This is a genomic window from Caproiciproducens galactitolivorans (assembly GCF_026672255.1).
Lineage (GTDB): Bacteria > Bacillota > Clostridia > Oscillospirales > Acutalibacteraceae > Caproiciproducens > Caproiciproducens galactitolivorans_A.
Map to the genome: position 1 here is coordinate 115,343 of NZ_JAPOHA010000006.1, position 57,671 is coordinate 173,013.

Sequence of the window (57,671 nt, forward strand, 5' to 3'; positions counted from 1 at the left end):
GGGTCATACGGTTGCCATGACGGGCGACGGCGTAAACGACGTACTTGCCCTGAAAGAAAGCGATTGCAGCATCGCGATGGCTTCCGGGAGCGACGCCTCGAAAACCGTATCGCAGGTCGTACTGCTGGATTCGGATTTTGCAAGTATGCCCCGGATTGTAAATGAAGGAAGGCGTTCCATCAATAATTTGCAGCGTTCCGCCTCCCTGTTCATGGTGAAAGCAATCTTTTCGGCAATTATCGCGGTCCTTTTCATTTTTGTCAGCTGCGGATATCCGTTCCAGCCGATTCAGTTCACGCTGATTAACGCGGTAAGCATCGGTATTCCGTCCTTCATTCTCGCACTGGAACAAAACCGGGAACGCATTCAGGGAAGGTTTATGGTCAACGTTATGAAAAAATCCCTGCCCGGCGCGCTGACAATGTCGACAAACATTCTCTTTCTTGTATTGATCGCCTGCAGCCTGCAGTTTTCTCCCGAGCAGATTTCCACACTGGCGGTGATTCTTACCGGCTATACCGGGCTGCACACTCTTTTTAAAGTGTGTATTCCTTTCAACGTAAAGCATGCCGTCCTGTTTTGGCTGATGGCGGGCATCTTTATTGTTGCCATCCTTTTTTTCAAGCCGTTCTTCGGTTTAGTCAATTTAACCCTGCCCATGGTGCTGATTCTTGTTCCATTGCTGCTGGCGGCAACCAGCTTAATGTCTTTATATTATCACATGATTGAAAAAGTCATTATGAAAAAGGCAAAATAGGCCTAATCAATCCCGATTGTTCGAAAACATTCTTCCGTGGGAACTTTTCCCGGGCGTAAGTACCGGCCCAGATTATAAAGGCATTCCGGATCTTCCGTTATGTAGTTCATTTTATACTGGCAGTTCATGCTGCCCTGAAAGCCCAACTTTTTAACCACCGGAATCGACGCGCTGCTGACTTCTCCGAAAGGATAGACAAAAGTCGTCGGCAGCCAGCCTGTGTGATCTTTTATCTCATTCTGCACCTTCATTAAATCCGTGGTCAGAACCGTTTCATACTGGCCGACGCTTTCTCCCCATTTTTTCGCGGCGCCGCGGCGCCCTTTTCCCGAATGAAGATTATAAGTATGGTTCTGGACTTCTACACAGCCCGAATCCATCATTTCCTTGAGTTCATTCCATGTGCAGTGGGAATAATTCGGATGGTCCGCTTCCCCGCTGTCTGAAAAAATGTCGGTGCAGGCGCCGATCGGGGAGAGAACCATTTTCATATGGTATTCCTTCAACAGCGGATAGGCGTAAAGGTAATTGTTGTAATATCCGTCATCGAACGTTATCATAATCGGCTTTGCCGGCAGCGAAGCCTTTTTATTTACATAATTAATTAAATCCTGCATGACAACCGTGGTATACCCGTTCTTTTTAAGGTATTCCAGATCCGATTGAAACATGTCGGGAGATACCACATAAGCACCCTGATACTTTTCTTCTTTCAGCATGCTGTGATACATCAGAATCGGCAGCTTAACACCCCGGCCGTTATCGTTCGCCTTGGCGGTATTTCCCGCGCCGCAGAATAAAAGAAACGAAACCGCTATGATTGTAACAAAGAGCAGCGGCAGTTTTTTATGCATATGTAAAGTAAAAAACATATAACATACTCCTTTCGGTTCTAAATATATGGAGCCGAAAGGGAAGATATCACAAAAGGACAGCGCCGGGTCAAGCCCTGAACGCCGTCCTTTTTCTTTTAAGAAAGCACTTCAAGGATATCGTCCAAAAATTTTTCAATATCATTGAATACTTCAACCCGGTTGGTTTCACATAAGACCGAATGCTTTGCACCGGGATACAGAATCAGCCGCACATCGTGGCCGGTCTTTTTCAGCTTCCTTGCAGTCTGGCGCACGCCCTTTCCGAACCCGCCGACCGGGTCGCTGTCACCGGAAATCAGCATAATAGGGATATGGGGCATTTTTTTAAACCACCCGGGGGCAGTCACCTGCTCCTGGAGAAGAAGAATGTCCCGGTATCCGGACGCGGTCAGATCAAAACCGCAGAGCGGGTCCTGAATATATTTTTCCACTTCGTCCGTATCGCGCGAGATCCAGTCCGCCGGAATGAAAAAGGGAGCAAAATTTCCGCTGTTTTTTACCGACGCCATCTTCCGGAAAATCTCGTCATGGCCCTTTTCGCCCTTCTTTTTTATGACGGTACTGCAAATCAGCTTCTGGACTTTAAAAGCGGCTTCGCTCGTACTTCCGCACGTACCCATGAATACGGCGCCGGCCAGCTCGTCACCATGCTGTGTGCAATAGGACCGGACCAATAAGGAACCCATACTGTGTCCCATGAGAACATAAGGTACTTTTGGATAATCCCGGTGGATGAGCGTATAAAGCTTATGCATATCCTGTACCAGATTCTGACAGCCGCCTCTTCCGAAATACCCGTAAGAACCTCCGGCGGAAACCGATTTTCCATGCCCCAGATGGTCGTTCACCGCAACCACAAAGCCTTCGGCAGCCATATACTTTGCAAATTCAACGTAAAGCAGGCTGTGCTCCGACATACCGTGGGCAATCTGCAAAACGCCTCTCACGTTCGCTTTCTCCGCCGGCTCCAGAATTCTTACAAAAATTCTTTCATCTTCAACACAGGAATCGAAAGACAGTTCTCTTTGTTTAATATCCAATTTTCCCACCTCTTTACGCTGCTGTTTTTCATATATCCTATTATATCGCAAAGGGAAGGAAAAAGATCGTATGAATTGTAAACAAATTTAAACTGCAATATTATAAATAACAAAATAATGGAAAATCGTTCCTCCCAGCACAAAAAGGTGCCAGACGGTATGCATATATTTCATCTTTTTGCCTAAACCGTAGATCGCGGCGCCCACCGTATAAAGCACGCCGCCGAGAATTAAATACAGAATGGAACGGGGGTCAAGTTTTTCCATAAGCGGCTGAAAGAAAAAAACCACCAGCCAGCCGAGAGCAATATAACAGACCATTGAAAATTTCCTGAAACGATTTAAGTCCACGGCGTTCAGCACAATCCCCACAATGGCTACCGTCCATACAATCGTGAACATCAGCCATCCGGTCGAACCGCCGAAGCATAGCAGCGCAATCGGCGTATAGGTACCGGCGATCAGCAGGAAAATCGTACAATGGTCCAGAATCCGGAAGATTTTTTTGCCGTTGCAGACGTCAAGCGCATGATACAGGGTGGAAACCGAATACAGCATGATCATGGTCACGCCGAAAATCGACACGGCCGCCGTCGTCATCACGTCATGCCGCCCGTAAATCAAAAGCGCCACGAAACCGGCGACCGCAAGCCCCGCGCCGACGCCGTGCGTTGCCGCATTGAGGATTTCCTCCAAAACCGTGTAGTCCGGCAGCTCCAGTTCCTTCCGCCGGGCCGCCCTCCAGGCTGTTTTGTTGATACTGTTGTCTACCATGATATCACCATCTTTTCATTATTATATAACGTAATATTGAATACTAGATAACAGTGTACAACGGTATGAATGATTTGTCAAGAAGAATTAACGCGAAACGCCCTCTAAATTAAAGGGCGGAATAAAATCCCGGCTTGCCGATTTTCTTTCCTGAACGAAACCGTCCAGATTTAAGCGAAATAAATGCTCCTGCATTTTTTGGTATTCCCGCGCTGTAATCCGGCGGTTGATTTCCGGAAAATTCTCCGCTTTGCCGCAGGGAGTATACTGCGCCATCAGGCTGACCAGCACGCCGTCGGGCAAATTTTCCCCCAGCCAGTCGAGGACGGCGATGGAGTTTCGCGTGTTTCCCGGCAAAATAAGGTGGCGCACAATGGTGCCGCGCGTCATCATGCCTTCCCTGTCAAACACAGCCGGCCCGGTTTGCCGCGCCATTTCAAGCACGCAGGCTTTCGCGCTTTCCACGTAATTTGAAGCGCCGGAGTATTTTTGCGCAAGTGCATTATCCGCATATTTAAAATCGGGCAGGTAAATGTCGATCCATCCGTCGAGCACCTTCAGCGTTTCCAAGCTTTCGTAGCCGCCGGAATTATAGACAACCGGAAGCTTTGTTTTCCGAAGCGCAAGCGCCTGAAGAATCGCGGGTACGAAGTGCGTCGGATTCACCAGATTAATATTGTGCGCCCCCTGTTCCGCTAGACGGTCAAAAATATCCGCCAGTTCCTGAACGCTGATGATTTTTCCGACTTCTTTTTTCGTACTGATCTGATAATTCTGGCAAAAAACGCATTTCAGGCAGCAGCCGGTAAAAAAAACCGTTCCGGAACCCCGTTTTCCGCTGATACAGGGTTCCTCCCAGAAATGGAGCGCCGCGCGCGCGACAACGGGATTCGAGCCCATGCCGCAGAATCCGGCGCCTTCGTTTTCCGTTCGGAGCGCGCCGCAGTTGCGCGGGCAAAGAGTACAATGCTGAATGGTCATGCTTTCCCCTCCGTCAGGCACATCATCGCGGCAAGCCCGCCGCGTTTCCCGCCGCTCGCGCGGTGAGACCAGAGCCATTGTGCGTTACATTGCGTACACAGCCCCGCGATTGTGATCTGCTCCCTTTGAATACCGGCATGAATCAGGATGCACCGGTTAGCCTCCCATAAGTCGATATGGTATTTTCCCCCGCCGTTTTGTACGATAAATTTCCGCGGGTTCAACTGCGTCAGCTTGGAAAATTCCTCGTACACCGGCGCGTCTACTTCAAAGCAGCAGGGGCCGATGGAAGGGCCGACCGCGGCGACAAGGTCTTCGGGCCTGCTCCCAAATTCCCGCTCCATGGTTTTCACCATTTTTGCGCCAATCCCGGCGACGGTTCCGCGCCAGCCCGCGTGGGCCAGACCGATCGCACGCTTTACAGGGTCAAGGAAAAACAGCGGAACGCAATCCGCATAGTACGTAACCAGCGTGACATCCGGCTCATCGGTAACCAACCCATCCACGCTTTTGATATCCTTCGGCTTCCAGATTCCGGTTCCCCGGTTTTCGGCCCCTACCCTGCGGATAAAGGTTCCGTGATCCTGCGAGGAAGCCACCAGCGTGGAATAGTCAAAGCCTGCGGCGGAACAGAACCGGTGAAAATTCTCCGTAACATTCTCGTCCCGGTCGCCCCGGCCAAAATTCAAATTCATGGAAGCGAACGCATTTTCACTGACCCCGCCGATCCGTGTGGAAAAAGCGTGCCGTACAAACCCGTATTTTTCAAACGCCGGAAACGTAAGGTAGGCGACATCCCCGCGTTCATAGAATTTCATATTTTTACTGTCGTAATTCATAATGCCTCCAATAAACCTACGTAAAAAGCGCGCCCAGCTTTCTACACTGAACGCGTCTTGTTATTGGGCTTTCTTTAATTCATCAATTTCAACCCGCATGTCTGTCACAATTCGTTCCAAAACTTTTACGCGGCTTTTCAGCTGTTCCTGCTCGTCGGCATCCGGGAGCCGATCAAGAATGATTTTGTGGCCTTCTGCCAAAAGCTGAATTTTCTTTTCAACATTTGCTTCAAGATAAGCTTTCGTCCGATTTTCGGATTGACTAACCGTTGATTCCATATGAGCTTTCATGCGATTTTCGGAATTACTAACCGCTGATTCCATATAAGCTTTCATCCGGTTTTCGGATTCACTAACCGCTGATTCCGTATGAGCTTTCATTCGATTTTCGGAATTACTAACCGCTGATTCCATATAAGCTTTCATCCGGTTTTCGGATTCACTAACCGCTGATTCCGTATGAGCTTTCATTCGATTTTCGGAATTACTAACCGCTGATTCCATATAAGCTTTCATCCGATTTTCGGATTCACTAACCGCTGATTCCGTATGAGCTTTCATTCGATTTTCGGAATTACTAACCGCTGATTCCATATAAGCTTTCATCCGATTTTCGGATTCACTAACCGCTTGATTAAACAGTCCTGCTATGGCCTGCAGATCCTTTTCGTCCAACATTCCTATCACCGCCTTGCCCATAAGTATATCACCGAAAAGAATCGGTTGCAAGCCTGAAAAAACGGCGAAAAAAAGGAGAGCCTGTCAGCTCTCCTCTTGAGGATCTTCATCCTCTGCTTTATCCTTTTCGGAATTGACCGGAAGGATTCCTTTTTTTACAACCATACCCTCATATTTCAGTTTGAACTGAACCCGGCCGTAGAACCGGTGATGGCAGTGCCAGCAAACGAATTCCGCGCGGTAGCTCTTGTTTTTGAGCTGCCAGTCTCCCGTCCGGTGCGCGCGCCGTCCGCAGACATCACATTCGAAACGCAGGTCGCTCCGTTTGATCAGCGGATGATTCAAATCACAGACAATCACCGTTTTAAACAGGAGTTTGTCGTAAAACTCCTGCGCGGTCGCGTCCTGAATGGACGGTTTGAAGTTTTCCGGCGTATACAGCTTCCGAAAACATTGCAGGGACAGAAGACTGTCCCCGAGTGCCCGGTGGTGATCGAATCCCTCTTCGTCAATATGCAGAAGCTGCGCCGCGGTGCTCAGCCCCATCTGCTTGGTTGCGTCGTAATCCAGCATCTTTTCACAGTATTCCTGCAAATTGATATACCGTTTCAGGAAGGGAATGTGTTCATTTCCGCAAAAATAGCGGCAGTTCTCGATCAGGGCGAGAATGTCCGACGTTCCCCATGTCATGAAGACCGCGTCGCCCGCCCATTTTTTAAAACGGCTTGTGACCTGCATGAACTGAAGACCGTCCTTCAGTTCCTCATTGGTTATGCTGGTCAGCGTTTTAATTTTACCGCTCAGTTTCTTCCCGACCTGGGGGCGCACAAGGGATTCAAAGGTATCTACAACATTCAGATTCCCGTCGACTTTCACGGCGCCGAATTCGATGATTTCATTCATAAAGCCTTTCAGCTTCCTGCTGTAGGTACCGTTCCATTCCAAATCAAGAATTACAATATTCATATCATTTTTTCTTACTGGCCTGTTTCATGCGCAGTTCCTTACTCAGGATCATCTTGCGCATGCGGATGTTTTTCGGCGTCACTTCAACCAGTTCGTCATTCCGAATAAATTCCAGGCACTGCTCCAGACTTAAAACGGTATGCGGCGTCAGCTTCAGCGCTTCGTCGGAACCGGACGCGCGGGTATTGGTGACGTGCTTCTTCTTGCAGACATTCACGACGATATCGTCGGATTTCGGGCTTGCACCCACAATCATGCCTTCATACACTTCAACGCCGGGCCCGATAAACATGCGGCCGCGGTCCTGCGCGTAGAAAAGTCCGTATCCTGTGGATTCGCCGGTTTCATGTGCGATCAGGGAGCCCTGCGCGCGGGTCTGGATTTCGCCCTTATAAGGTTCATAACCGTCGAAAACGCTGTTCATGATTCCGTTGCCGTTGGTGTCGGTCAGGAATTCCTGCCGGTAGCCCATGAGGCCGCGCGCAGGAATCTTGAATTCCAGATGGCTCATACCGGTATCGCGGGTGCCCATATTCACAATCTCCGCCTTGCGCGTTCCGAGTTTCTCCATAACCGCGCCCACGTAGTTGTCCGGAACTTCAATCATGAGAAGTTCAATCGGTTCGCAATTTTTTCCGTTGATCGTTTTATAAATAACATGCGGCGCGGAAACCTGGAATTCATAGTTCTGGCGGCGCATCTGCTCAATCAAAATGGAAAGATGCAGTTCTCCGCGGCCGGAAACCTTAAAGGTATCGGCGGAATCGGTTTCTTCCACGCGCATGGCCACGTTGGTTTCCACCTCTTTAAACAGACGGTCGCGCAGATTCCGGGAGGTAACGTATTTCCCTTCCCGTCCCGCAAACGGGCTGTTGTTGACCATGAACATCATGGAAACGGTCGGCTCGTCAATCTTGACGAACGGAAGCGGATCGATACAATCCGGCGAACAGGCGGTTTCGCCGATATTCAGCCCCGGGATACCGGAAACGGCAACAAGGTCGCCTAATTTCGCTTCCTGCACTTCCACGCGTTTCAATCCTTCGAACTGATAAAGCTTTCCGATTTTCGCATTTTTCTGCTCGCCGTCACGGCAGCAGAGAACCACGTTTTCGCCGTCGTGAATTTCACCGCGCTCCACACGGCCGATCCCGATTCTTCCAACATAATCATCATAGTCAATGTTGGAGAACAGAACCTGTGTCGGGCCGTTCAGATCGCCCTTCGGCGCGGGGATATGCTCCAGGATCGCGTCCAAAAGCGGTTTCATATCGGTACCCGGAACTTCGGGGTCCGTTGTGGAGTAACCGTCGCGACCGGAAGCGTAAACGACCGGAAATTCAAGCTGGTCGTCATTCGCGCCAAGCTCAATAAACAGATCGAGGACTTCGTCAACGACTTCCGCCGGTCTTGCACCCGGGCGGTCGATTTTGTTGACGACGACCAGTGGGATTTTTCCAAGGCCGAGCGCCTTTTTCAAAACAAACCTTGTCTGCGGCATACAGCCTTCAAACGCGTCGACCAACAGCAAAACGCCGTCGACCATCATCAGAATACGTTCCACTTCGCCGCCGAAATCGGCATGGCCGGGAGTATCAACAATATTAATTTTAACACCGTTATACATAACGGCGGTATTCTTGGAGAGGATTGTGATGCCGCGCTCGCGTTCCAGATCATTCGAGTCCATTACACGTTCCGCAACATTCTCATTGGCTCGGAAAATGCCGCTTTGCCTTAACAGCTGGTCAACCAGAGTGGTTTTACCGTGGTCGACGTGCGCAATGATTGCAACATTCCGGATGTCATTTCTTGAGTCCATAATCGATAATACCTCTTTAAACATTAAATTCACAAATAATTTCACAAAACTTTTTTATTATACCACACATCACCCCGTTTGTGAATAAGTCAGGTTAAATAAAAGATGTTCTGTTCGACAAAAAAGCGCCGGTATTCTACCGGCGCTTTTCGGATTTGGAGCGAACGACGAGGCTCGAACTCGCTACCTCCACCTTGGCAAGGTGGCGCTCTACCAGATGAGCTACATTCGCACTGCATTGGTGCAAGTGATATTATACGACATAACCCGCTCTTTTGTCAAGCATGATTTTTTAAAGATTCCAATTCGTTTTGCAATTCCCTATTCGGCGCGCTTATGCTATAATAACAGAATGAATTTACTAGTTTTCTACTAGTTTTCGAAAGGTGACCTGTATGAGCTGTTCTATTAATCTGGGAGAGTGGAACTCCGTTTTTGCCGTTCCCTGCTCCGTTGTCGATAAACATATTAAATTGGCGGGTTCCGTCCAGCTGAAAGTGCTTTTGTGGGAACTGCGGCACGCGGGAGAAAGCTTTGAAGCCGCCGATATTGCAAAAGCGCTCAGCATTGACCGTGCCGACGTAAGCGACGCGATGCTTTACTGGCAGCAGACCGGGCTGTTTGCTGAAAAAGACGGCGAATTCGTCCCCGCCGGGGAAGCCGGTTTTAAGGACGAAACCGAAAAAACGGCGGAGGAGCCCTCGCCTGCGATTCCTGCGGAAATCCCGCCGGAAAAACCGAAAAAGATTCTTTCGCGTCCGCAGAAACCGGACAATGCGTTTGTGGCAAAACGAATCGGGGAATCGAACGAGATTGCCTGCCTGATGCAGGAAGCGGAGCAGATTCTCGGCCGGCTGATTTCCAACGGCGATTCCGCCATGCTGCTAATGCTGCACGACCATTACGGCCTGCCCTGCGACGTGATCATTATGCTGCTGCAATATGTTGTCAGCATCGGCAAGGCAAATTCCCGTTACATAGAAAAAGTGGCCATGAGCTGGGCCGATGAAGAAATCTTTACCCACGAAAAAGCGGAGGAAAAGCTGCGCCGTCTGGATGAAAACAAAAAGGCCTGGCATGCGGTGGAACAGGCGATCGGCATTATGCACCGCGCGCCTTCTTCGAAGGAGCAGTCTTTTGCCTCTGTCTGGATTAACGAATGGAATTTCAACACCGCACTGATTCACGAAGCGTATGAACGCAGTGTGGACAACACCGGCAAATTCAGCCCCAGCTATATGAATAAGATTCTGGAACGCTGGCACAAGGAAGGGATTTCTACCCTTGAACAGGCGCAGAAGGATAAAGAAGAGCGGGCGGCGGCCCGCAAAGGCGGCAGACAGCCGAAAACGACTTATGATATTGAGGAGTACGAGCGCTCCGGCGTTTTTGATAACTTTGACAGGAAGTGATTGCATTGGGTTACAGCAGGGAAATTTATGAAAGTGCGGAACGGATTCTGCTGGAACGCCGTAAATCTGCCGAAAACACGGCGGCCGAACGCAAGTCTGTATTTTACGGTTGTTACCCGGAAGCAAAAAGGATTGAATCCGCGCTGTCCAAAACCGCAATCGCCGCGGCTCGCGCGATTTTCGGCGGCAGCAGCGCAAAAGAGCAGCTTGTAAAGCTGAAAGAGGAAAATCAGTCGTTACAAAACCGGATGAATGAACTGCTCGCATCCGCAGGCCGCGGCGCAGATTATCTGGAACCGCCTTATTCCTGTAAGAAATGCGGCGACACCGGCTATATCGACGGCAGAATGTGTTCCTGTATGAAAAAGCTGCTGCAGGCGCAGGCCTACGAGAATTTAAATAAGCTGACGCCGCTTTCCCTTTCCACCTTCGAGAGCTTTTCGCTCGATTATTACGCGGACAGCGCCGAAAGCGGCCAAAAGTCCCCGCGAAGCATGATGGAGAAGGTATTCCGCAACTGCCAAAATTACGCGCGCGGCTTTTCGCTTTCCTCCCCCAGCCTGATAATGCAGGGCGGCACGGGGCTGGGCAAAACCCATATGTCGCTCGCAATCGCCAATACGGCGATTCAAAAAGGTTTCGGCGTTGTATACTGTTCCGTCAACAATATTATCACCAAACTGGAACACGAGCATTTCGGCCGCGATACACAGGGCGACACCGACCGGCTTCTTCTGGATTGCGACCTGCTGATTCTGGACGATCTGGGGACGGAATTCCGCAGTGCGTTTTCCTGCGCGGAGATTTATAATATTGTAAACACGAGACTGATGACGCAGAAGCCCACCATTATCAGCACCAATCTTTCCATTCAGGAGCTTCAGGAGCGTTACACCGAGCGTTTCGCTTCAAGAATTATGGGCGACTACGTCCGCGTGCTGTTCTGCGGCAGGGACAACCGGCTGCAAAAACGGCTGCGGAATCTTACATAAGTATGTATTTGGTGAAAGCCGCGTGAACACTGTGTTCATGCGGCTTCTTCTTTTATCGCGCACGGTTATTTTCCTTTGTAAAATATTTCCTGTTAGTATACGGAAAAGAATAATTGATAAAATAAATAGGATATGCTATACTGTGTAAAATTCCGTTTCAGCCGAACGGTTTTCCGCTGTTTTATACCGGGTGGAAGATCGTTTGGTTTTTACTGCGGAAGAATTTTAAAGCAGGAAAGGTTGTGGTGTTAGGGTTGGAAAAAAAGCTGACTTTATACGGCTTTAACAACCTCACAAAAACACTTAGCTTCAACATCTATGATGTGTGCTATGCAAAAAGTGAGAGAGAGCAAAAGGACTATATTGCTTATATCGATGAGCAGTACAATTCGGAAAGATTGACAAAAATCTTATGCGATGTAACCGAAATGATAGGCGCGCACGTCCTGAACATTTCCAAGCAGGATTACGACCCCCAGGGCGCTTCCGTTACGCTTCTGATCTCGGAAGAAGCCATCCCAAGGCATATGATTGACAAATCCTGCAACCATGGTATCGGTGATCTGCAGGACAGCCGCGAAACGGTGGTCGCTCATTTGGACAAGAGCCATGTTACCGTGCATACCTATCCGGAATATCATCCAGACAACTCGATTGCAACTTTTCGCGTGGATATCGACGTATCGACCTGTGGAAAAATATCGCCTTTGAACGCGCTCGATTATTTAATCGGCAGCTTCGATTCCGATATCATTACCATTGATTATCGTGTACGCGGTTTTACACGGGATGTGAACGGCAAAAAATTATTTATTGACCACGACATAACCTCGATTCAGGATTATATAGATAAAGAAACTTTAAAAAGATACGACGCGATCGACATTAACGTCTATCAGTCGAATATTTTCCATACAAAAATGCTGATTAAGGAAATCGTTTTGCAGAATTACTTATTCAATACGGATTCCTACGAATTGCCGCCCATGCAGCGGTTAACCATAACCGACAATCTGCGGCGCGAAATGATTGAAATTTTCAGCGGCGCAAATGTGTACTGAGAAGGTGAGGAAGCGATGAGCCATCTGTCTCAGGAAAAAACGCCGATTCTGACGGCGCTCAACAAATACCGTATGGACCGTATCGTCCCGTTCGACGTGCCGGGCCATAAGCAGGGGCGCGGCAATCCCCGGCTTACTGCGTTTTTGGGAAAGCAATGCCTTTCGGTGGACGTAAATTCCATGAAGCCGCTGGACAATCTCTGCCATCCGGTTTCCGTTATTAAGGAAGCGGAGGAACTGGCGGCGGACGCGTTCGGCGCCGCAAACGCATTTTTTATCGTAAACGGAACAACCGCGGCTGTGCAGTCCATGATTCTGGCGACCTGCAAACGGGGCGACAAGATTATCCTTCCCCGCAACGTGCATATCAGTGCGATCCACGCGCTGATTTTAAGCGGCGCACAGCCCGTCTATGTGAACCCGGGCGTAAATACCCGGCTCGGCATCCCGCTTGGGATGACCCCCGAGGATTTAAAAGCGGCAATCGCACAGAATCCCGACGCAAAGGCGGTTTTGGTAAACAATCCGACCTATTACGGAATCTGTTCGAATTTAAAAGAAATTACGGAGCTCGCGCATGCGCATAATATGCTCGTGCTTGTGGATGAAGCGCACGGCACCCATTTCTATTTCGGCGAAGGTCTTCCGGCTTCCGCCATGTCCTGCGGCGCGGACATGGCGGCCGTCAGCATGCACAAAACCGGCGGTTCCCTTACACAGAGCTCCCTTCTGTTAACCGGGAAAAGGCTGAACCCCGGCTGTGTCCGCCAGATCATCAACCTTACCCAGACAACGAGCGGCTCCTATCTTCTGCTGACCTCACTGGATATTTCACGGAGCAGTCTTGCTTTGGACGGAAAAGCCATGTTCCGCAAAGTTGTTTCTCTTGCGCAGTACGCGCGGGACGAAATCAACAAAATCGGGGGCTATTATGCTTTTTCCAAAGAACTGTGCGACGGCGGCGCGGTCTATGATTTCGATACCACGAAGCTTTCCGTTTTTACAAGGGATATCGGTCTTGCCGGCATCGAAGTCTACGATATTCTCCGCGACGAATACGGCATTCAGATTGAGTTCGGCGATATCGGCAATATCCTTGCGATTATTTCCGCCGGTGACAGCGAATTTACAATTGAACGGCTGGTCGCCGCGCTGTATGAAGTCAAGCGCCGGTATGCAAAGGACCCGACCGGGATGTTCGATCACGAGTATATTGCCCCGCAGGTGGAAATGACCCCGCAGAACGCGTTCTACGCAAACAAAAAAATGGTTCCCATCGGAGCGAGCGCCGGCTGTCTCTGCGGCGAATTCGTGATGTGTTATCCTCCGGGAATCCCGATTCTGGCGCCGGGCGAACGGATTACGGAAGAAATCATCGATTATATTCTCTATGCAAAAGCGAAAGGATGCTTCCTGTCCGGAACGGAAGACATCACGATTGAAAATTTAAAAGTAGTGGATGTGTAAAGAAATGGACTTATGGTTTACGGAACAGCATACAAAGGATGTCTGTTTTTCCATCCGGGTGGAAAAACAGATTCATTCGGAGCAAAGCAAATATCAGCGCATCGACGTATTTGAGTCGAAGGAATTCGGGCGTTTTCTTACGATTGACGGCAAAATGATGCTGACGGAAAAAGACGAATTTATTTATCATGAAATGATCGTCCATGTGCCGATGGCGGTAAATCCCGGCGTAAAAAACGTACTGGTGATCGGCGGCGGCGACGGCGGCACGATCAGGGAACTTACCCGGTACGGAACCATTGAAAAGATCGATTTGGTGGAAGTGGACAAACGCGTTCTGGAAGTGAGCCGCGCGTATTTTCCGGAGGTTTCCGAAAAACTTTCCGACAAACGGATTTCCTTTTATTTTGAAGATGGGCTAAGATTTATCCGTGAAAAGGAAAACGAATACGACTTGATTATTGTCGATTCCACCGACCCGTTCGGCCCGGGCGAGGGGCTGTTTACCAAGGAATTTTACGGAAGCTGCTGCAACGCGCTGAAAGAAAACGGCATTCTGGTAAACCAGCAGGAATGCCCGTATTACGCGGATTATTCAAAATTCATGAAGCGGGCACATCAGTGCATGCAGGAATTTTTTCCGGTCTGCCGGATTTATCAGGCGCAGATTCCGTCCTACCCTTCCGGGAACTGGGTATTCGGTTTTGCTTCAAAGGGACTGAACCCGGTTTCCGATTTGCGGGATTCAGAATGGAACAAACTGGGATTAAAGACCCGGTACTACAACACGGATGTGCATGTCGGCAGCTTCGCGATTCCGAATTATATCCGGGATATTTTAGCCGATACAACGGAACAGCAAGAATTTTAAAAAAGCAAAGGGGACTTAGGGCGCTGACCCCCCGCAAGCTTTTGAAAAGCTTAATCAAAACTTTCAATTTATGCAGTTTTTAAAATGATACTTTTGAGACAAAATGGGTGCCCCGCAACGCGGGACACCCGTTTTTCACATATCTATAATAATCTGCTCCGCGCATTTGATTCCGTCCACCGCCGCAGAAATAATGCCGCCCGCGTAGCCCGCGCCTTCGCCGCATGGGAAAAGGCCTTCCGCTAAGGGGGATTGAAAATTCTCTCCGCGCAGAACGCGCACCGGAGAAGAACTTCGGGTTTCCACTGCGGTTAAAAGCGCGTCCGGAAAGGAAAAGCCCCTCAGCTTTCGGTTCATAAGCTGGATTCCCTGCCGCATGGAATCGGTGATAAAATTGGGCAGGCAATCATCCAGACTGCAAGGAGTGATGCCGGGAAGATACGTCGGCTTCACATCCCCCAGGGATTTTGTAGGGACTCGCTTTAAAAAATCCTCCACGCGCTGAATGGGGGCATGACAATTTTCTCCGCCAAGACGAAAGGCTTCCGCTTCCAGCCTGCGCTGGAATTCCATACCGGCAAGCGGGTGCTCATCGCCGAAATCCTGCGGCCCAACGCCGACCAGCAGCGCCGCGTTCGCGTTTGCCCCGTCCCGGGCAAAATTGCTCATGCCGTTTGTGACAAGGCGTCCCGGCTCGCTTGCCGCGGCGACCACGCTGCCCCCCGGACACATGCAGAAGGTATACACGCCCCTGCCGTTTTCCAAGTGCACAGCCAGTTTGTAGTCGGCCGCCCCAAGATTCGGGTGACCGGCAAATTTGCCGTACTGCGCACGGTCAATCAAGCTCTGCGGGTGCTCGATTCGGGCGCCCACGGAAAACGGCTTCTGCTCCATCGGTATGCCGAGGGAATGGAGCATTTCAAAGGTATCCCGCGCGCTGTGCCCCACAGCAAGGATCAGCCGGTCGGTGTCCACGGTGTAAGTTGAACCGTCCTGCGGCTTTACTTCCGCTCCGGTCACCTTCCCGTCTTTTATAAGAATCTTTTTCAGAGCGGTTTCAAAATGCACTTCCCCGCCAAGGGAAAGAATCTGCTCGCGGATTGCCTTTACCGCACAAGGCAGACGGTCCGTTCCGATATGCGGCTTGGCCAGATACAGGATTTCCGGCGGCGCACCCGCGGCAACAAATTCCTCCAGCACTTTGCGCGAACGGGAATCCTTTGTGCCGGTGTTCAGTTTGCCGTCTGAAAAGGTACCCGCCCCGCCTTCGCCGAACTGGACGTTGCAGTCGGGGTTCAGTTCCCCCGTTTTCCAAAAATGCTCCACCTGTTCCTTCCGTTTTTCCACCGCGCTTCCGCGTTCAAAAACAATCGGGCGCTGCCCGGCCTGCGCTAAGATCAGCGCGGCAAAAAGTCCCGCCGGGCCAAAGCCGACGACCACGGGCCGCAGAGCGCGCGGCTTCCCCGCCGGAAGCGCATAGCGATACGGCTCAGCCTCCGTGATTTTCGAATCCTTCGGCGGGCGCTTCAGAATGCAGTCGACATCAACCGTACAGATAAAATGGACATCGTCTTTTTTACGTGCGTCGACCGATTTTTTATACAGTTTCAAAGAACGGATTTCAGCAGGGGCAACCTTTAAACGCGCCGCCGCCTGCTTGATTAAATCCTGTTCGGTGCCGTCTAGTTTCAAATGAATTTCCGATATACGAAACATATTTCACCCTTATTTTTTCAGTAATGCGGAAGCGCAGGCGGTTCCCGCCGCCATACCGGTACTCCAGGCCCAATGCAGGTTGAAGCCGCCGCAGTCGCCGTCGATATTCAAAACCTCGCCCGCAAGGTAAAGGCCGGGACAGACCTTTGACTGAAGGTTTTCGTCCACTTCCTTTAAAGGCACCCCGCCCGCGGTGATCTGGGCATCCTTCCAGGACAGCGTTCCGGTCACTTCAAACCGGAAATCTTTCACCGTTTTCGCAATAGCCTTTAAGTCCGCCGGCCGATATTCATTCGCCTGCCTTGGGATATGCCGCAAGGCCGCCCGAATCACCCCGCGGCCAACAAGCTTGTTCACACAGCCGTTCAAAAGTTCATCCGCCGGCATCAGACCGAGGCTTTTCCGGGTCTGTCCGAGCATCGCAAATACTTCTTCTTCGGTATAATCCGAGAGAAGGTCTAAAGCAATTTCAAGTTTCTTTGCCCCTCCCAGCTCTCCCGCCAAACGGGACAGTTCAAAAATGCAGATACCGGACAGTCCGTTTTCGGTAAACTGCACCTCGCCGCAGACGGTTTTAACAGGTTCTCCGTCGGCGAGGAGCGTAGCGCAGGCCGCACTTCTCGCGCCCTTTAGGGGCTTTGCGCGGGCCGGATCGGTTTTTACCTGTACCAGCGCGGGAAAAAGTCCGGTTACGCTATGGCCCAATGTTTTCAGAATCAGATACCCACTGCCGTTGGAGCCAAGCTGCGGATACGCCTTTCCCCCGCAGGCAAAAATCAGGCGTTTCGCAGAAACGGTGCCGGACTGCGAATGAATCGTAAAATCGGGTTCGGTTTTTTTAACGGCGGTTACGGCGAAATCCGTAAGAGTTTTCACGCCAAGGCTTTCAAGCTGGAAGCGCAGGATATCCAGTACGGCGGAAGCCTGTAAATTATTCGGATAAACGCGGCCTTCCTCCTGTTCCCTGCATAACAGCCCGAGGGACGAAAACCGATCCATAATCACCTGTGCCGTATATTGCTTTAGAATCGGCATAGCGAGGGCCGTATCCCCGTGGTAATGTTCGGCTGTAAGATTGCGGTTTGTAAGATTGCAGCGCCCGTTGCCGGTTGCAAGCAGCTTTTTCCCGACGCGCGGATTTGCTTCCAGTACGGCGATTTTCGCGGGTATCCGGTTTTTCCGGCATTCCTGAGCCGCACAGACCGCAGCCATCAGTCCGGCCGCGCCGCCGCCGATGATTCCAATATCATAATATTCCATAAATCCTCCAAAGCAATTACCAAAGCTGCCCAAGCAGGCCGTAGGAAACGATGCACATAATGATATCCGCCGTCAGGGTTCCCGCAAAGACGGAAAGGATGGCGTCCCGGAACCGCATCCCGAGCAGCGCGGCGATCAGCGAGCCGGTCCACGCGCCGGTGCCCGGCAGCGGAACCGCCACAAAAATATACAGTCCAAAGGTTTTATATTTCTCAACGGATTTGCTTTTTTCCTCCGCTTTCGCTTCTATCCTGCGCACAAGCTTGACAAAGCGGGTGTTTCGCATCCAATCCAGTATTTGACGTATAAAAAGCAGAATAAACGGTACGGGAAGAATCGTACCGAAAAAACAGATAAAAAATGCCCGCACCATGTCAACATTCAGCATACCCGCGGCTAAAATGCCGCCGCGCAGCTCCAGTATGGGGAGCATGGATACGATGAAAATGACCAGTTCCTTTGATGATGTGGTACCCAGCAAGCCTACTACGCTTTTTACGATTTGTTCCATCCCGCGCTCCTTTTCTTTTATCATTTTATAGTATAGCCTATTTTTATTGGGAATGGCAAGGTTTTCAGCCCATACTTTCCGCATTTTTCATGGCATTTTCCCATTTCCATTCTGACATTGATTGCGTCGTCCCTTTCAGCAGCAAAACAGGGAAGCTTTTTGAACGCTTTTTTTAATGGGCAAAAGGAAAACCGACACGGGATTCCCGTGCCGGTTTAGCCTGATGTATACTGTAAGGGGTAATCTTATAATCAGCCGAAATATCTTGCCAGAAGGCCTCTGAATCCGGCGCCGTGACGCGCTTCATCCTTCGCCATTTCATGTACGGTGTCGTGGATGGCATCGTAATTGAGTTCCTTAGCCTTCTTGGCAATGGCAAGTTTGCCTGCGCAGGCGCCCGCCTCAGCCTCTGCACGCATCTGAAGATTCTTCTTCGTGCTGTCGGTAAGGACTTCGCCGAGCATCTCCGCAAAACGGGAGGCATGGTCCGCTTCCTGATACGCGTACTCTTTGAACGCGGCGGCGATTTCCGGATAGCCTTCGCGGTCTGCCTGACGCGCCATGGCAATATACATACCGACTTCACAGCATTCGCCGTTGAAATTCGCTACCAAGCCGTCGTAAACTTCTTTATCGATTCCCTGTGCAATGCCGACCTGATGCTCGCAGGCAAACGGAGCGTTTTCGGTTTGCTCAACAAATTTCTCTTTCGGCGCCTTGCACTGCGGGCAAACCGCGGGAGCTTCTTCACCCTCATAAACATAACCACATACGGAACACACAAATTTTTTCATTTTTACTTACCTCCATATAAATTAAAATAAATATTTTATAAAGGCTTTTGCCTTTGTAAACAATTGGAACAGATACCGTGAAACAGAACCTCGCTGGAATCGATGCGAAGATGATACCTCTCGGCAATTTCGACATTTGCATCCAAAGAGATGAAATTACCGGGAATGTCGATCACCGCCCCGCAGCAGGAACAAACAAAATGCGTATGCGGCTGAATATTTCCGTCGTACCGCTCCTGCCCGTTTACCGTACCGACACTGATGATGGTACCGTCATTTTTAAACTGCGCGATATTGCGGTAAACGGTGCCCAGACTCAAATCCGGATATTCGGGCTTTAATTTCTGATAAACCCATTCCGCTGTCGGGTGGCAGGTTGTACCTTGTATCGCCTTTAAAATGGCCTCTCGTTTTCTGCTGTAGTTTTGTTTCTTCTCCATACGGTCCTTCCTAAATCAATAATAGTAATCATTCTTGTTTCTGTTTCCTATACTAGCACCTTTCCATTCATTTGTAAAGAGGTTTTTTAAATTTTTTTATGGATTGATTTATTAATTTTTTTTGTTACAATAAGTAATGGCCAAAAAAAACAGAAAAATAAGGGGCTTTTATGAAAATCAGAAAGCTAATCAAAGAATATGCGTTAATTACGGTCAGCACACTTTTTATTGTTGTAGGCGTTTACTTTTTCAAATTCCCCAATAATTTTACTTTCGGAGGAGTTACCGGTCTTTCCGTTGTAATTGGCAGGGTTACCCCGTTTACCCCCGGTACGGTAAATATGATTCTAAATGTTTTGCTGTTGATTCTCGGTTTCCTGTTTATCGGCAAGGACTTCGCGGTAAAAACCGTATATTCCAGTATGCTGCTCTCCGTATGCCTTTCCGCGCTGGAAAAGATTTATCCTCTGCACCATCCGCTAACCGATCAGCCGATGCTCGAGCTGGTATTCGCCGTAGCAATACCGGCATTCGGCTCCGCGCTTCTGTTTAATATCGATGCTTCCAGCGGCGGTACCGATATCGTCGCTTTGGTCCTTAAGAAATATACAACCTTCGATATCGGCAGGGCCTTGTTCTTCAGCGACATGCTGATTACCCTTTCCGCGTTTTTTGTATTCGATATTAAGACCGCGCTGTTTTCAACGCTCGGCCTTTTATCAAAATCGCTCGCAATCGACAACGTGATTGAAAGCATCAACCTTGCAAAGTATTTTAACGTGGTCTGCTCAAATCCGGATGTAATTTGCAATTATATTGTAAAAGAGCTCAATCGAAGCGCTACCGTTTTGGATGCAAAAGGCGCGTATTCGCACAAACATAATTATGTTGTCTTAACCGCGCTGCGCCGGCCGCAGGCGGTACAGCTCCGGCGTTACATTAAGCGGGTAGAGCCGGAGGCGTTCATTCTGATCTCCAATACAAGCGAGATTATCGGAAAAGGATTTCATGAGTAAAAATGGTTCCCCTTGCACATCTGAGGGATTTCAAATTGAACTACAAAAAGGGTGAAGCGGAAAATTCCGCTTCACCCTTTTTGCACGATTTAACAGGACTGCTTTACAGAAGATAAAAACCATAGGAACGGGTTCCGTTTTCCTCTATATAAAAACTTCTTGGAAATTGAGAGAGAATAGAATGGATTGTATCGTTATGAGACCATTCTTCAAAGGAATACCCGTAAAAAGGGATCGATGTAACATTATCGAAAATCTCACTGCGTTTTTTAAGAAGGGAAGCAAATTCAACCACATCGCTTGAAATTTTCGATCCTTTATATTCCGTTTCATGCACTTCAAATAAGGCCAGCGAAGAGTCCGGGTCGGTCAACCGGTCTGCACGGGAACCAAAATAAAGAATACAGGGATGGAGTTTTCCGGAAAGAAAGAGCTGCCGGTATACTTTTTTTGCATAGGGCAGAACGTTCCCTCCTCTGATTTTATACAGTTCCCCATCGCGGAGATAGAATGAAACAAACCGGTAGCACTTCACAAGAACCGAAGCCATATGTTTAAATTCTTCCGTGCCAATCCCGCCTGAAAAGGCGATTTCTGCCGATGAGTTTGTAAAAATGGTGGATTCCATTAACGCAAGCTGCAAAGGCAGGTTGCTCTGTATTTCCTGTGAAAGGGTTTTTGCGCTGGAAGGAAATTGAAGCTGCGTTCTATCCACAAACTGGCAGTCAATCTGATTCTCCTTTTTCATCAATATACAGGAACCAAACGGCCTCTCCGGCTCATGCCTGTACAACCCGGCAAAATCGTGCCAGTCAAAAGCAGTTACATGCATATGAAATCTCCCTTACATTATATATCAGCATTGTTGTAAAACTAGAAAATTAAATTACAATTTAGAACTATGCTAAATTTATTATACAGCTATTTATTTTGAAAGCAAATTGTTTTTCATTATCTGATTTTTAATTTTATCTATGTTATAAAAAACCTCCTTGACAATGGATTCTTTTGAGCATATTATTATCTAGTAATTTAGTAAATTACTAATTTAGTAATCGAGGTGCTTTTATGAAAATCCCAACAACTTTAAAACATAAACCGGTCATTGTTTCGGAAAACTATGAAAATATTGACGGCAGAGCGGCGTATCATTCCGACGCGAAAGGGCTTTCCCTTGGCCTCGCGCAGTGGAACGACCGCGGCAAAGTGGATATTTCCGCGAAAGTCTGGCGTTACACCGGCGAAAAATGGTCCCGTCAGTCCGAAGAGCTGCCGCTGCACCGCGTAATCGACCTTGCTATTCTCATTTGCAGGGCAAAACAATACTGCGCGGATTCCTACCGCTTTGAAAAACTGTACGATCCGGAGCATACCACAATCGACCGCATTGGCCTTCAAGGGGACGCAATGACGGTTTCGGTCTGCACGGATAACCCCATGATTGACGACGACATCAAGCTTTTTACACAGGTGCTCAGCGACAACGACGAACTAATCAGTGAACGGTTAAGGACACTCTCACGCATTCTGAAAGAAATGGGGTATTAAGGTGGATAAACAAAATAAGAAAGAGCTGGCGGCGGCCTACAAAGAACGAAAAGTTGTCGGCGGAATTTACGCGATTGTGAACAGCGGGAACGGGAAGATGCTTCTGCTTTCCACCTGCGATATGCAGGGCAGCCGAAACCGGTTTGAATTTTCGAAAAAAACCGGTTCCTGCATCAACCTGAAACTGCGGGAAGACTGGCAAAAATACGGAAACATGGCTTTTGATTTCACGGTACTGGCAGAGCTTATGAAAAAAGAGAGCCAGACCGATCAGGAATTTGCGGAAGACATCGCTACCCTTCAGGAATTATGGGCTGAAAAGCTTCTCGGGAAAAATTTGTATTAAATATACGAATTCTTACTCCATTCGCCTTGGAATCTTTGTATTTAAAATTATATAATTATATTGACAAGTTATATAACTTTGGTATAATTTTAATTGTAAAGCAAGAAATTTTAGATTGGAATGAGCAGGATGGACCGAAATGTATATAGTCTTGTGCTGATTGATGAGGTCGTAGATGCGGTTGACCGAATGGCCTATGAGAAAAATACCAGCCGCAGCAACCTGATTAACCAGATTCTTGCGGAATATCTTTCCTGTCCAACGCCGGAAATGCGGATGCGGGATATTTTTGAAAGCGTGGACCGGCTGATGACGGGACTGGGCAATTTTCAGATTCAGTTTCAGCCGAGCGACGCCATGATTTCGATCCGCAGCGCGCTCCGGTACCGGTACAAACCAACCATACGTTACACCTTGGAGCTTTACCGCATTTGCGGGCCGACCGTCGGCGAGCTGCGGGTTTCCACGCGCACGCAAAGCCAGTCTTTGATTACCATCCTGACGGATTTCTTTGCTTTTTGGTCGGCGCTGGAAAACAAGTATATCGCCTCGTATTTCCCAAACGGAAAGGTGCTGTGCGAGGTGGAGACAGGCCGTTACACAAGGCAGTTCCTTCTCCCCCGCGACGAATCCCAGCGAACCAATGAAAATCTTGCGGCCGCCATATCCGATTACATCCGCTCATTCGATAAGAATCTGAAACTTTATTTTTCCGGGCTGGAGGATTTGGAAGCGGCTGAGGAAGCAATCGAAAAAAGTTATTCCCGTTACGTAAAAATCAGTGAAGTAATTTGAACAACCGTGAGCGAGGAGGCAGGATTTTATGAACGCTCAAAAATTCACGCAGAAATCCCTTGAAGCCATTCAGGAAGCGCAGAATATCGCGATTCAGAACAATAACATGCAAATTGAAGAGGAGCATCTGTTTCAGGCGCTGCTGTCCCAGGAAAACGGGCTGATTCCCCAGCTTTTCAAGAAGATGGGCATCAGCACGGAAGCGGTTTTGGAAAATGTTAAGAAGCAGGTGGCAAAACTTCCGGGCGTTACCGGCCCGGGGCGCGAGTCGGGAAAAATCTATGTCTCCGCCGACGTGGACACGGTACTGGTCGACGCGGAAAAAGAAGCCGGGCGCATGAAAGACGAATACGTTTCGGTCGAACATATCATGCTTTCCATTTTGAATAGACCGAATCTTGCCGTGCGGGCGGTTCTCGACTCTTTCGGCATCAGCCGGAACCAATTTCTCTCCGCGCTTTCCACCGTTCGGGGAAATACCCGGGTTACAAGCGACACGCCGGAGGAAACCTACGACGCGCTTGCAAAATACGGGCAGGATTTGGTACTGCTTGCGAAAAACCATAAAATCGACCCTGTTATCGGAAGGGACTCGGAAATCCGCAACGTCATCCGCATCCTTTCCCGCAAGACGAAAAACAATCCGGTTCTGATCGGCGAACCGGGCGTTGGCAAAACCGCCATTGCCGAAGGGCTTGCCCTTCGAATTGTGCGGGGCGACGTTCCGGACAATTTAAAAGAGAGAAAGCTGTTTTCGCTCGATATGGGCGCGCTGATTGCGGGCGCGAAGTTTCGGGGCGAGTTCGAGGAAAGGCTGAAAGCCGTTCTGAATGAAGTAAAGAAGAGCGAAGGCCAAATCATCCTGTTTATCGATGAACTGCACACCATCGTCGGCGCGGGAAAGACCGAAGGCTCCATGGACGCGGGCAATCTTCTGAAACCAATGCTTGCGCGCGGCGAACTGCACTGCATCGGCGCCACAACTTTAAATGAATATCATCAGTATATTGAAAAAGACGCGGCGCTCGAACGGCGTTTCCAGCCGGTTATGGTTGAGGAACCGAGTGTGGAGGACACCATATCGATTTTAAGAGGCTTAAAGGAACGGTATGAGGTTTTCCACGGCGTAAAAATACAGGATCAGGCCCTGATCGCCGCGGCGGTACTGTCGAACCGGTATATTTCCGACCGTTTCCTGCCCGATAAAGCGATCGACCTTGTAGACGAAGCCTGCGCCATGGTTCGCACCGAAATTGATTCCATGCCGGCCGAACTCGATGAAATTTCGCGCAAAATCATGCAGCATGAAATTGAAGAAGCCGCTTTAAAGAAGGAAACCGATACCCTTTCGAAAGAACACTTAAAGGAAATCCAAAAGGAACTGGCCGATCAGCGTGAAAAGTTCAAGGAAATGAAAGCGAAATGGGAAAACGAAAAGCAGGCGATTTCCAAGGTGCAGAAGCTACGCGAGGAAATCGAGCAGGTCAACGCCGAAATTGAAAAGGCGGAACGCAATTATGATTTAAATAAAGCGGCGGAATATAAATACGGCAAGCTTCCCGAACTGACCAAGCAGTTGGAAGCGGAGGAACAGATTGCGGAAAAATCGCAGGCTACCGGTTCCCTGCTTCGCGACCGGGTAACCGATGAGGAAATCGCGAAAATTATCGCCCGCTGGACGGGCATTCCGGTTGCCAAGCTGATGGAAGGCGAACGCGAAAAGCTGTTAAAGCTGGACGATATCCTGCATCAGCGCGTCGTTGGGCAGGACGAAGCCGTGAAGAAAGTAACCGAAGCGATTCTTCGCTCCCGCGCGGGCATTCAGGACCCGAACCGCCCCATCGGCTCGTTCCTGTTCCTCGGCCCCACCGGCGTCGGCAAAACCGAGCTTGCCAAGGCATTGGCACAGACCCTGTTCGACGACGAGCACAACATGGTGCGCATCGATATGACGGAATACATGGAGAAGTACTCCGTGTCCCGTTTAATCGGAGCGCCTCCGGGCTATGTCGGCTACGAGGAAGGCGGCCAGCTGACCGAAGCGGTCCGCAGGCATCCGTATTCCGTCGTCCTTTTCGACGAGGTGGAAAAAGCGCATCCCGATGTATTCAATATCCTGCTTCAGGTTTTGGATGACGGGCGCATCACCGATTCACAGGGCCGCACGGTTGACTTTAAGAATACCATCATCATTCTGACTTCGAATTTGGGTTCAAGCTGCATTCTTGACGGAATTGAGCCGAACGGGCAGATCAGCGAAGAAGCAAAAGCACAGGTGAACGCCATGCTGAAACAGCAGTTCCGGCCCGAATTCCTGAACCGTCTGGACGAAATCGTCTTCTATAAACCGCTTACCCGTACCGAAATCGACAAGATTGTCGTCCTGCTGATTGAAGATTTACAGCGGCGGCTGGAAGAAAAGCAGTTAACGGTAACCCTGACGCAGGCAGCAAAAAATTATATCGTTGATCAGGGCTATGATCCCGTTTACGGCGCACGCCCTTTAAAGCGATTCATCCAGAGTAAAGTCGAAACGCTGATCGCAAAAGCGATTATCTCCAGAGATTTAAAACCGAGAACCGAGCTGACCGTCGACTACGCGGACGGCAAGCTGACGCTGCGGTAATAAAGAACAGAGGAGCAGATTATGGAATATAAAAGAATCGGAGACACCCTTATCGCCCGCATCGACCGCGGGGAAGAAATCCTGCAAAGCCTGAAAACCATTTGCGAGAAGGAAAATGTCCGGCTTGCCAGCGTTTCCGCCATCGGCGCGGTTGACCATGCGGTTGTCGGGCTATACCGGGTCGATGAGAAAAAATATTATAAAAACACGTTCGACGGTGAGATGGAAATGACCTCCCTTTCCGGAAATGTCACCGAAAAGGAAGGTCAGGTATATCTGCATCTTCACGCGAATTTTGCCGGCGCCGACGGAAAGGTTGTCGGCGGGCATTTAAATGAAGCGGTCATCAGCGGCACCTGCGAAATGTTTATCCATACCCTGCCAGGAAATGTCGGTCGCAAGCCGGACGAAGAAACCGGACTGAATGTGTTTGCTCTGTAATTGAATCTTAGAAACAAGCGGCTTCGGAGCGGTGTACATCACTCCGGGGCCGCTAATTTTAAAATACTTACCAGCGTTTATATTCTAAACTTTCTAAAGTAGATTTCAAATGCTTATAATCGTTCCCGGACACGACCGCATACTGCCCTTTTAAAGTATCGAATATGATGTATCGATCTTTTTGGTCATAAAGTTAATAGCCAAAATCCAAATCAGAGGAACCGCTGTGTTCCCCTCTTAAATCATATTCCGGATTCTTTTTGCCGACTATATTATCATTATCATCGACATACTGGTCATATTTCAGATGTCCAAGAAAATCCTTCAATCTTTTTTCATTTTGCTTTATTTCCGCATAATTTCTACGAATAATAGAGCCCTTTTGGATTTGTTGATTTTGAAACACTCGGATGATACCCTGCTTCTGCACGAGATAAGAAGTACCCATGAGTAATAAAATAGCCATTATGAAACATGTAGCAATCGCAAATATATTTTTCTTACATTCCGACTTCTGCAATAAACAATATCACCTCTTATGCATTCGGATTTCCCTACATACAACCGGGAGGTTCGAAAAGCTTTCACGTTAAGTAAAATATGGGGATTGGATAGGGAATCCTTACCATATTACTCTATCTATATAATCAGCGGTACCATAATAATTTGAAAAATCTGAAATTTTATAGTTTAATGTGATGTTATCCTCATTACCCCATCCAATATTAGGAAGCGTAGTTCCTGTATTATAAAAATCACCGTTTAATTCAAAATAAATTGTATGAGAATTCTCCAAATTTAAAAATAATGTTCCACAAAACTGTTTGCTGATTTCACAGTATTCCTGATTCAAATGAACGCTGATAACCTTAGATATTCCATGGGAACCAGTGTTTTCAATTGTTTGACAATAAAAGCGAACGGTTGGTTGATATTGAGGCCACAGTGGCACAGTCGTCGTTATCACTCGGTACGTTTTTCCATCCATGAAAACATTCGAAAAGGTTTCATTTAATTGTTTCCTGACAACATTTGACCGCGATTTCGTATCCTTTGCGATTTGGTCTACTAACTGATCAATGGTTAGTACATCGCTAATTTTTGTAGCCTGAATATTTATCGAATCACTAAAAGTATCTTTTGATTTATAATGTGAACCTATTGCCAGTGAAAGCACAACAGAAAATATAAGAATTGTGCAAAATAACAAAACTTTTTTTTTGATCTTCATGACAACCTCTTACCATTATAAAAATAAAAAAGTCATCAGGCCAACCTTTTTTCAGAAAATATTTAGTAATATGCGTATATATTACTATTTCCCTAATAGAATATTACGCTATTAATTCTTTTTTGTCAATACAATATATTTACACCTAATCCATATAATGTTTTATCCTCCATTTCTTATGGGATATGGTATAATAGTTATAAAAAATTATAAGGGTGAGATTCATGGTAAAACATATCGTAATGTGGACATTGAATGACGAAGCAAAAAGAGACTGCGAAAAAATCACGGCCGATCTGCAAAAGCGTTTCAAATCGCTGCTGGGTGTTGTGGACGGCCTGAAAGCGATTGAAATCGGGCACAATTACAACGGCGGAAAATATGACTTGGTGCTGCTTTGCGAATTTGATTCTAGAGAAGCACAGGAAAAGTACCAGACGCATCCCGCACACGTGGCGATCAAGGAAATCGTGCATTCGCTTACCTGCGGCAGGGAATGCGCCGACTACAAAATCTAACCGTTAAAAAACTCCCTCTGGCGAAAAAACCAGAGGAAGTTTTCCTATTTAAATCTCCGCTTCTTTCGGCGCCTTTCTGCCATAGCCCAGAATAACCGCAACCGCAACCGCCGAAAGCAGTCCCAGTATGCCGCCAAACCAGAACGGCGCGTCGGAATTGATCTTATCCCACATTACGCCGGCAACGGCGGAGGAAAGCAAAAGGCCGATTCCCTGCAGCATGCCGTACAGTCCCAGCACCGTACCCTTAAACTCCTTTGGAGAGGCTTCTGCAATAAACGCGCGTTCCGCACCGCTGATAAAGGCGGTGTAGGCTCCGTATGCGACAAACAAAAGAAGGATGCCTGTTTTGGAAGTCAACAGGGCAAACCCCAGATAAACCAGACCATAAATCAAATAGCCGGGAACCAAGATGGCGCTCCTTCCGAACCGGTCGGAAAGCTTCCCCGACGGGATGGCCAAAATGGCCGCGGACAGGTTAAAAATCAAATAGAGGAGCATCACCTGGGAAGAGGTAAATCCACGCGACTTTGCTTTTAAAAGAAGAAAAGTATTGGAAGAGTTGCCAAGACAGAACAGGAAGATAACACCCAGATAAAGCTTTAGCTTATTATCCAGCTTCAACCCGCGAAAAGAGAGTTTTTCATTTTTCTGCGCAGTATCCCGTTCTTCCCGAACCAGCGGAATAAGGAGAATACCGATTACTCCCGGTATAATCGACCAAAGAAATGCCGTTCTGTATTGCATATTCTTTGCTACAAATAAAAAAGCAAGAAAAGCACCGATGGAAGAGCCTGCCATATCGAGCATTTTATGAAGCCCGAAAGAGCCGCCCAGCTTTCCTTGTTCGCTCGACTGCGCAACCAGCGCGTCCCGGGGCGCGGTACGGATTCCTTTTCCGGTGCGGTCAACCACCCTTGCCGCCAGCACGCCCGTCCATGAAGAGGCACAAAGCAAAATCAATTTGTAGATAACGGAAGCGGAATACCCCGCAAACGTCAGTTTTTTCTTATTATGATAAACGTCCCCGATGTAGCCGCTGAACACCTTGAGCAGGGAGGCAATGCTTTCCGCGATTCCTTCGATCATTCCTACGATTGCAGGCGTCGCGCCGAGCGAAGCGGTGAGAAACAGCGGGATAATGGGATACACCATCTCCGTGCTCATATCAACAAACAGGCTTACCAGCCCAATGAGTATAATATTGGACAGTACTTTTTTCTTCTGCATCATTTCGGTCGCTCCAATGTATGTATATTCTGCTCTATACATAACCATAGCGCTTATATAAGAAAAAAGCAATACGTAAATTGCATTCTCCGGCTATTGGCCGTTGTCGATATATCCGTAAAGATCAAACAAGGGATAATTTTTGCAGTCGTTCAGAAGACCTTTATAGAACAGAAGGGTATCCCGAATCGTTCCGACTCCGTGTTTCACTTCAAAACGGATATACGCCTGCGCATGCTGGGACAATTCCAGAATTCCTTTTTGGAGAACCGGAAGAAAAGAATTCGCTGGGCCAAAATTTTCCTCGTTCAAGATGGTCCAACCGCTGGACGCGGCAATCAAGTCGCGGATATCCCATGAAATCACATGGCATTCGCCCGCTTTTCGCCATTCATTTTCCTGTATCTTTAATTGCAGCAGCACACAATAATTCATCCCGTATCCTCCAACAAACCCCTATATCGTTATTCGAAACCTGCGGCATTTTTTCGGGGCAGGCTGCAAAGTAGATAAAAACCTCAGGCTGTAAAACATTCCGAAGTTTAAGGCTCCAAGTCTCCCCGCATGAAACGCATATATTCCGCGGGGATGGGATAATCCCCGGATATTATCTCAGCCGCCGCAATTCCGTCCGGTATAGTTGGGCTTGTTTCCTCCTGTTTGAAAATTTCATCCCCAATCTTCCGACTGTTTGTTATTTAAATATAACACGAATCTTCATAAATTCTTGATGAATTGCAAAAAACAGGAAAAACTTCCAAAAGATTCGGTAAAACCTGCTTTTTGTTACCGGATAACCGCAAAAAGGACCTGAAACAAATTGTTCAGGCCCTTTAACATTTTTATGCTTGCTGATGGCTATTGTAATAGGCAAAGGAAATCAGCACCGTTAAAATACAGATTGCCGCATAAAGGAAAAACAATTTGCTTTGCAGTCCGCCGGAAAGGACAAAAACAGATCCAAGCGTTGCAAGAACTGGCACGGCCACACCGCGAAAAGCGCCTTGAATTTCTCCCTTTCGGTATAATGTGAACACCTTGTAATAAAGCACAATGTAAAACAGATAGCTCATTACAATGGAAATTTCCGAAATATCGGAATTGGGAAGCAGCGAAAATTTTACGGTAAGAAAATGCACCGCCGACCAGAACAGGGTAATGAAGTAGCAGAAAACGGCTGAATGAACCGGCATCTCCTGTTTGCCGGACTGCTTTTCCAGAAACCCCGAAAGCGGGAACATTTTCTCCCCGCGCAAAGCCATGGAATACGGCATGCGGATGTAACCGAGTATAATGCCGTTCACCGTTCCCATCACCGCGATAATCACAAAGATCAGGATCAGCTGTGCGCCAAGGCCGCCGAACAATTTATCTGCAACGGCGTAAACGTGCGCATCCTGCATCTCGATAATTTTCTGAGGCGGGAGCAAGCTGGAAACGCCGATAAAATAAGCGACGTAAGTCGCCAGAATAACAAGCGGCGCTATGACCAGAGCTTTGGGAAGGTTCTTTTTGGAATCACGGATTTCGGAAGAGATGGTAGTCGAGATTGTCCATCCGTCAAAAGAGAACGCCACCGGCCCGATTGCCGAAAGCCATGCGGCGCCTTCCAGCTTTTGCACCGGGATACTTTGAAACCCCGCGGAAGGGTTGCCGAAAAGGAGACCGCACATGGCAATTACAAGGAGCGGAATCATTTTCACCACAGTGGAAAGATTCTGGAATCCGCCGCCAAGCTTCGCGGAAAGGGAATTCATCAGAAAACAGAACGTGTAAAAGAGAAACCCGATCAGCATCTGGTTTTCCAGCGTGCCCTTCCAGCCGAATAAAAGGCAGATATAGATTCCCACTACCCATGATACAACCGCCGTAATGGTGGGGAAATAAACAAATATTTGAAACCAGCCCATCCCGCAGGCAAATTTTTCGCTTACAAATTCTTCAACGTAGGTGATAATCCCCCCGGGCCGGTCGGTACGGGAGGCAAGCTCGCTGATGCAGAGCCCGCCGAAAATAATGCTGGTCGCACCCAGCAAAAAAACAACGACGCCCAGCAGGACATTCCCGCCGGTAGCGGAAAGAATATTGTCGCTTTTAAAGAAGATACCGGAACCGATACAGATTCCGATAATCATCGCAATGGTTGTGAAAAGCCCGTAATTGCGCTTTGTTTTTTCCAAGTTTCATTCTTCTTCCTTTTCAAATAGCAGCACGCCTATTTTAGCACATACGAACCATTTTGAAAAGCAGAATGAAACAAATTTACTGTTTTTTCCCGTTGCGTTCACAGGCCTGGCAGGAGGAGCATTTCGAGCAGTCTCCGCAGCACCTGTGCCTGTGTTTTACGGAATAACGTATCGCCAGTACAAGCAGTACGGCAATAATGGCCAGAATAACATAATCCGCGATCTGCATAATTCCTCCAAATCCGCCGGTTAACGGCAAAAGAAAAGTCCGATATGGTAAACAAGGTAGGCGGCAATCCAGGCAATGCCTGTTTGGTAGAGCACAACGGCAACCGCGCTCCTTCTGCTGTTCATTTCATGACGAACCGCACTGATTGCGGCGACGCACGGCGTATAAAGCAGCGTGAAAATCAGGAACGACCACGCGGTTAACGGGGTAAAGAGGGAGGACAGCGCCGTCGACAAATTGGAAACACTGGTTCCCGTTAAAACCGTCAAAGTACTGACAACCGCTTCTTTTGCGGTAAAGCCGGTAATTAGAGCCGTGGATGCACGCCAGTCGTTAAATCCAAGCGGTTCGAACAACGGAGCGATCAGCCGTCCGATACCGGCAAGCATACTGTCTGCGCTGTTCGACACGACATTGATTCTTGTATCGAAGGTCTGCAGGAACCATATGATGATGGTTGCCACAAAAATGACGGTAAATGCGCGCACTAAAAAGTCCTTCGCCTTATCCCACATCAGCAGTCCGACGCTTTTCGCGCTCGGAAGCCGGTAATTGGGAAGCTCCATGACAAAAGGAACCGGATTTCCGTGAAAAACCGTATTCTTCAGGATAAAGCCGCTGACAATGCCGATCAGCATCCCGATGACATAGAGAGACGTCATCACGAGCGCCGGATGCTTCGGGAAAAAAGCGGCCGTAAAGACCGCGTAAATCGGCAGCTTCGCACTGCAGCTCATAAAAGGAGTCAGGAAAATCGTCATTTTGCGGTCCCGCTCGCTGGATAAGGTTCTCGTCGCCATAATGGCCGGTACGGAACAGCCAAACCCGATCAGCATCGGCACGAAACTGCGTCCGGAAAGCCCGATTTTACGAAGCAGCTTGTCCATGACGAACGCGACCCTTGCCATATAGCCGCTGTCCTCGAGAATCGAAAGGAAGAAGAACAGCACGACAATGATCGGCAGAAAGGAAAGGACGCTGCCGACTCCGGCGAATACCCCGTCGATAATCAGCGAGTGCACGACGGGATTAATGCCGTAGGCGGTCAGCCCCGCGTCGGCCAGTCCGGTTACAAAATCGATTCCGGCGGATAAAACCGCGCTCAGCACGCTTCCGATTACGCCGAAGGTAAGGTAAAAAACGAGCATCATAATCAAAATGAAAATCGGAATGGCAAAATATTTATGGGTTAAAACCATGTCGATTGCAACGCTGCGCCGGTGTTCCTTTGACTCGCCTGTTTTTACAACCGAATCCGCGCAGAGCTTCCCGATAAAGGTATAGCGCATGTCCGCCAGCGCGGCTTCACGGTCGGTTCCAAGCTCGTGCTCCATTTCTTTCACGCTGTGCCCGACCATGTCCTTTTCGTTTTCGGAAAGGCCCAGCGCGTTGAGCATGGGGTCGTCGCCTTCCACCAGCTTGGTTGCGGCGAAACGGGAAGGCACGCCGATCCGTTCCGCATGATCCTCCACGAGATGGGCGACGGAGTGAATCGCCCTATGTACCGCGCCGGAGCAAAAATCCTGCCGTTTCGGAAGCTGCTTTGCGCCGGCCGTCGCAACCGCCGTTTCAATCAGCTCGTCGATTCCGTCGTTTTTGCTGGCAGAGATCGGGACCACCGGAACGCCAAGTTCCTCCTGCAATTTTTCTATCTTAATGGTTCCGCCGTTTGCGCGAACCTCGTCCATCATATTTAAAGCAACGACCATCGGCAGATTTAATTCAATTAACTGCATGGTGAGGTAGAGATTCCGTTCGATGTTTGTCGCGTCAACGATATTGATAATCCCGTCTGGATGGTCTTTCAGTAAAAAATCGCGGGTTACGATTTCCTCATTGGTATAGGGTGACAGGGAATAAATTCCCGGAAGATCGACGACCGTAGCTTCCCGATGGTCTCGGATAATCCCGTCCTTGCGTTCAACCGTAACACCCGGAAAATTTCCTACATGCTGGTTGGAACCGGTCAGCTGGTTGAAGAGTGTCGTTTTGCCACAGTTTTGGTTCCCTGCAAGCGCAAAAATCATCGGCTGATCTCCCCCTCGACTTCTATATTTTTTGCGTCGTCAATCCGAATAGTAAGTTCGTAACCGCGAAGATGAATTTCAATCGGGTCGCCCATTGGCGCAACCTTACGAACCATAACCTCCGTGTGGGGGGTAAGCCCCATATCGAGAAGCCTTCGGCGAAGCGCCCCTGCGCCGTTTACAGCAATAATCTTCGATGTTTGGCCGATTTTTAATTCATTTAACGTCATAAAAAGCCTCCGTCTTCGACTCAGTTGTTAGCTTCTGCTAACTCATATTGTATGCCCACCTCCCGGGTTTGTCAAGGCACTGGAAAAAGATTAACCGAAATTCCGAATCCTACGTTTTTTCCGCCCTTTTTTCTATGAAAGATCACTATAACAACCCATACTGTATCTTCCAATACAGCATATGATACGCCGGTTCGAAAAATCACTTCGAAAAGTGGACAGAACGGGCAAAGAAAAAGGCGGTCCGTAACGAACCGCCTTTAAATCAGAATTCAATTGTTTTCAGTACCTCCTGAATTGCCTGCGCGGAAGCCGTCAGTTTCTGCTGTTCTTCCTCGCTTAACGGAATATCCAGCACCCTTTCAACCCCGGTGCTGCCGACAATCGTGGGGACGCCCATACAGACCCCGCTGATGCCGTAATGCCCCTCAATCAGGCTGGATACCGGCAAAATAGAGTGCTCATCGCGCAAAATGCATTCGGCGATACGGCGGACTGCCATGGCAATTCCGTAATACGTAGCGCCTTTTTTGCGAATGATTTCATACGCGCTGTCCCGGACCCCTTCATAAAGCTTCTGCATGGTTTCCATATGCCTGTAGTGCCCGCACATCTCACAGAACTGGCTCAGCGCAACGCCGGAAACATTCGCGCTGCTCCAGACAGCCAGCTCGCTGTCGCCGTGTTCCCCGATAATAAAGGCGTGAACGCTGCGGCTGTCCACATTGAGATGCTGACCTAAAAGGTATTTCAGCCTTGCCGTATCCAGTACCGTACCGGAACCAATAACGCGGTTCGGCGGAAAACCGGAAAGCTTCAGCGCGGCATAGGTCAGGATGTCCACCGGATTCGATACAATCAGCAGAATCCCCTCGCATTGGCGCTTTTTGATTTCAGGGATAATATTTTTAAGAATGCCTACGTTTTTCTGCACCAGGTCGAGGCGCGTCTCGTCCGGCTTCTGGTTCGCCCCCGCGGTAATGATGATAAGCCCGCAGTCCTGTATATCATCGTAACTGCCCGCGTAAATTTCCATCGGACGGGCAAAGGGCATGCCATGGCTTAAATCCATTGCCTCTCCCTCCGCCTTGTCGCGGTTCGCATCAAGTAAAACCAGTTCGGAAAAGAGCCCGCTTTCCACAAGGCTGAACGCGGCGCTTGCTCCGACAAGCCCGCAGCCGATCATTGCGCATTTTCGGACATTTACCATTTTACATTCCCTTCCTTTTTTAAATAGTAGAGTAATTAATCGATTGCAAAATTACCGTCTTTGAACACCTGAATTTTACGTCCGTCGAAAGTGGTGCCGGTGATATTCATATCGTCGCTGCCGAACATGAAATCGCAGTGGATTTTGGAGTAATTGGAGCCGAGCTTTTCCAGTTCCTCCCGCTTCATTTCCGTACCGTTTTTCAGGTTGTCGGGGTAGGAAGCGCCAAGCGCGAGGTGGCAGGAGGCGTTCTCGTCAAACAGGGTATTCCGGAATAAAATTCCGGACTGGGAAATCGGAGAATCGTAAGGAATGAGCGCGACTTCACCGAGATAACGGCTGCCCTCATCAAATTCGATCAGGTTTTTCAAAGTTTCCTGCTCTTTTTTCGCGCTGAAATCTGTTACTTTCCCGTCTTTGAAATCAAGATAAAAGTCTTCGATCATTTTTCCCTGATAACTGAGCGGTTTTGTTGCGTAAACGCGTCCCTGCGTGCCGAATTTGTAAGGCATGGTGAATGCTTCCTCGGTCGGCATATTCGGGTTAAACACCGCGCCGTTCTGCGCCGGACTGCAGCCGCCCGCCCAGATATGATTCGGAATCAGCTCCACCGTCAGATCGGTTCCGGCCGCATTCGTGAAATGCAGGGATTGAAAACGGAAGTCGTTCAGCATCCGGCAGTGGCGCATCAGATCCTGATTATGCTTCTTCCATTCTTCCACAGGGTCGTTGTCCGCGGAAACGCGCACACTGCTCAGCACCGCATCCCATAAGGATTCCAGCGCCTTTTCCCCGCCCATCTCCGGAAACACCTTTTTCGCCCATTCAACCGTTGGAATCGCTACGATAGACCACTGCCCGACATTCGCCATCGTGTAATATTCGAAGGGCTCAAACGCGGTTTCCTTCGCAATACGGACGGTCTGCATTTTCTGGCCGTCCACATCGGCCATCAGCCCCGGCGTGGCGGATTCAATGTATAAGAAACAGCATTTTTTATCAATGCAGTTCTTTCTTTGCTCAATACGCCACGGGGCAATATTGGCCAGCGTTTCCGTACTTTCATGCTGAAAAGCCATTTTTGTAATCTTCTCGTCTTCCCAAACGACGAGCACTTCGCCTGCGCCCGCCTGATAGGCCTCTTCCACGCACATACGCGTAAAATAGGCGCAGTCCACGGAGGAAGAAATCACCAGCATCTGTCCCTTTTGCACGTTCGCGCCAACGCAGACGGCAAGCCTTGCGTATTTCCGTAATATATCCTGTGAAACCATAAAAATGAACCTCCAATTTTATTTTTAATCTTCCTAAATTTGACTTGTTTATACGACGGAGTACAGCCGCTAACCCCATCCTTGATTCTGTAATTTTTTTCCGGTCTCATTTAACCGTTTTCGCCGCTCACGGTAATCGGGAAGAACGTTTTCCACGAGCTTCCAAAACTGCGGGGAATGGTTATGCTCCCGTATATGCGCCAGCTCATGAACAATAACATAATCAATTTCTTCCGGGGCGGCCATCATCAGCTTCCAGGTGAAATTCAGGCGGTTTTTCCCGGAACAGGAGCCCCAGCTTGTGTTTGCCGAACCGATGCGGACACCCGACGGGGTCAGCTCTGTTATTTTCGTATAGTAAACAATCCTGTCCTGAATATAGGCTGCGGCAACCGACTGATAGACACGCTTAATCTGTAGCAAGAGCTGTTCCGGTTCATCAGAGTGCACCAAGATGCTTGTCCCGTCAAAACCGGAGCGGTCGCTTAGCCTGACCGGATATTCCCGGCCCATCAGGGGCAGCATCGTACCCGGACAAATCTGCAAATTCCGGCGCGCTTCCGCACGCTGCCTGCCCTGTAAGGACTTTTCCCGAATCCAGTCCTGTTTTTCGCAGACAAACCGGTCGATCACACTTTGCGCCGCGCGCAGGGGAGCACGCACAATAACCGCGCCTTCCCGGTCGATACAGATCGCGATCGTTTTCCGGCGGGAACGAATCAGCTGATATTCCATCATTTCCCCTTGCGTTTCAAGTTCCGAATCACGGTTTTCATATTGTCGTCCACCCGGTAGGATTCGGTTATTTTTTGCAGCGTCTTGTTAAAAGTCCAGTCGTCCAGACTGTTATTCTCCAGAAAGCGCATGGTCTTGTCCTGATATTTCACAAAGCAGACGGACAGCGCCCATGCTACAGCCATCTTTACATAATATCCGTCGTGCCGGATTTCGTCATAGATTTTCAGAATGCGGTCTATGTATTCCTCCGTTATAAAATAATCCATCAGCATGATTACCGCAAAACGAAGGTCAAATTCCCGTTGGCTTTTCAGATACGGCTGCAAAAAAGCAAACAGTTTTTCCTTCTCCTTTGCCGCCGTTTTAAACGTGGAGCAGCAAACGTCGCAGATTTCCCAGTTGTTGATTTTCGGCACAAAATCCGCAATCCGGGCAAGCGTCTCGTCCGGCGGCATTTTGGCGTATCCGATGACAAGTCCCTGCAAGATAATTTCCTCTAAGCTTGCATCCTGCGCGCCATCCAAAAAGGCTCGCCAGTCGCCTTTCGCAATCTGCTTTGCGAGCGCGCGCAGCTTCGGCACACGCACACCAAGGACGTTTTCCGCTCCGGGTATCAATTTATACTGAAGTTTCTGATATGGTTCGTCGGACAATGTTTTTAAATGCTCTGCCAATGTGGCGGAATCGGTATATTGAAAATTCTCTCCCATCATTTCACCTCAAGTAAGTTCTGGCAATCCCATTATATATTTTTTCCCTGTAAAAAACAACAGCCGCCTTGGCGGCGGCTGTTCGATCACTGTTTACTTTTGCTGAATCATATTTTTGCTGCCAAAATAGGTTGCAAGGAAATAGCCTCCGTAGATCAGAAGGAAAAGAGCAGCGGTAAATAAAGTATTCCCCAAAATGTCCAGGTGGCCGAGAACGGCAACCAGATTATTGGCCACATGGATTCCCACTGCGGAATGAACAAGGGCAAGGGACAGCGGGATAAAGAAATAAATTCCGATTTGTCCCAGCAGTGCGCGGTTGATCATCTTCTCCTCCGCGCCTAATTTCCGGAGCAATCCGTAGCGCTCCGTATTGTCCGACGCTTCGGAAAGCTGCTGAAGGGCAAGAACGGCCGCGCTGGTAATCAGGAATACCAGCCCGATATAGATTGCCAGATAGGATATGATCGTCCTCAGTCCGGCGGCATTTTCATACACCCCGGCTTTCGAAATCATCTGGTCAAAGGGCCAATTCGGATGCGAACCGCGTTTTGCGTCCAGAAGCTTCGTAAATTCCTGTTCGTTGATTCCAGCCTTATATTGCACATTCAGCACCGCTGTTTCCACTTTCAATCCTTTTACCAGATCGTCCGGCACGATCAGCGTACCGATATCCTGCTGTGAATACGTAGTGAAAAGGCATAATGTTTGCATCCCATTTTTCGCGTAGGTCAGGTCTGTGCCGTTCAGCTTCACTTTCCCGTTTTGATTGAGAAAGGATTTAATCGCCGGCGTGAACTGGCTTACCGTACAGTTTATCGCAAATTCATCGGGTTTCAGGGTGATAACGGGTTTCCCCTGCAAAACCGCCGCATTGTTGTAATCGGAAACCGACAGAATGCCGGCTGGCATCTTTTGCAGGTCCTTAAAGTTTCCGTAATACTTTGGAATCTTATCCGCGTCATAGATCTCGCCGTATTTGATATTGGAGCTGTAGCCGGTTATTTGCGTATATCCCTTTAGATAACGGTTCAAATCGACTTTGTCATTCCTCAAATTTTCGGCGATATTTCCGATATTCGGCCTATCCTTGTTCGCAACGCATTTTAAAGAAATATCGTAAGGGGTCGTTTCGTTCAGGCTCTTGGTCAGAACATTGGCAAGCCCCATACCGGTCGAAAGCGTCCCGATCGTGATCAGAAGCATAATGCAGATGACCGACATCGAAACAAAGGTGGTATTGATCTTCGAATTGATCTGCCGCAGGATGAACATATTTAAGTTTTTAAAATACAGACCTTTATTCATCTGCACCACACGAAGTAAAAAGCCGGAAAGGGAAAAGAAGAAAAGAAGCGTACCGATGCAGCCCAGGATGATCGAAGCGGCAAACATGTCATTAAACTGCATCATACCGTTTTTAATAATCAAATGATAGGCGATACCCAGACAGATAACCGAAATAAAAAACAGGAAGACGGAAACCGATAACTTTTTGATTTTCAAGGTTTCATTCTTTTTCCCGGCCATAAGCATGTCGATCAATTTCAGCTTGGAAATCGAAACGGTATTAAAGACCATAACAATCAGAAAAATAATTCCGAAGTAAAGCAGTGTTTTATAGAATGCGTTTATCGAAAAAGTAAATGTAAAGGCTTTCAGATTTACTTCGAACAATTTTGCGGTAACAACACTCAGCCCCTGAGAGGCAAAAATGCCGACGACCAGACCGGTTGCAAGGGCGAAAAGTCCGATTAAAAGGGTTTCGAAAACGATCATCTGCGAAATTTTTCCCTTTTCCATTCCGAGCGTCATATAAATGCCAAGCTCTTTTTTGCGCCGCTTTATTAAGAATTGGTTTGCATAAACGATCAGGAAGCCGAGGATAACGGAGATAAAAACCGATACGTAGGCAATCATCTTTGTCAGCGCCTGAATGCTGTCGTACTGCGACGAACTGAGCTGGAGCATGGCTGTCTGCGAGTCAATCGCGTTAAACATATAAAACAGACATACCCCAAAGGTCATGGTTAAGAAATAAACGGTGTAATCCCGAATGCTTTTCGTTACATTTTTTAAAGCAAGCTTACAGAACATTGGAATTGTCACCTCCGAGCAGGGTTACAACTTCAATGATTTGGTTAAAGAACTGTTTGCGGGTGCTTTCGCCGCGGATAATCTCATCGAAAATTTTCCCGTCCTTAATAAACAGGATGCGGTGGCAGTAGCTTGCGGTAAACGCGTCGTGAGTAACCATGAGAATCGTGGCGTCCAGATTCCGGTTCAGCGTTTCAAAGCTTTCCAGTAGCATGCGCGAGGATTTCGAATCCAACGCGCCGGTCGGCTCATCCGCCAAAATCAAGGAGGGGTTTGTTACGATTGCCCGGGCGGACGCAACGCGCTGTTTTTGGCCACCGGACATCTGGTACGGATATTTCTGTAAAACGTTCTCGATTTCCAGCTGCTTTGCAACCTCATGAACACGGACATCAATTTCGCCGGATGCGGTTTTGATGATGGAAAGGGCAAGCGCGATATTTTCATAAGCGGTCAGCGTATCGAGCAGGTTAAAATCCTGAAAAATAAAGCCCAGCTGCTCGCGGCGGAACTGCGACAGCTTTTTTTGATTCAGCTTGGTAATATCCATCCCGTTAATGATGATATGCCCGGACGTTGCGGTATCAATGGTGGAAATGCAGTTTAGAAGGGTGGTCTTTCCGCTTCCGGAAGCGCCCATGATTCCAATGAACTCCCCTTTTCCCACTTCAAAGCTGATATCGTCAACCGCCTTTGTAACGTTTCCTTTGTTGCCGTAATATTTTTCAATATGTTCAACCGTTAAAATATTCTCCATTCTGTTTCTCTCCTTTTTTGATTGTATTAACAGTATAATACAATGGTACGGTTCGAACCATCGATTCATCTTACGGTTTCCTTACACTTTTGTAAGGTTCCGGTTACAGATACATATTGCTTTTCGGAAAGACCAGGGACACCATCGTGCCGGAATTTTCAGTGGAGGCGATGGAAATGCCGAGGTTTAATTTATCGCACAGCTTTTTGCAAAGATACAGCCCGATTCCGGTTGACTTTGCCGTTCTTCGCCCGTTTTCACCGGTAAATCCCTTTTCAAAGACGCGCCCCAAATCCTTTTTGGGGATGCCGATTCCGTTATCCTCGAGAATCAGCGTTACGCTGTTCGCGTTCTGCAGTCCGCAAATTTTCAGATAAGGATTCCCTTTGCGATATTTAATGGAATTCATCAGAATCTGCCCGATCATAAAGTCCGTCCACTTTACGTCGGTAAACACGATTTTATCGAGCGCGGACGTCTCCACATGAACCTTGCTCTCAATCAGCAAGGTGGAATACTTTTTCAGGGCGGAATTTACCAGTTCTTTCAGTGTCGTCTGTTTAATGACATAATCTTTTTCAACCGTGTTGCTGCGGGAATAAAAAAGCGCCTGTTCCACGTAGTTTTCGATTTTGGACAGTTCCTCATTCAAGTTGAGCGTTGTTTCGTTGCGGTTGTTTTCAATAATCAGTTTGCTCGAGGAAATCGGCGTTTTTACCTCATGGACCCAGGTTTCAATATATTCCCGGTATTCCTGCGAAGCAAGGCGGTAGCGGGCGATTTCATCATTCATTGCCTTATTGGTCGTTTTTACGGTTTCGCAAAGAATCTTTCCTTCCAAAAAAGACGGCTCGTCCAGTATTTCGGAAAGCAGATACTTTTTATCCAGCTTCTCAAGGCTTTTCAGCAGTTTATTATAGAACGTCCTTTTCTGGAAATATTCCATGCCCAGCGCGGCGGCTTCCCCCAGCAGGAAAAGGCCGGTGATAAATCCCGCCGCGTAAGCACCGACAGCAAGCATATTCATTAAAGTCAGCGCGAACAGGGACGAAAGGATGACGAAAAGGACGGCAAAGATTTTATCCTTTAAGAATTCATAGAATTTCATACCATGTACCCCTGTCCCCGTTTGGTAATCAGGTAATTGTGCACTCCGATTTCCTCGAGCTTCCGGCGCAGGCGGTTGATATTTACCGTGAGCGTGTTGTCGTCCACGAATTCCTCCGACTGCCAAAGGTCATTCATCAGTTCTTCGCGGGAGATAATATGTTCCTTATTGCGCATCAGCAGATGTAAAATACGGAGTTCATTTTTAGACAGCTCCGCTTCGTTATTCCGACAGCGGGCGATACTTCTGGATAAGTCCAACTCCAACCCCCGGTGCGAAAGCACGCTTGCCGGTTCGGAATGATAAACCCGTTTCAGGACGGAGGATATCCGCGCCAGAAGGATCTGGGTATTATACGGCTTGGTAATAAAATCATCCGCCCCAAGGTTCATGCTCATCAGCTCGTCCATTTCGCTGTCCCGGCTGGTAACAATGATAATCGGAATTTCACTTTGGCGGCGGATTTCCCTGCAAATATGGTAACCGTCGTAAACCGGCAGATTGATATCCAGCAGAATAAGCTGCGGATTTTCCCGGAGGATGATTTCCGGCATATGTGCAAAATCATCCGACGCGGCGCAGGCATACCCGTACTTTTCGAGCAGCCGCTTTAATTCATTGCGGATTTTTACATCGTCTTCAACAATAAAAACAGTAGGCAAGCAAATCAGCCTCTTTCTTATTTCTTTGAAATTATCTCAATTATAGATTTATATTATTATAGTTTATCCCGGCGAATCAAGCAATCACCCACCGGTTTTCTTTCTCCCCGCAGCTTCTTTACTTTGAACCGCAATCATGATAGGATAATAGACGGAATTTTACGTAACCGCTGCGAAATCAGGAGGCCGGAATGAAAAAAATACTGTTGATTACCACCGGGGGAACAATCGCTTCCGAACCGACAGATGAGGGTCTTGCCCCATCGCTCACCAGCGGAAAGCTGGCGGCGTTTCTCGGCGGACTTACAGCTGAATACGATATAAAAACAGAGGACCTGTTCCAGCTGGACAGTTCGAATATCCAGCCGGAGGAATGGCAGTGCATTGCCCGAACGGTTGCCCGCGAATACCAAAATTATGACGGCATCGTTTTAACGCACGGTACGGACACCATGGCTTACACCGCCTCGGTACTGTCGTTTATGCTGCGGAATCTGCCCATCCCCGTGGTGATTACCGGTTCCCAGCTTCCCATCCGTCATCCGCTGACGGACGGCGTGGAAAACCTTCGCTGCGCCTTTGCAATGGCCAGCACAGGGATACCGGGCGTGTACGTTGCCTTTAACCGCAAGGTGATTTTAGGCGCTCGGGCGGTAAAGGTGCGGACTACCGGGTTCGACGCGTTTGAAAGCGTTAACTGCCCTTACGCGGCAACCATCGACGCGAACGGGCTGGAATTGAACGAATCCGTCCTGCCGCAGACAGACGGAGATTTTTCGCTGGAAGACAGCCTGTGCGACCGCGTATTTCTGATTAAGCTTACGCCCGGACTGAATCCGGAAATTTTCGATATGCTTTTGAAAATGAACTACAAAGGGATTGTCATTGAAGCCTTCGGCGCGGGCGGCCTGAACTTTGTCCGCCGCGATTTAATCGCCAAATTACAGAAAGCCGTAGAGCGCGGAATCTCTGTTGTGGTTTGCAGCCAATGCCTGTATGAGCGCAGCGACTTTACGATTTACCAAACCGGTCGGAAAGCATTAAAGAGCGGCGTTGTGCAGGGGTTTGACATGACCACCGAGGCCGCCGTCACAAAGCTGATGTGGGCGCTTGGGAAAACGGACAGGCCGGAGGATATCAAGCGGATTTTCACAACGAATTACGTTGGGGAAATCAACATTACATAACGATTAGAAACGGACTGCTCCCGTAACCGGAATTACAGAAACAATCGATTCTCCTATATTACGTACAGAAGCGCCCATACACCGGTTGGTGTATGGGCGCTTTGCTATCCTGTGAAATTAATATTTTTGGCCGTAAAACCCGCTGTTTTCCTCCGGCTCAGCCGCCGGAGTTTCTTCGTAATTCTCCGTGTTTTCCGGGGTATCCGGCACATATGTATTGCTGCTGCCCTTCAGTTGAAATTTTCCTACCAGTTTACGGAGCAGGTCCGCCTGAGCGGAAAGTTCTTCGCTTGCCGCCGCACTTTCCTCCGCGGTAGCGGAATTCGTCTGCACAATGGAGGACATCAAATCGACGCCCTGTGAAATCTGCTGAATCGCGGCGGCCTGTTCGGAGGACGCCGTATCAATCTCCAGAATCGTCCGGCCTACGTCCTCCACCTTATCGGCAATCTCCTGCAAGCCCTTTGCCGTCAGGTTTGCTATTTCCGAACCTTTCTGAACGCTCTGGATGGAGCCTTCGATCAGCGAGGTCGTCTGTTTCGCGGCGTCCGCCGACTTGCTGGCAAGGTTGCGCACCTCATCGGCAACAACGGCAAAGCCCTTGCCGGCGGCTCCCGCCCGCGCTGCTTCCACAGCCGCGTTCAGGGCAAGGATATTCGTCTGGAACGCGATATCGTCAATCACCTTAATGATTTTCCCGATCTCACTGCTGGCGGTGCTGATATCCTGCATGGATGCCAGCATGTTTTGCATCTGCTCATTTCCGAGCTTTACCTGCGCGACGGTATCTTTTACATTGTTTGTAACAAGGCGTACATTTTCCGAGTTCTGTGCAACCTTACCCGAAACCTCATTGGTGGAAGCCGCAAGCTCTTCCACGGAACTTGCCTGCTCGGTTGCGCCCTGCGCCAGTTCCTGCGCGCCGTCGGAAACCTGCTCCGCGCCGCTTTTTACCTGATCGGAGGAAGTGCTGATCGCGGTAAGCGTTTCATTCAGATCATTGGATATCTTGAGCATTGCATTTTTGATCGGGATAAAGTCGCCGATATACTCCTGCGTTATATCGGAAGTCATGTCCCCCTGCGCCATTAAATCCAGATGATTGGAAATATCGTGGATATAGGTTTTCAAATGGTCGGCTGCCTTCAGAAGCGATTTCGAAACCGCGCCGATTTCGTCCCTTGATTCATAGGGGATGTCCACATCCAGATGGCCGTCCGCAATTTTTTCGGCGGCCGCGGCCAGATCGCCAAGCGGTTTGCTCAGGGAACGGGCAAGCCGGATGCCCCATATTACAGAAACAACCAAGCCAATAGCCAAAACTGCCAGAAGCATAAAGATCATTGCGTCCGCCAGCCGGGCGTTTTCTTCGTTGTTCTTTTTTGCATCATTGATACGGTTTTCCATGCACTTTTGGAAATTTTCCGTAACCTGTTCGTTGATATTTTTATATTCCTCAAATTTCTGGAGTGCCTGGCCGGCATTCCCACTTTTCGCACTTTTTTCGATACTTTCGAGCAGCGGGACCATCTTCTGCTCATACGTCGTTTTTGCCTCGGTAAACAGGGCCTTGCTTTCTTTTGAAGCAATGGTCGGTTCATACTTTGCGCAGGCTTCCTGAAAAAGTGCCTGATAGTTCTTGGTAAGTTCATCTACTTTGCTTAACTCATCGCTCTTATCGTAATATAATATATAATCCCTGGCCTGGCCGTCCAAACGCTCCAGATTCAGGTTAATATCCGATACTACCGCCAGTGGGCCTGTCTGTGTATTATAAAGCTTATCGCTGGCAGCCTTCATATCCAGCAAACTTTTGATGCCCATTCCGCCTACAATTCCCGTAATCAAAGAAATGGAAAGAAAGGCCACCATCAATTTTTTAAAAATTTTAAAGTTCTTCATATTTCAGCTTCCTTCGTAAATAAAATAAGCAAATGAGCACGCAGCCAATCCGGAACCATGCTCCCCCTTTTTACCCTATATTGAATCTGCATAAAATCTTTTTGAGTCCGCGCAGATTTTTGGAAATTTCCGTATTAGTACGCTTTTTAAGGTTTTCCCCTCTTTAATATCGTCATTTATTGGAAATTTTTAATAGAATTTATATAATTCTATTATAATCATTGCATAAAGAAATAAAAATTGAAACAGACATCAGACATCTGTATTGAGAAATGATGTCTGATAGATTATAATAAGAAAGAAACGAAAATAAGGAGATTCACCGATGAAGAAAAAAGGAAAAAGTCTTGCTGAAAACACTGCGGACGATATTCTTGCAATGATAACGATCGATAAAAAATTCTCTTTAGGGGATAAGCTGCCGAACGAGAACGACCTCTCTTCGCAATTAAAGGTGAGCCGCACAACCCTTCGGGAGGCAATCCGCATTTTAGTCGCCCACAACGTTTTGGAAATTGAGCGCGGCAAAGGAACCTTCGTGAAAAAGAATCCGTCTCTCAATGATTCCGTTGCTTTGAAGGAACTTTCCGAAATCCCTATGGATGTGAAGGATTTATACGAAATGCGTCTGATTTTCGAGCCCCAGTCCGCTTTTTTGGCCGCAAAGCGCGCCACCGACAAGGAACTGGAGCGGATTTTATATTACGGAAAGCTGGAAGAAGAACAAATCCTGAAAAAGCTGGACCGAACCGAAGTGGAACAGGCGTTTCACAAATCCATTGCCAAGGCGACCCACAATGAATTTATGAACCGGCTGATGCCGATCCTTTATCAGGCGATCGGAAAGGGCGTTATTTTATCGTATGCAAAAGAGGACATCGTTCAAAACACGCTGAATGACCACCGGATGATTATGGAATTCCTCGCAAAACGGGACGCCCTCGGCGCAAAGACCGCCATGGAGCTGCATATCATCCACGCCATGCGCGGCTTCGGCATCGATGACGAATAACAAATCTTTCCGCGTGCAAAAGCGCCATACCGCCTGTTTGGTGATAGGACGCTTTGTTTATCCGCTTCTCCGGTCTTCGGTGCGCTTTCGATTTCATCGAATTGCGATAGTGCAGTATTTATTTTTCATTGACATAAGACATCATACAATATATAATAATTTAAACAACCACATAGAAAGAGGTGCTCGAAATGAACAGTGATGCAGTAACAAAAAGTGTACCGCAGCGCGCCCTGTTCCATGCGCTTGGGTTAACCGACGAGGAACTGGAACGGCCGCTGATCGGCATCGTCAGTTCACAGAACGAGATTGTTCCGGGGCATATGAATCTGGATAAAATCGTTGAGGCGGTAAAAACCGGCGTTTCCATGGCCGGCGGAACCCCGATTGTGTTTCCGGCCATCGCGGTGTGCGACGGATTGGCAATGGGCCATCGTGGAATGAAATATTCCCTGATCACAAGGGAACTGATTGCCGATTCCACCGAAGCGATGGCTCTGGCCCATGCGTTTGACGCTCTCGTAATGGTTCCGAACTGCGATAAAAACGTCCCGGGTCTGTTAATGGCCGCCGCGCGCCTGAATATTCCCGCCATTTTTGTCAGCGGCGGACCGATGCTCGCGGGCCGGGTGGACGGACAAAAGACCAGCTTTTCCAGTGTTTCGGAAGCCTCCGGCGCATATCACGCGGGAAAAATCACGAAAGAAAAGCTGCTGGAATTCGAAAACCGGGTCTGTCCCACCTGCGGTTCCTGCTCCGGCATGTATACCGCCAACAGCATGAACTGCCTGACGGAAGTCCTCGGTATGGGCTTAAAGGGAAACGGAACCATTCCGGCGGTTTATTCGCAGCGTCTTCAGCTTGCAAAACACGCGGGAATGCAGATTATGGAACTGCTGAAAAAAAATATCCGCCCGCGCGACATTATGACCGAAGGCGCGTTCCGCAACGCACTGACGATCGACATGGCTCTCGGGTGCAGCACGAACAGCATGCTTCACCTTCCCGCGATTGCGCATGAATGCGGCATCTCTTTAAATTTGGATATCGCCAATGAAATCAGCGATAAAACACCGAACCTCTGCCACCTCGCACCGGCAGGTCATACCTATATGGAAGACTTGAATGAAGCCGGCGGTGTTTACGCGGTGATGAAGGAAATCAGCAAACTCGGCCTGCTCCAAACGGATCTGATTACCTGCACGGGCAAAACCGTCGGTGAAAATATTGCAGACAGCGTGAATCTCGATCCGGAGGTAATCCGTCCGGTTGAAAATCCTTACAGCAAAACAGGCGGCATTGCGGTATTAAGAGGAAATCTGGCCCCCGACTCCTGCGTCGTCAAACGTTCCGCGGTTGCGCCGGAAATGCTGAAGCACGAAGGCCCGGCAAGGGTGTTCGACAGCGAGGAAGAAGCCATCGAAGCCATCACTTCCGGAAAGATTGTACCCGGCGATGTCGTTGTCATCCGCTATGAAGGGCCGAAGGGCGGCCCCGGCATGCGGGAAATGCTGAATCCCACTTCTGCGATTATGGGCATCGGGCTCGGCGGCAGCGTTGCGCTGATTACGGACGGACGTTTCAGCGGCGCAACCCGCGGCGCGGCAATCGGCCACGTCTCCCCCGAAGCGGCAGTCGGAGGAAATATCGCACTGGTACAGGAAGGCGATCTCATTCAAATTGATATTATGGCAAACACCATCAATTTTGTTATCAGCGACGAGGAACTGAAAAAGCGCAGGGAAAACTGGAAACCGAGGAAGCCGAAAATTACGGAAGGCGCCCTGGCCCGATATGCTTCACTGGTTTCGTCCGCCAATAAAGGAGCCATTCTGGAAATCAAATAAACCTGTTAAAAAGCCGCCCGGGGACGAAGTTCGTTCCCGGGCGGCTGCTTTATTCTACAAAATGAATTATTTCGGAAGCTGGCTGAGCATGGTGGCTGTTTCTACAAAGAAGTCCAAAGCGCCGTCCCAGTTTCTGCCGATGATATCTTCGTGGTCAATATGTTTTGTTCCCATAAAGTTCCACTGGCCGATCTCCGGTGTGCCATTGTAATCTTCGATGACATCCGTGGAACCGTAGTGCGGGCCGCTTTCGGAAATCGTATTGACATAGCCGTCGTTCGGCCACCATTTCTCATCGATAACCGGAATTTCACGGGAATAATCCTTGCGATGGTAGGAACCCATAAACGCCGCCTGCGCCGCCCACTGTGCATTGTAGAGCTTCTTATCGCCCATAATCAGCGGATCGGCAACCTGATGCCCATCGAGTGAAAGAAGCGCTTTCTTCGTGCCCAGGCATCCCCAGGAGAAATAATAGGTATCGGGCTGGGCCGTAACCCATTGATTCTGTACGACGGCGCCGTCCGTGCCTAAATCATAAGCGCAGTTGTCTTTGCTGTTTGTCCACATACTGCTCTTGAATACTCTGTCCAGGAAGCTCTTCAGGCTTTCACCGGATTTTCTCTTAAGCCCGAACTGATCGAGCTTAATATCATAGATTTCAGCTGAATTTTGGAAATTTCCAAGAGTTGAGCCGGCCGCCGAAAGGAGAATCGCCGCGAATTTGTTTGTTCCCTTAACGTCGGCAAGCGTTGTTCCGTCGTGCGGGCTTGCCAGCGTGGTAACGCTGTCTATCCAGCTGTGTCCGCCTTCGAACAGCGGGCTTACCTTTTCGCCGGACGCCGCTCTTTCTTCCTCACTGCCTTCTCCGAGAAGCGCGGACAGGAGCCTTACCGTCTGGCCGCCCTGGCTGTGGCCGATCAGATGAATCTTATTGATATTTCCGTCTTCATCTTCCGCTCCCCAGTCCTTAACGAACCCTTTGTAGGTTCTTCCGAACCGGGCGTGGCCGTAGCGTTTTGCATGCGCTTCACCGTAGTCCACCGTGCCGCCTTTGATTTCCGCATAAAGCTCACAGGCTCTGTCCCAGTTGCTGGAGAGCGGGCCTACGGCAGCGGTGTAAGTTGTAAAGCCCCTGTCGTTCAGTTCTTCCTGAAAATCAACATTTCCGCCCCAGTAATACTTGGTGTTGAACGCCAGCCTTCCAAAGGCTTCGTCCCTTCCCCAGCCGTTGCAGCCGTGGCAGAGAACGATTGGATAATCGTTTTGACGCGATTCACTTTCTTTCGCCGCCGCAGATACGGTCGACGGCAGGAACACGGACAGTGTTAACGCCGCCGTTAACAGGAGCGCGCCGAGTTTTTTGCATTTTGACCTTTTCACCATTTCACAATCCTCTTTTCTTTTTTTTGGACATTCTCAGAAGTTCAGGAATAGAAAATCTTTTCTTTTTGTTTCAAAGGCTTTCTTTTTGGAAAGGAACCGGTATTACATTTTTACATTTTTTTCTTTTTGAAACTGAGAACATTCGTGCCGAATCTTATGTATTTTTTGAAAATATCCTAAACAGAATTATAGAAAAGAATTACGATGAAGTAAATAAACATTTCATCAATATTGTTTAAACTATTCCATAGGATTGCTCATAAATAAATGCATGTGGAAATTTCCGTAAAATCATAACCAACTTTATAAAGGAAAAAAGGCCAAATAAAAGGAGAAATCCGCCGCGAATTTTTCGGCGGATTTTGGCGCAAAAAGCAAAAACCCGCTGCAAAATTTGATTTACAGCGGGTTTTTTGCAAGAAGAAAACGGGTTTTAATAGAGGCCGATCACCTTAAAAATCACGGCATTTACGACTACTCCGATAAATCCCCAGAAGGTTCCCAGAATCGCTCCTGCAAGTACGTCCCGGGGATAATGCATCCCCATGTACATCCGTGTCGTCCCGACCAGAGCGGCCAGTACATAAAGAACGACCGCAATGAACACATTCGCTTTAAAATACTGAAGCAGCATAGTAGCCATATAAAACGCCTGTGCGGTATGCCCGCTGGGAAAAGATTTTCCCCTTGCGCGCGTACCGACTACCCGGACATCCTTTAGCTTCGAGAACGGGCGCGGCCGTTTTATTAAAAATTTAATCGTTTCCACAACAAGCCAGAGCGTCAGCGTGCCGAATATAAATTCATAGGCCAGATGGGGATTCACCGCAAAATACAGGACCAAAGCGATCACAACGGTTGCGATGCCGTTGCCAAGCTCGGTCAATGCCATCATCGTGCGGTCCAGCCAGCGCGGCCGATTTCCGGGTTTGTTAAAAAAGGAAAACACATAGGCGTCTATATTTTGGCCTGCCGTCCACACCAGCGAAACCGCCAGAAGGCAAAAAATCAGAAGCATGGCGAGCAGCACCGAGTGCTGTCGCATGGTAAGCCAGATATGCCTCCAAAAGGTATGGGGCACGAACGTTACGTAGAGGGCAAGCGCGGTAAGGATGACAAGCAGCCAGACGGACGGGCGGAGATGCCGGATCCGGCAGATCAGCCGCTCGCATTTCTGAATCTTCGGATGTGCAGGATGATCAGTCATTTTTCTTTTGTTCCCCCGTTTGCTTGTTTCCTTTTTTAGGGCGCGGAAGCATCACAGCAAGCGCGCGGCGCTTCATTTCGATATGAACCGCACCGGTTCCCAGCGCGCTGCTGTCCGCCATAACCTGCATGGGCGGCGTCGTTTCAATATCCACCTTATGAACATGGTAATGTTCCACCCTTGGGTCCTCCGCTTCGCTGATATCCGAACCTTTTAAAGCGCAGCCGAGCAGGTTCATCTTGTTCAGATTGGAAAAAAGAAGAACATCCAGCAGCCCGTCTTTAAAAGCCGCCGTATTTCCCACACGGTAGTTGCGCCCAACGTTGGGCATGTTTGTTACAAGCACGACATGCCCCATCCGGACAATTTCACGCCGATCATCCATTGACAGCTTGATTTTCGAAGGGGAAGAAGTAACAAGCGTCGCAAGAAAATCGCCTACCCGCTCCAAATGCCCGTGCTGAATATCATCCCCCGCCGAAAACAGGGAGGACATCAGCCCAACCGAGCAGACTTCCAGAAACGGCGTTTCAGCGCCTTCATAAGAAGCCACGCCCATATCGATTTTCATTCGTTCCCCAAGCCGGAGAATGGAAATAGCGGACGGAATATCCTGCGGTATATGCAGGCTCAGCGCGATATTGTTCTGCGTCCCCGTCGGAATAATGCCGAGCGTAGCAGGCAAACCCGTAATTTCCCTGGCAACCGCGGAAATCGTTCCGTCCCCGCCGCAGACAACGAAAAGGCTCACGCCCTGCGCAAGGGTGTCCTGAACCATCTTTGCGTAATCGCTGTCCGGTTCCGTAAGATATACCTCGGGAATAAACTTCCATTCCTGCATCATACTGATGACATCCATCAATTGAACAGGAGAGGCATTTGCCGAACCGGAGGCAGGATTAAAAATCAGCTTGGCGCGTCTCCGCCGTTTTCCCCAGTAATAGATTTCATTCTCCATCTTGCCTGCAAAACCTTTCTCTCACGCCGTATTCATAATAGGATTATTATGGATAAATTGATGAAGAATATGTTCCCCTCAGGCAGGATTCGTGAAAATTCCAAAAAACAAGGCACCCCATTTTCGGGATGCCTTGCCGTATTTAATGTCTCGGGTGGGAACGTACCGCCAAAATCGCCTTAATGACGGCGGTTACGACCTCCGCGTTGGTCTGCGTATCTACCTGGGGCGTGGGCTGGCCTTCCATTAAAACCATGTAATGAGGCGTAAGCCGGTTCAGCGCCAGCGCGACAATGTCTTTTTTACAGCGGTCACACCGGCAGCATTGAAATCGCTTTAATGCGTCTTCCAGTTTTTCGAGCACGATATTTTCCATAATATTCACCAGAACCGTTTGCTGGGTATCCATAAGCGGAACCCCAAGCTCCCGGCGCATCATCGTCCTGTGGGGGCTCGGCGCTTCCTGCTCCGGGAGTGCTTCCGCCTCCGCTTTTTCGGAGGAAGGCTCCTCCCTATCCTGTTCTTCCGGCGATGCGGCCTTAATGGTTTTGGAGCCGGAAGGCATCAGCATTTTATACATTAAATCCTTATCAATATCTTTTTTGGTTTTTGCCATACCGATTAAGCCTCCTTTGTCAACAGTTCGTCTGTAAAGTTCTGATAATCTTTCGCAATATTGTTCCGGGGGGAATAATCCAGAATATTCTGCTGTATGGACTGCGCTTCGCTTACGACAACACTGCTCCTTATGTAGGTATCAAAAAGCCGGATATTCAAATCCTCCGCGATCATCGCGGCGGTACCGCGGATTTCCTTGCACAAATGGGTTCGCGGGTTGAATTTTGTAAGCAGAATCCCCGCAATATTCAGGTCGGGATTGCAGTATTTTTTTACGCGTTCAACGGTTTCATAAAGCTTGCCGATCCCCTGCAGGCTGAAAATATCGGACAGCACGGGTACGATAATCGCATTGGACGCGGTAAAAGCATTGATCGTCAGGATGCCGAGCGCGGGAGGCGTATCCAGCAGAATATAGTCGTAATGGTCCAAAACCGGCTTAAGGGCTTCTTTCAGTAAATATTCCCTTCCGGTATTCGTAAATTCCAATTCAATACCGCTCAGCAGGATACTGGAAACGATAAGATCAGCCGTATCCGATTTCTGTATGGCAAACAGGGTTTTTACGTCGCCTTTCAGAACATCGTAAATCGTTGCGCAGGTATCGGTGTCAACTCCTACACTAAAACCGAGGTTTCCCTGCGGGTCCAGATCGATCATCAGGACGCGGAAACCTCTTTTTTTGAGCCCCGCCGCCAAATTGCAGGTAGTGGTTGTTTTCCCTACTCCGCCTTTTTGATTCGATATCGAAATTACCTTACACATCTTATAAATCCCCCTTGGCGATTTCACAAGCTAATTCTCCTGTTATTATACTATTTTTTACACAATCTTACAATAATTTCATTATTATGACTGATTTCTTTTTATTGCTTTGTTGACTTTATCCTATTTTTTGGCATTTAAGAAATCATTGATGATTTTATAACAGTCTCTGACCTGTGAAAAAACCGGGGGCATTGTAAAAAATCCGTGAAGCGCGTTCGGAATTTGGTGTACCTCCACCGTATTTCCGGCCTGTTCCAGCCTTCTTCCGTAATCCTCCGCCTCATCCCGCAGGGGGTCGTGTTCGGCCGTAATAATCAGCGTGCTCGGCTGGTTGCTGAAATCCTTGGATGCCAGCGGGGCAAAATACGGGTTCTGCAAGTCCTTTTCGTCCGCCATATACAGCGCCATGTAATCGTTAATCCGTTTTGCAGTCAGCAAATATTTCTTTTCGCTGCTCCGCGCCGACGCGTAGGGAGACCGATCGGTGTGATCATGGTACGCGGCAGGGTAGAGAAGAATCTGCCGCGCCGGAAGAAATTCGCCCCTGTCGCGCGCCATCAGGGACACAGCGGCGGCTAAATTTCCGCCGGCGCTGTCGCCCATAAGCGTAATCTGATCCGCTTCCGTTTGAAACAGGGAGGAATCGAGGAAAATTTCACGCGCAACGCGATAGCAGTCCTCCGGAGCCGCCGGAAAGCGATATTCCGGTGCAGACCGGTAATCAACCGATACAACAGTACAGCCGGTCATTTCGGCCAAACTTGCGCAGACCCGGTTATAGCTGTCAATGAAGCCGGTTACCCATCCGCCCCCATGGAAAAAGAGAAGAATGGATTTGCTCTCGTTTTCAGAAGGGGTAAAAATGCGCACGGGTATGGCATGATTTTCATAAGCAACGACATGGTCCCACACTTTATACGGCAGTTTATGGCGATGATTTGCGATGCTGATTATTTTCTTCTGGAACTGATACTGATCTCCCAAATCAACTTCGGTATAGGAAAGAGCCCGCAGCGCAGTCCGCATCAATCGGTTTACCGCCATTTTTATACCCGCCTTTCAAAAGAGCCAAATATAAAAGTAGTATATACCGTTTCCTGCCCTTTATCGGCGGCACCTGTCGCATTGGAAACCTACAGAGCAGAAAAGAGCGGCATGGTTAAACCATGCCGCCTGACAATTAAAATTTATCCTCTTCGGAATAGAACGTGTAGCAGTCCTTCCCCCGCCGTTTCGCCTTGTAAAGGGCGGCATCCGCCTTGGGGTACAGCTCCTGATAGGTTTTCCCGTCCGCCGGGAATAACGCGATTCCGATGCTCCCCGATATCTGATACGATAAATCCTTGCTGGCGCGCGTACTGCGGAAAATCCCGCACATCGATTTTGCCTTTTCTTCAATCAGATCATCGGTTGAAATGTCCCGCAGAAAGACAATAAATTCATCCCCGCCGATACGCCCGACAACATCCGACGTTCGAAAGAGCTTTTGAAGCCGGTGGGATATTTCCATAATCACTTCATCGCCGGTCATATGGCCGAACTGGTCGTTAATCGCTTTAAAGTTGTCAATATCAATCATCATCAGCGCGTGCTTTTCGACAGGCGCCGAATCCGCCAGATGGTCTTCAATCTGGGACTGCGTCGCGGTTTTGTTAAAAAGGTTCGTAAGCGGGTCGCGCTGTGATTTATCCAGAAGCCGCTGCATTTCTTTTTTCTGCTTATCAATATTATACGCTTTTCCGATGGCCTTGCTTGGTTTTCCGTACGAGTCATAGATGATCTTTGATTTTATACGGTGCCAAACAGGATCACCGGACTTTGTGATGAACCGGATTTCCGTCTCCGAATTTGCATTCCCCATACGCAGTTCATTTAAATAGGCTTTAAATCCGGGCAAATCTTTTTCACAAATACTTTCGTTCTGTAAGATGTTCTTCAAAAATTCGGATATGTTCGGATATCTGCCCGTTAACGCCGTAAAGAGCGGGGAAAAACCCATGCAGTCGGCGGGAATATCATACTCGAACATGATGTCGTCCGAAAGATTCTCCGCTATTTGGTACCGTTCCTGCTCAACTTCCAGTTCTTCCTGCGCCTTTTTCAGCGATGTAATATCGGAAAAAACACATTGATAAATAACCTGCTGGTTCTGGTTTACCGTTCGGGTTCCGCTTAAAGAAACCCAAATGGTTCTCCCATCGCTTTGAATCATCCGGAATTCCGCCATAATCGGCCTTTTTTCCTCAATCTGCCTGGAAATCATGCTGGTTAAGAAATGCGAATCATCCGGATGAACGTTTTCAATTCCCTCATGCTTTTGCGCTTCATATTCGTCTTCCGTACATCCGCACAGCCGGTAAAATCCCTCGCTTGCATAAACGAGCTTGAGCTTTCCTTCCTCATAGAGGTACTGGGCCACGCCCCCCGGAATGCTGTTGGCCAAAGTAAGAAGCTGCTTCATGGCGTCATTGGCCTTTTTATGCGCCTGTTTCGATTCCGTAATATCAACCACAACCGAATAAAACTGCCTTTGCCCGTCCTCATTTGTAACAATCTGAACGCGGTTTAAAAGCCAGCGTATTTTGTCTTTTGCAGTAATCACCCGGTACTTTACTTCCGCAAACTTTCCCTGCGTAAACTGCTGCCGAATACTGTTTAACGTATGTACACGATCTTCTTCATAGATCATGTTACAGAAGGAATTCTTGTACTTCTCCAAAAACTTTTCTCTTGTGTAGCCGGACATTTTCAGCAGCCCGTCGCTCACGAATTGAAATTCCATATTCTCACTGTCGTTACAGCGGAACGCGCCGCCAGGCAGGTTGGAAATAAAGGTTTCGAGCTCCACTTTTGTGGAGCGCAGCTCATCATTCTTTTTGCGGATCATCTGCCGGTTCTTTCTCTCCGAAAATACGATGTATAAAATAAACAAGAGCATCGCGATGACAAGCTGAGCCATAAGCGGGATGGTATAATTCATGATTTTATTGGTTTTAAACGTGATTTCATTAATGGAAACCGTTTTAAAGAGGTACCAGTCCTCAATTCCCAACGGCATATAATATACAAAATATTCATCCTGATCCGTATAATAGTGGGAATTTCCGGACTTCCCCGTTTTCATGTTGGATTGGATTCTATTTAAATCATTCCGGTCTTCAAAAGACAGATTTGTGCTAGAAAAAATATTCATATCCCGTTTTTTGGGGTCGGTTGTGGACAGAATAGTCCCGTTTCCAAGCACGATACTGGTTTCACTGGAATCTTCGCTGTCTTTTCCACTGAGAGACGCGTCAATTTTATTCGTCGGAATCATTATTTCAACGACTCCCGCCACTTTGCCTTCAATTTTAACCGGCGCGGCAACCACGATTACCCTGCTTCCGTCCAACCTCGAATTTTCAACAGAAGACGTTACGGTACAGCCGCTGATCGCTTTTTTAAAATACGCACGGTCGGCAATTTGAAGAACGCGGCCGTCCCTTAAACAGCATGTGCCGTCCGGCTGCACATAGGCAATAACGGTATTGGGGTCGGACGGTTCCATTTTTTTCAAAAAGCCTTGAATTCTCTCTTTATCCATCGGGGCAGATTGCGTTTCAAGAGCCCTGGAAAATTCTTCAGCGGAAGCGGCGGCACATTTCAGCCCACTGCTTACGATTTGGGCATTCTGCGCTGCTTCCGCCATTAAATTTTTCTGAATATCTTCCGTAAATGTATTTCGGACAAGAAAGGTATAGTGGCTGAAAGACAGAATAATAACCAAAGTGGCGGCGGCAATAACGAGGATCGCAGTTACGGGTGTATTAATTCTTCTCTTCAACTTTATTATCCCCCCAAGACATAGCGGAAGCCTTCATGCGGGTTTCATTAAATTCCAAATGAAATATAAATATATAGTACCATATTTTACCAGAAAAAGAAATAATTTATTCTATGGAAATAAATTTTATGACCAAAAAAACGTTTTCAAAACTTTAAAAACTATGTAACTCCGCCCCCAGCTCCGTGCTTTTTGCAAAAGAAAGGATGCTTTGGTGACAGGTAAATAAAACCACCTGGGAAACGGCATTCTGCTTTGAATATTCTGCAAGAAAACGCAGCCCGTCTTTGGCCCGGCTGTCATCATACTGCAAAAAAACATCATCGAGAAACAGGGGCAGTTTCTCCCCATTCTGCGACAGCAGCTCCGCTACGGCCAGCCGAAGTGCCAAATACGCCTGATCGACTGTGCCGCTGCTCAGGTATTGCCATTCATGGGAAACCGCGCTCTGTTCATCCTGCACATGAATATCAAAATTTCTGGAAATGATGACGTTACTATATTTTCCGCAGGTAAGTTTATGAAAAATCGCGGCGGTTTTCTCATTCAGAAGGGGACCGAAGCTTTGCCGGATTTCATTAAACGCCTCCGTCATCGTTTTCTGAGCGATATCGAAGCAAGTAAATGCATCTTCGTTTTCAGAAATTTCCTCTTTTAACCGTTCCACTTCATTTTCCAGTTCGCTTACGCTTTTCTTTCCTGCAAACCGGTTTTTAATCTCCGAGCTT

55 protein-coding genes and 1 tRNA gene (2 of these 56 running past the window's edge) are annotated in these 57,671 nt (G+C 48.4%); 16 read left to right on the top strand and 40 right to left on the bottom strand.

Features of this window, described 5'->3' with window-relative positions:
- On the top strand, positions 1-757 hold the end of the coding sequence (locus OUY18_RS07350) for a cation-translocating P-type ATPase (protein WP_268058112.1). It extends 1,580 nt beyond the left edge of the window; only the last 757 of its 2,337 coding nucleotides appear in the window; the start codon falls outside the window, past its left edge; it ends in the stop codon at positions 755-757.
- A 2-nt stretch (positions 758-759) separates the two neighbouring features.
- Here OUY18_RS07350 and OUY18_RS07355 read toward each other — a convergent pair whose 3' ends face one another.
- The 9 genes from OUY18_RS07355 to OUY18_RS07395 all read right to left on the bottom strand — a co-directional run bounded on the left by OUY18_RS07355 (position 760) and on the right by OUY18_RS07395 (position 8,964).
- Positions 760-1,629: a polysaccharide deacetylase family protein gene (locus OUY18_RS07355; protein WP_268058113.1), complete on the bottom strand. Its 870-nt coding sequence runs from the start codon at positions 1,627-1,629 to the stop codon at positions 760-762.
- A 98-nt stretch (positions 1,630-1,727) separates the two neighbouring features.
- Positions 1,728-2,672, bottom strand: a complete 945-nt coding sequence (locus OUY18_RS07360; protein WP_268058114.1) for an alpha/beta fold hydrolase — start codon at positions 2,670-2,672, stop codon at positions 1,728-1,730.
- Between the two features lie 87 nt (positions 2,673-2,759).
- Positions 2,760-3,446 carry a PAQR family membrane homeostasis protein TrhA gene (trhA, locus tag OUY18_RS07365; RefSeq protein ID WP_268058115.1) on the bottom strand — a complete coding sequence of 229 codons (687 nt, stop codon included), beginning with the start codon at positions 3,444-3,446 and terminating at the stop codon, positions 2,760-2,762.
- A gap of 87 nt (positions 3,447-3,533) precedes the next feature.
- Positions 3,534-4,427 carry a radical SAM protein gene (locus tag OUY18_RS07370; protein WP_268058116.1) on the bottom strand — a complete coding sequence of 298 codons (894 nt, stop codon included), beginning with the start codon at positions 4,425-4,427 and terminating at the stop codon, positions 3,534-3,536.
- Positions 4,424-5,266 carry a peptidoglycan editing factor PgeF gene (gene pgeF, locus OUY18_RS07375; RefSeq protein WP_268058117.1) on the bottom strand — a complete coding sequence of 281 codons (843 nt, stop codon included), beginning with the start codon at positions 5,264-5,266 and terminating at the stop codon, positions 4,424-4,426. The genes OUY18_RS07370 and pgeF overlap by 4 nt, the downstream gene beginning before the upstream one ends.
- A 60-nt stretch (positions 5,267-5,326) precedes the next feature.
- Positions 5,327-5,995 (bottom strand): hypothetical protein, encoded by a 669-nt coding sequence (locus tag OUY18_RS07380; RefSeq protein WP_268058118.1) that lies wholly within the window; start codon positions 5,993-5,995, stop codon positions 5,327-5,329.
- Positions 5,996-6,028: 33 nt separating this feature from the next.
- Positions 6,029-6,910 (bottom strand): exonuclease domain-containing protein, encoded by an 882-nt coding sequence (locus OUY18_RS07385; RefSeq protein ID WP_268058119.1) that lies wholly within the window; start codon positions 6,908-6,910, stop codon positions 6,029-6,031.
- Position 6,911: 1 nt separating this feature from the next.
- Positions 6,912-8,732: a translational GTPase TypA gene (typA, locus tag OUY18_RS07390; protein ID WP_268058120.1), complete on the bottom strand. Its 1,821-nt coding sequence runs from the start codon at positions 8,730-8,732 to the stop codon at positions 6,912-6,914.
- 156 nt (positions 8,733-8,888) lie between these two features.
- Positions 8,889-8,964 (bottom strand) — tRNA-Gly (locus OUY18_RS07395).
- Positions 8,965-9,127: 163 nt separating this feature from the next.
- Between OUY18_RS07395 and OUY18_RS07400 the strand changes: the two genes are divergently transcribed.
- The 5 genes from OUY18_RS07400 to speE all read left to right on the top strand — a co-directional run bounded on the left by OUY18_RS07400 (position 9,128) and on the right by speE (position 14,535).
- Complete coding sequence (locus OUY18_RS07400; RefSeq protein WP_268058121.1) at positions 9,128-10,144, top strand: DnaD domain protein; 1,017 nt, start codon at positions 9,128-9,130, stop codon at positions 10,142-10,144.
- Positions 10,141-11,136: an ATP-binding protein gene (locus OUY18_RS07405; protein ID WP_268058122.1), complete on the top strand. Its 996-nt coding sequence runs from the start codon at positions 10,141-10,143 to the stop codon at positions 11,134-11,136. Before OUY18_RS07400 ends, OUY18_RS07405 begins: the two co-directional genes overlap by 4 nt.
- A 242-nt stretch (positions 11,137-11,378) precedes the next feature.
- Positions 11,379-12,197 carry an adenosylmethionine decarboxylase gene (speD, locus tag OUY18_RS07410; protein WP_268058123.1) on the top strand — a complete coding sequence of 273 codons (819 nt, stop codon included), beginning with the start codon at positions 11,379-11,381 and terminating at the stop codon, positions 12,195-12,197.
- A 15-nt stretch (positions 12,198-12,212) separates the two neighbouring features.
- Positions 12,213-13,664, top strand: coding sequence for an aminotransferase class I/II-fold pyridoxal phosphate-dependent enzyme (locus tag OUY18_RS07415; RefSeq protein WP_268058125.1), 1,452 nt, complete (start codon positions 12,213-12,215; stop codon positions 13,662-13,664).
- 4 nt (positions 13,665-13,668) lie between these two features.
- The gene (speE, locus tag OUY18_RS07420; RefSeq protein WP_268058126.1) at positions 13,669-14,535 is read left to right on the top strand and encodes a polyamine aminopropyltransferase; all 867 of its coding nucleotides are present in this window, start codon (positions 13,669-13,671) and stop codon (positions 14,533-14,535) included.
- Between the two features lie 135 nt (positions 14,536-14,670).
- Here speE and OUY18_RS07425 read toward each other — a convergent pair whose 3' ends face one another.
- The 5 genes from OUY18_RS07425 to OUY18_RS07445 form a co-directional block, all read right to left on the bottom strand.
- Positions 14,671-16,251 (bottom strand): NAD(P)/FAD-dependent oxidoreductase, encoded by a 1,581-nt coding sequence (locus OUY18_RS07425; protein ID WP_268058127.1) that lies wholly within the window; start codon positions 16,249-16,251, stop codon positions 14,671-14,673.
- Between the two features lie 9 nt (positions 16,252-16,260).
- On the bottom strand, positions 16,261-17,511 hold the full coding sequence (locus tag OUY18_RS07430) for an NAD(P)/FAD-dependent oxidoreductase (RefSeq protein WP_268058128.1): 1,251 nt from the start codon (positions 17,509-17,511) through the stop codon (positions 16,261-16,263).
- Positions 17,512-17,527: 16 nt separating this feature from the next.
- Positions 17,528-18,022: a COG2426 family protein gene (locus tag OUY18_RS07435; protein WP_268058129.1), complete on the bottom strand. Its 495-nt coding sequence runs from the start codon at positions 18,020-18,022 to the stop codon at positions 17,528-17,530.
- A 251-nt stretch (positions 18,023-18,273) separates the two neighbouring features.
- Entirely contained in the window at positions 18,274-18,816 is a 543-nt protein-coding gene (locus tag OUY18_RS07440) for an NADH peroxidase (protein ID WP_268058130.1), read from the bottom strand.
- Between the two features lie 35 nt (positions 18,817-18,851).
- Positions 18,852-19,256, bottom strand: a complete 405-nt coding sequence (locus tag OUY18_RS07445; RefSeq protein WP_268058131.1) for a Fur family transcriptional regulator — start codon at positions 19,254-19,256, stop codon at positions 18,852-18,854.
- 170 nt (positions 19,257-19,426) lie between these two features.
- Between OUY18_RS07445 and OUY18_RS07450 the strand changes: the two genes are divergently transcribed.
- Positions 19,427-20,272: a YitT family protein gene (locus OUY18_RS07450; RefSeq protein WP_268058132.1), complete on the top strand. Its 846-nt coding sequence runs from the start codon at positions 19,427-19,429 to the stop codon at positions 20,270-20,272.
- A 103-nt stretch (positions 20,273-20,375) separates the two neighbouring features.
- On the opposite strand, the gene OUY18_RS07455 is transcribed toward OUY18_RS07450, so the two are convergent.
- Positions 20,376-21,104: a hypothetical protein gene (locus OUY18_RS07455; protein WP_268058133.1), complete on the bottom strand. Its 729-nt coding sequence runs from the start codon at positions 21,102-21,104 to the stop codon at positions 20,376-20,378.
- Positions 21,105-21,340: 236 nt separating this feature from the next.
- Here OUY18_RS07455 and OUY18_RS07460 point away from each other — a divergent pair, with 236 nt between their 5' ends.
- From OUY18_RS07460 to OUY18_RS07480, 5 genes are all read left to right on the top strand, one after another.
- A complete protein-coding gene (locus OUY18_RS07460) occupies positions 21,341-21,820 on the top strand; it encodes a DUF6530 family protein (RefSeq protein WP_268058134.1) in 480 nt (159 codons plus the stop codon).
- A gap of 1 nt (position 21,821) precedes the next feature.
- Positions 21,822-22,166: a GIY-YIG nuclease family protein gene (locus OUY18_RS07465; RefSeq protein ID WP_268058135.1), complete on the top strand. Its 345-nt coding sequence runs from the start codon at positions 21,822-21,824 to the stop codon at positions 22,164-22,166.
- Positions 22,167-22,295: 129 nt separating this feature from the next.
- On the top strand, positions 22,296-22,961 hold the full coding sequence (locus tag OUY18_RS07470; protein WP_268058136.1) for a CopG family transcriptional regulator: 666 nt from the start codon (positions 22,296-22,298) through the stop codon (positions 22,959-22,961).
- A 28-nt stretch (positions 22,962-22,989) separates the two neighbouring features.
- Entirely contained in the window at positions 22,990-25,587 is a 2,598-nt protein-coding gene (gene clpB, locus OUY18_RS07475; RefSeq protein WP_268058137.1) for an ATP-dependent chaperone ClpB, read from the top strand.
- A 21-nt stretch (positions 25,588-25,608) separates the two neighbouring features.
- Positions 25,609-26,028 carry a PPC domain-containing DNA-binding protein gene (locus tag OUY18_RS07480; protein WP_268058138.1) on the top strand — a complete coding sequence of 140 codons (420 nt, stop codon included), beginning with the start codon at positions 25,609-25,611 and terminating at the stop codon, positions 26,026-26,028.
- 193 nt (positions 26,029-26,221) lie between these two features.
- On the opposite strand, the gene OUY18_RS07485 is transcribed toward OUY18_RS07480, so the two are convergent.
- Entirely contained in the window at positions 26,222-26,548 is a 327-nt protein-coding gene (locus tag OUY18_RS07485) for a hypothetical protein (protein ID WP_268058139.1), read from the bottom strand.
- 102 nt (positions 26,549-26,650) lie between these two features.
- Entirely contained in the window at positions 26,651-27,259 is a 609-nt protein-coding gene (locus OUY18_RS07490; protein WP_268058140.1) for a hypothetical protein, read from the bottom strand.
- 224 nt (positions 27,260-27,483) lie between these two features.
- Here OUY18_RS07490 and OUY18_RS07495 point away from each other — a divergent pair, with 224 nt between their 5' ends.
- Positions 27,484-27,777 carry a Dabb family protein gene (locus tag OUY18_RS07495; protein WP_268058141.1) on the top strand — a complete coding sequence of 98 codons (294 nt, stop codon included), beginning with the start codon at positions 27,484-27,486 and terminating at the stop codon, positions 27,775-27,777.
- Between the two features lie 48 nt (positions 27,778-27,825).
- On the opposite strand, the gene OUY18_RS07500 is transcribed toward OUY18_RS07495, so the two are convergent.
- The 14 genes from OUY18_RS07500 to OUY18_RS07565 form a co-directional block, all read right to left on the bottom strand.
- Positions 27,826-29,010 (bottom strand): MFS transporter, encoded by a 1,185-nt coding sequence (locus OUY18_RS07500; protein WP_268058142.1) that lies wholly within the window; start codon positions 29,008-29,010, stop codon positions 27,826-27,828.
- Between the two features lie 90 nt (positions 29,011-29,100).
- Positions 29,101-29,442 carry a hypothetical protein gene (locus OUY18_RS07505; RefSeq protein WP_268058143.1) on the bottom strand — a complete coding sequence of 114 codons (342 nt, stop codon included), beginning with the start codon at positions 29,440-29,442 and terminating at the stop codon, positions 29,101-29,103.
- 407 nt (positions 29,443-29,849) lie between these two features.
- On the bottom strand, positions 29,850-31,187 hold the full coding sequence (locus tag OUY18_RS07510; protein WP_268058144.1) for an APC family permease: 1,338 nt from the start codon (positions 31,185-31,187) through the stop codon (positions 29,850-29,852).
- A gap of 82 nt (positions 31,188-31,269) precedes the next feature.
- On the bottom strand, positions 31,270-31,422 hold the full coding sequence (locus tag OUY18_RS07515; RefSeq protein WP_268058145.1) for a FeoB-associated Cys-rich membrane protein: 153 nt from the start codon (positions 31,420-31,422) through the stop codon (positions 31,270-31,272).
- A 20-nt stretch (positions 31,423-31,442) separates the two neighbouring features.
- Positions 31,443-33,449 (bottom strand): ferrous iron transport protein B, encoded by a 2,007-nt coding sequence (gene feoB, locus OUY18_RS07520; RefSeq protein ID WP_268058146.1) that lies wholly within the window; start codon positions 33,447-33,449, stop codon positions 31,443-31,445.
- Positions 33,446-33,679, bottom strand: a complete 234-nt coding sequence (locus OUY18_RS07525) for a FeoA family protein (protein ID WP_268058147.1) — start codon at positions 33,677-33,679, stop codon at positions 33,446-33,448. Before OUY18_RS07525 ends, feoB begins: the two co-directional genes overlap by 4 nt.
- A 265-nt stretch (positions 33,680-33,944) precedes the next feature.
- Positions 33,945-34,889: an L-lactate dehydrogenase gene (locus OUY18_RS07530; protein ID WP_268058148.1), complete on the bottom strand. Its 945-nt coding sequence runs from the start codon at positions 34,887-34,889 to the stop codon at positions 33,945-33,947.
- Positions 34,890-34,924: 35 nt separating this feature from the next.
- On the bottom strand, positions 34,925-36,163 hold the full coding sequence (locus OUY18_RS07535) for an aminopeptidase (RefSeq protein ID WP_268058149.1): 1,239 nt from the start codon (positions 36,161-36,163) through the stop codon (positions 34,925-34,927).
- A 69-nt stretch (positions 36,164-36,232) separates the two neighbouring features.
- Positions 36,233-36,898, bottom strand: coding sequence for a M48 family metallopeptidase (locus OUY18_RS07540; protein ID WP_268058150.1), 666 nt, complete (start codon positions 36,896-36,898; stop codon positions 36,233-36,235).
- Positions 36,898-37,611 carry a DNA alkylation repair protein gene (locus OUY18_RS07545; protein WP_268058151.1) on the bottom strand — a complete coding sequence of 238 codons (714 nt, stop codon included), beginning with the start codon at positions 37,609-37,611 and terminating at the stop codon, positions 36,898-36,900. Before OUY18_RS07545 ends, OUY18_RS07540 begins: the two co-directional genes overlap by 1 nt.
- 93 nt (positions 37,612-37,704) lie before the next feature.
- On the bottom strand, positions 37,705-39,708 hold the full coding sequence (locus OUY18_RS07550) for an ABC transporter permease (RefSeq protein WP_268058152.1): 2,004 nt from the start codon (positions 39,706-39,708) through the stop codon (positions 37,705-37,707).
- Positions 39,698-40,465 (bottom strand): ABC transporter ATP-binding protein, encoded by a 768-nt coding sequence (locus tag OUY18_RS07555; RefSeq protein ID WP_268058153.1) that lies wholly within the window; start codon positions 40,463-40,465, stop codon positions 39,698-39,700. The genes OUY18_RS07550 and OUY18_RS07555 overlap by 11 nt, the downstream gene beginning before the upstream one ends.
- 103 nt (positions 40,466-40,568) lie before the next feature.
- Positions 40,569-41,573: a sensor histidine kinase gene (locus OUY18_RS07560; protein WP_268058154.1), complete on the bottom strand. Its 1,005-nt coding sequence runs from the start codon at positions 41,571-41,573 to the stop codon at positions 40,569-40,571.
- Positions 41,570-42,235, bottom strand: a complete 666-nt coding sequence (locus tag OUY18_RS07565) for a response regulator transcription factor (RefSeq protein WP_268058155.1) — start codon at positions 42,233-42,235, stop codon at positions 41,570-41,572. Before OUY18_RS07565 ends, OUY18_RS07560 begins: the two co-directional genes overlap by 4 nt.
- A gap of 191 nt (positions 42,236-42,426) precedes the next feature.
- On the opposite strand from OUY18_RS07565, the gene OUY18_RS07570 reads away from it, so the two are divergent.
- Positions 42,427-43,422 carry an asparaginase gene (locus tag OUY18_RS07570; RefSeq protein WP_268058156.1) on the top strand — a complete coding sequence of 332 codons (996 nt, stop codon included), beginning with the start codon at positions 42,427-42,429 and terminating at the stop codon, positions 43,420-43,422.
- Positions 43,423-43,539: 117 nt separating this feature from the next.
- Here OUY18_RS07570 and OUY18_RS07575 read toward each other — a convergent pair whose 3' ends face one another.
- Positions 43,540-45,324 (bottom strand): methyl-accepting chemotaxis protein, encoded by a 1,785-nt coding sequence (locus OUY18_RS07575; RefSeq protein WP_268058157.1) that lies wholly within the window; start codon positions 45,322-45,324, stop codon positions 43,540-43,542.
- Positions 45,325-45,649: 325 nt separating this feature from the next.
- Between OUY18_RS07575 and OUY18_RS07580 the strand changes: the two genes are divergently transcribed.
- Positions 45,650-46,336 carry a FadR/GntR family transcriptional regulator gene (locus OUY18_RS07580; RefSeq protein WP_268058158.1) on the top strand — a complete coding sequence of 229 codons (687 nt, stop codon included), beginning with the start codon at positions 45,650-45,652 and terminating at the stop codon, positions 46,334-46,336.
- Positions 46,337-46,527: 191 nt separating this feature from the next.
- Positions 46,528-48,183: a dihydroxy-acid dehydratase gene (gene ilvD, locus OUY18_RS07585; RefSeq protein ID WP_268058159.1), complete on the top strand. Its 1,656-nt coding sequence runs from the start codon at positions 46,528-46,530 to the stop codon at positions 48,181-48,183.
- A 66-nt stretch (positions 48,184-48,249) separates the two neighbouring features.
- Here the strand turns inward: ilvD and OUY18_RS07590 are convergent, their stop codons facing one another.
- The 8 genes from OUY18_RS07590 to OUY18_RS07625 form a co-directional block, all read right to left on the bottom strand.
- The gene (locus tag OUY18_RS07590; RefSeq protein ID WP_268058160.1) at positions 48,250-49,569 is read right to left on the bottom strand and encodes an esterase/lipase family protein; all 1,320 of its coding nucleotides are present in this window, start codon (positions 49,567-49,569) and stop codon (positions 48,250-48,252) included.
- A 433-nt stretch (positions 49,570-50,002) separates the two neighbouring features.
- Positions 50,003-50,776: a phosphatase PAP2 family protein gene (locus tag OUY18_RS07595; protein ID WP_268058161.1), complete on the bottom strand. Its 774-nt coding sequence runs from the start codon at positions 50,774-50,776 to the stop codon at positions 50,003-50,005.
- Positions 50,769-51,734, bottom strand: a complete 966-nt coding sequence (locus tag OUY18_RS07600) for a diacylglycerol/lipid kinase family protein (protein WP_268058162.1) — start codon at positions 51,732-51,734, stop codon at positions 50,769-50,771. Before OUY18_RS07600 ends, OUY18_RS07595 begins: the two co-directional genes overlap by 8 nt.
- A gap of 142 nt (positions 51,735-51,876) precedes the next feature.
- Entirely contained in the window at positions 51,877-52,350 is a 474-nt protein-coding gene (locus tag OUY18_RS07605) for a late competence development ComFB family protein (protein ID WP_268058163.1), read from the bottom strand.
- A 5-nt stretch (positions 52,351-52,355) separates the two neighbouring features.
- Complete coding sequence (locus OUY18_RS07610) at positions 52,356-53,117, bottom strand: ParA family protein (RefSeq protein WP_268058164.1); 762 nt, start codon at positions 53,115-53,117, stop codon at positions 52,356-52,358.
- A gap of 123 nt (positions 53,118-53,240) precedes the next feature.
- On the bottom strand, positions 53,241-54,164 hold the full coding sequence (locus OUY18_RS07615) for an alpha/beta hydrolase (protein ID WP_268058165.1): 924 nt from the start codon (positions 54,162-54,164) through the stop codon (positions 53,241-53,243).
- A 136-nt stretch (positions 54,165-54,300) separates the two neighbouring features.
- Complete coding sequence (locus OUY18_RS07620; RefSeq protein ID WP_268058166.1) at positions 54,301-56,943, bottom strand: diguanylate cyclase domain-containing protein; 2,643 nt, start codon at positions 56,941-56,943, stop codon at positions 54,301-54,303.
- Between the two features lie 154 nt (positions 56,944-57,097).
- On the bottom strand, positions 57,098-57,671 hold the end of the coding sequence (locus OUY18_RS07625; protein WP_268058167.1) for an AAA family ATPase. Its footprint extends 2,504 nt past the window's final position; 574 of the gene's 3,078 nt are visible here — the last part of the coding sequence; the start codon falls outside the window, past its right edge; the stop codon is at positions 57,098-57,100.

What these genes read in the sequence shown, in the direction of transcription:
- OUY18_RS07355 (WP_268058113.1), bottom strand. Translation starts at nt 1,629, where the DNA reads ATGTTTTTTACTTTACATATGCATAAAAAACTGCCGCTGCTCTTTGTT.
- trhA (WP_268058115.1), bottom strand. Translation starts at nt 3,446, where the DNA reads ATGGTAGACAACAGTATCAACAAAACAGCCTGGAGGGCGGCCCGGCGG.
- OUY18_RS07370 (WP_268058116.1), bottom strand. Translation starts at nt 4,427, where the DNA reads ATGACCATTCAGCATTGTACTCTTTGCCCGCGCAACTGCGGCGCGCTC.
- pgeF (WP_268058117.1), bottom strand. Translation starts at nt 5,266, where the DNA reads ATGAATTACGACAGTAAAAATATGAAATTCTATGAACGCGGGGATGTC.
- OUY18_RS07385 (WP_268058119.1), bottom strand. Translation starts at nt 6,910, where the DNA reads ATGAATATTGTAATTCTTGATTTGGAATGGAACGGTACCTACAGCAGG.
- typA (WP_268058120.1), bottom strand. Translation starts at nt 8,732, where the DNA reads ATGGACTCAAGAAATGACATCCGGAATGTTGCAATCATTGCGCACGTC.
- OUY18_RS07400 (WP_268058121.1), top strand. Translation starts at nt 9,128, where the DNA reads ATGAGCTGTTCTATTAATCTGGGAGAGTGGAACTCCGTTTTTGCCGTT.
- OUY18_RS07415 (WP_268058125.1), top strand. Translation starts at nt 12,213, where the DNA reads ATGAGCCATCTGTCTCAGGAAAAAACGCCGATTCTGACGGCGCTCAAC.
- speE (WP_268058126.1), top strand. Translation starts at nt 13,669, where the DNA reads ATGGACTTATGGTTTACGGAACAGCATACAAAGGATGTCTGTTTTTCC.
- OUY18_RS07425 (WP_268058127.1), bottom strand. Translation starts at nt 16,251, where the DNA reads ATGTTTCGTATATCGGAAATTCATTTGAAACTAGACGGCACCGAACAG.
- OUY18_RS07430 (WP_268058128.1), bottom strand. Translation starts at nt 17,511, where the DNA reads ATGGAATATTATGATATTGGAATCATCGGCGGCGGCGCGGCCGGACTG.
- OUY18_RS07435 (WP_268058129.1), bottom strand. Translation starts at nt 18,022, where the DNA reads ATGGAACAAATCGTAAAAAGCGTAGTAGGCTTGCTGGGTACCACATCA.
- OUY18_RS07440 (WP_268058130.1), bottom strand. Translation starts at nt 18,816, where the DNA reads ATGAAAAAATTTGTGTGTTCCGTATGTGGTTATGTTTATGAGGGTGAA.
- OUY18_RS07445 (WP_268058131.1), bottom strand. Translation starts at nt 19,256, where the DNA reads ATGGAGAAGAAACAAAACTACAGCAGAAAACGAGAGGCCATTTTAAAG.
- OUY18_RS07450 (WP_268058132.1), top strand. Translation starts at nt 19,427, where the DNA reads ATGAAAATCAGAAAGCTAATCAAAGAATATGCGTTAATTACGGTCAGC.
- OUY18_RS07455 (WP_268058133.1), bottom strand. Translation starts at nt 21,104, where the DNA reads ATGCATGTAACTGCTTTTGACTGGCACGATTTTGCCGGGTTGTACAGG.
- OUY18_RS07460 (WP_268058134.1), top strand. Translation starts at nt 21,341, where the DNA reads ATGAAAATCCCAACAACTTTAAAACATAAACCGGTCATTGTTTCGGAA.
- OUY18_RS07470 (WP_268058136.1), top strand. Translation starts at nt 22,296, where the DNA reads ATGGACCGAAATGTATATAGTCTTGTGCTGATTGATGAGGTCGTAGAT.
- clpB (WP_268058137.1), top strand. Translation starts at nt 22,990, where the DNA reads ATGAACGCTCAAAAATTCACGCAGAAATCCCTTGAAGCCATTCAGGAA.
- OUY18_RS07480 (WP_268058138.1), top strand. Translation starts at nt 25,609, where the DNA reads ATGGAATATAAAAGAATCGGAGACACCCTTATCGCCCGCATCGACCGC.
- OUY18_RS07490 (WP_268058140.1), bottom strand. Translation starts at nt 27,259, where the DNA reads ATGAAGATCAAAAAAAAAGTTTTGTTATTTTGCACAATTCTTATATTT.
- OUY18_RS07495 (WP_268058141.1), top strand. Translation starts at nt 27,484, where the DNA reads ATGGTAAAACATATCGTAATGTGGACATTGAATGACGAAGCAAAAAGA.
- OUY18_RS07500 (WP_268058142.1), bottom strand. Translation starts at nt 29,010, where the DNA reads ATGATGCAGAAGAAAAAAGTACTGTCCAATATTATACTCATTGGGCTG.
- OUY18_RS07505 (WP_268058143.1), bottom strand. Translation starts at nt 29,442, where the DNA reads ATGAATTATTGTGTGCTGCTGCAATTAAAGATACAGGAAAATGAATGG.
- OUY18_RS07515 (WP_268058145.1), bottom strand. Translation starts at nt 31,422, where the DNA reads ATGCAGATCGCGGATTATGTTATTCTGGCCATTATTGCCGTACTGCTT.
- feoB (WP_268058146.1), bottom strand. Translation starts at nt 33,449, where the DNA reads ATGATTTTTGCGCTTGCAGGGAACCAAAACTGTGGCAAAACGACACTC.
- OUY18_RS07525 (WP_268058147.1), bottom strand. Translation starts at nt 33,679, where the DNA reads ATGACGTTAAATGAATTAAAAATCGGCCAAACATCGAAGATTATTGCT.
- OUY18_RS07530 (WP_268058148.1), bottom strand. Translation starts at nt 34,889, where the DNA reads ATGGTAAATGTCCGAAAATGCGCAATGATCGGCTGCGGGCTTGTCGGA.
- OUY18_RS07535 (WP_268058149.1), bottom strand. Translation starts at nt 36,163, where the DNA reads ATGGTTTCACAGGATATATTACGGAAATACGCAAGGCTTGCCGTCTGC.
- OUY18_RS07540 (WP_268058150.1), bottom strand. Translation starts at nt 36,898, where the DNA reads ATGGAATATCAGCTGATTCGTTCCCGCCGGAAAACGATCGCGATCTGT.
- OUY18_RS07545 (WP_268058151.1), bottom strand. Translation starts at nt 37,611, where the DNA reads ATGGGAGAGAATTTTCAATATACCGATTCCGCCACATTGGCAGAGCAT.
- OUY18_RS07550 (WP_268058152.1), bottom strand. Translation starts at nt 39,708, where the DNA reads ATGTTCTGTAAGCTTGCTTTAAAAAATGTAACGAAAAGCATTCGGGAT.
- OUY18_RS07555 (WP_268058153.1), bottom strand. Translation starts at nt 40,465, where the DNA reads ATGGAGAATATTTTAACGGTTGAACATATTGAAAAATATTACGGCAAC.
- OUY18_RS07560 (WP_268058154.1), bottom strand. Translation starts at nt 41,573, where the DNA reads ATGAAATTCTATGAATTCTTAAAGGATAAAATCTTTGCCGTCCTTTTC.
- OUY18_RS07570 (WP_268058156.1), top strand. Translation starts at nt 42,427, where the DNA reads ATGAAAAAAATACTGTTGATTACCACCGGGGGAACAATCGCTTCCGAA.
- OUY18_RS07575 (WP_268058157.1), bottom strand. Translation starts at nt 45,324, where the DNA reads ATGAAGAACTTTAAAATTTTTAAAAAATTGATGGTGGCCTTTCTTTCC.
- OUY18_RS07580 (WP_268058158.1), top strand. Translation starts at nt 45,650, where the DNA reads ATGAAGAAAAAAGGAAAAAGTCTTGCTGAAAACACTGCGGACGATATT.
- ilvD (WP_268058159.1), top strand. Translation starts at nt 46,528, where the DNA reads ATGAACAGTGATGCAGTAACAAAAAGTGTACCGCAGCGCGCCCTGTTC.
- OUY18_RS07590 (WP_268058160.1), bottom strand. Translation starts at nt 49,569, where the DNA reads ATGGTGAAAAGGTCAAAATGCAAAAAACTCGGCGCGCTCCTGTTAACG.
- OUY18_RS07595 (WP_268058161.1), bottom strand. Translation starts at nt 50,776, where the DNA reads ATGACTGATCATCCTGCACATCCGAAGATTCAGAAATGCGAGCGGCTG.
- OUY18_RS07600 (WP_268058162.1), bottom strand. Translation starts at nt 51,734, where the DNA reads ATGGAGAATGAAATCTATTACTGGGGAAAACGGCGGAGACGCGCCAAG.
- OUY18_RS07605 (WP_268058163.1), bottom strand. Translation starts at nt 52,350, where the DNA reads ATGGCAAAAACCAAAAAAGATATTGATAAGGATTTAATGTATAAAATG.
- OUY18_RS07610 (WP_268058164.1), bottom strand. Translation starts at nt 53,117, where the DNA reads ATGTGTAAGGTAATTTCGATATCGAATCAAAAAGGCGGAGTAGGGAAA.
- OUY18_RS07615 (WP_268058165.1), bottom strand. Translation starts at nt 54,164, where the DNA reads ATGGCGGTAAACCGATTGATGCGGACTGCGCTGCGGGCTCTTTCCTAT.